The sequence below is a fragment of the Rhodanobacter sp. FW021-MT20 genome, assembly GCF_041107475.1.
GTDB classification, from domain to species: domain Bacteria; phylum Pseudomonadota; class Gammaproteobacteria; order Xanthomonadales; family Rhodanobacteraceae; genus Rhodanobacter_A; species Rhodanobacter_A glycinis.
In genome coordinates, this window is sequence record NZ_JBGBPX010000007.1 from 112,905 (window position 1) to 169,404 (window position 56,500).

The 56,500-nt window shown below is 63.4% G+C and carries 55 protein-coding genes, 1 other RNA gene, 4 pseudogenes and 1 riboswitch (2 of these 61 only partly in view); of the genes and pseudogenes, 18 read left to right on the plus strand and 42 right to left on the minus strand.

Features of this window, described 5'->3' with window-relative positions; genetic code table 11:
* The 4 genes from AB7849_RS09830 to cmk all read right to left on the minus strand — a co-directional run.
* Positions 1-180, minus strand: the 5' portion of a protein-coding gene (locus tag AB7849_RS09830; RefSeq protein ID WP_008212836.1) for a LapA family protein. The gene continues 81 nt to the left of window position 1, outside the view; only the first 180 of its 261 coding nucleotides appear in the window; its start codon is at positions 178-180; its stop codon lies beyond the left edge, outside the window.
* Between the two features lie 141 nt (positions 181-321).
* Positions 322-621, minus strand: a complete 300-nt coding sequence (locus AB7849_RS09835; protein ID WP_008212834.1) for an integration host factor subunit beta — start codon at positions 619-621, stop codon at positions 322-324.
* Between the two features lie 68 nt (positions 622-689).
* Positions 690-2,366: a 30S ribosomal protein S1 gene (gene rpsA / locus AB7849_RS09840; RefSeq protein WP_369501017.1), complete on the minus strand. Its 1,677-nt coding sequence runs from the start codon at positions 2,364-2,366 to the stop codon at positions 690-692.
* A gap of 175 nt (positions 2,367-2,541) precedes the next feature.
* Positions 2,542-3,222 (minus strand): (d)CMP kinase, encoded by a 681-nt coding sequence (cmk, locus tag AB7849_RS09845; protein ID WP_008212832.1) that lies wholly within the window; start codon positions 3,220-3,222, stop codon positions 2,542-2,544.
* A 102-nt stretch (positions 3,223-3,324) separates the two neighbouring features.
* Between cmk and AB7849_RS09850 the strand changes: the two genes are divergently transcribed.
* The 4 genes from AB7849_RS09850 (at position 3,325) to ykgO (ending at position 7,291) form a co-directional block, all read left to right on the plus strand.
* A complete protein-coding gene (locus AB7849_RS09850) occupies positions 3,325-3,588 on the plus strand; it encodes an acyl-CoA-binding protein (protein ID WP_008212831.1) in 264 nt (87 codons plus the stop codon).
* 211 nt (positions 3,589-3,799) lie between these two features.
* The gene (locus AB7849_RS09855; protein WP_008212830.1) at positions 3,800-5,818 is read left to right on the plus strand and encodes an NADPH-dependent 2,4-dienoyl-CoA reductase; all 2,019 of its coding nucleotides are present in this window, start codon (positions 3,800-3,802) and stop codon (positions 5,816-5,818) included.
* A 288-nt stretch (positions 5,819-6,106) separates the two neighbouring features.
* Positions 6,107-7,036 carry a LysR substrate-binding domain-containing protein gene (locus AB7849_RS09860; RefSeq protein WP_369501018.1) on the plus strand — a complete coding sequence of 310 codons (930 nt, stop codon included), beginning with the start codon at positions 6,107-6,109 and terminating at the stop codon, positions 7,034-7,036.
* 129 nt (positions 7,037-7,165) lie between these two features.
* Positions 7,166-7,291 carry a type B 50S ribosomal protein L36 gene (ykgO, locus tag AB7849_RS09865; protein ID WP_008215056.1) on the plus strand — a complete coding sequence of 42 codons (126 nt, stop codon included), beginning with the start codon at positions 7,166-7,168 and terminating at the stop codon, positions 7,289-7,291.
* Positions 7,292-7,422: 131 nt separating this feature from the next.
* On the opposite strand, the gene greA is transcribed toward ykgO, so the two are convergent.
* The 3 genes from greA to carA are packed head-to-tail and all read right to left on the minus strand — an operon-like array spanning position 7,423 to position 12,252.
* A complete protein-coding gene (gene greA, locus AB7849_RS09870; RefSeq protein WP_008215047.1) occupies positions 7,423-7,899 on the minus strand; it encodes a transcription elongation factor GreA in 477 nt (158 codons plus the stop codon).
* On the minus strand, positions 7,896-11,123 hold the full coding sequence (carB, locus tag AB7849_RS09875; protein ID WP_369501019.1) for a carbamoyl-phosphate synthase large subunit: 3,228 nt from the start codon (positions 11,121-11,123) through the stop codon (positions 7,896-7,898). The genes greA and carB overlap by 4 nt, the downstream gene beginning before the upstream one ends.
* A 1-nt stretch (position 11,124) precedes the next feature.
* On the minus strand, positions 11,125-12,252 hold the full coding sequence (gene carA, locus AB7849_RS09880) for a glutamine-hydrolyzing carbamoyl-phosphate synthase small subunit (protein ID WP_092700758.1): 1,128 nt from the start codon (positions 12,250-12,252) through the stop codon (positions 11,125-11,127).
* A 237-nt stretch (positions 12,253-12,489) separates the two neighbouring features.
* On the opposite strand from carA, the pseudogene AB7849_RS09885 reads away from it, so the two are divergent.
* Positions 12,490-13,185, plus strand: a pseudogene (locus AB7849_RS09885) (2OG-Fe(II) oxygenase).
* A 12-nt stretch (positions 13,186-13,197) separates the two neighbouring features.
* On the opposite strand, the gene AB7849_RS09890 reads toward AB7849_RS09885, so the two are convergent.
* The 8 genes from AB7849_RS09890 to hrcA all read right to left on the minus strand — a co-directional run bounded on the left by AB7849_RS09890 (position 13,198) and on the right by hrcA (position 21,814).
* Complete coding sequence (locus tag AB7849_RS09890; RefSeq protein ID WP_008216708.1) at positions 13,198-14,199, minus strand: sodium:calcium antiporter; 1,002 nt, start codon at positions 14,197-14,199, stop codon at positions 13,198-13,200.
* 67 nt (positions 14,200-14,266) lie between these two features.
* Positions 14,267-14,436, minus strand: a riboswitch (yybP-ykoY riboswitch).
* Between the two features lie 44 nt (positions 14,437-14,480).
* Positions 14,481-15,395 carry a pyridoxal kinase gene (gene pdxY, locus AB7849_RS09895; RefSeq protein WP_369501020.1) on the minus strand — a complete coding sequence of 305 codons (915 nt, stop codon included), beginning with the start codon at positions 15,393-15,395 and terminating at the stop codon, positions 14,481-14,483.
* Between the two features lie 34 nt (positions 15,396-15,429).
* Complete coding sequence (gene dapB / locus AB7849_RS09900) at positions 15,430-16,227, minus strand: 4-hydroxy-tetrahydrodipicolinate reductase (RefSeq protein ID WP_008216703.1); 798 nt, start codon at positions 16,225-16,227, stop codon at positions 15,430-15,432.
* Between the two features lie 85 nt (positions 16,228-16,312).
* A complete protein-coding gene (gene dnaJ / locus AB7849_RS09905; protein ID WP_008216700.1) occupies positions 16,313-17,440 on the minus strand; it encodes a molecular chaperone DnaJ in 1,128 nt (375 codons plus the stop codon).
* Complete coding sequence (locus tag AB7849_RS09910) at positions 17,440-18,015, minus strand: TMEM175 family protein (protein WP_008216698.1); 576 nt, start codon at positions 18,013-18,015, stop codon at positions 17,440-17,442. Before AB7849_RS09910 ends, dnaJ begins: the two co-directional genes overlap by 1 nt.
* 69 nt (positions 18,016-18,084) lie before the next feature.
* Positions 18,085-20,007, minus strand: a complete 1,923-nt coding sequence (gene dnaK, locus AB7849_RS09915) for a molecular chaperone DnaK (protein ID WP_008216697.1) — start codon at positions 20,005-20,007, stop codon at positions 18,085-18,087.
* Positions 20,008-20,132: 125 nt separating this feature from the next.
* The gene (gene grpE / locus AB7849_RS09920) at positions 20,133-20,666 is read right to left on the minus strand and encodes a nucleotide exchange factor GrpE (RefSeq protein WP_008216695.1); all 534 of its coding nucleotides are present in this window, start codon (positions 20,664-20,666) and stop codon (positions 20,133-20,135) included.
* An 83-nt stretch (positions 20,667-20,749) separates the two neighbouring features.
* Entirely contained in the window at positions 20,750-21,814 is a 1,065-nt protein-coding gene (gene hrcA, locus AB7849_RS09925) for a heat-inducible transcriptional repressor HrcA (RefSeq protein WP_008216693.1), read from the minus strand.
* Between the two features lie 157 nt (positions 21,815-21,971).
* Between hrcA and recN the strand changes: the two genes are divergently transcribed.
* Positions 21,972-23,645 carry a DNA repair protein RecN gene (recN, locus tag AB7849_RS09930; protein ID WP_369501021.1) on the plus strand — a complete coding sequence of 558 codons (1,674 nt, stop codon included), beginning with the start codon at positions 21,972-21,974 and terminating at the stop codon, positions 23,643-23,645.
* Between the two features lie 20 nt (positions 23,646-23,665).
* Here recN and AB7849_RS09935 read toward each other — a convergent pair whose 3' ends face one another.
* Positions 23,666-24,304 carry a response regulator transcription factor gene (locus AB7849_RS09935; RefSeq protein ID WP_008216690.1) on the minus strand — a complete coding sequence of 213 codons (639 nt, stop codon included), beginning with the start codon at positions 24,302-24,304 and terminating at the stop codon, positions 23,666-23,668.
* A gap of 43 nt (positions 24,305-24,347) precedes the next feature.
* On the opposite strand from AB7849_RS09935, the gene AB7849_RS09940 reads away from it, so the two are divergent.
* Complete coding sequence (locus tag AB7849_RS09940) at positions 24,348-25,970, plus strand: MASE1 domain-containing sensor histidine kinase (RefSeq protein ID WP_369501022.1); 1,623 nt, start codon at positions 24,348-24,350, stop codon at positions 25,968-25,970.
* A gap of 327 nt (positions 25,971-26,297) precedes the next feature.
* On the opposite strand, the gene fur is transcribed toward AB7849_RS09940, so the two are convergent.
* Positions 26,298-26,714: a ferric iron uptake transcriptional regulator gene (fur, locus tag AB7849_RS09945; protein ID WP_008216685.1), complete on the minus strand. Its 417-nt coding sequence runs from the start codon at positions 26,712-26,714 to the stop codon at positions 26,298-26,300.
* A 77-nt stretch (positions 26,715-26,791) separates the two neighbouring features.
* Here fur and AB7849_RS09950 point away from each other — a divergent pair, with 77 nt between their 5' ends.
* Positions 26,792-27,271 (plus strand): outer membrane protein assembly factor BamE, encoded by a 480-nt coding sequence (locus AB7849_RS09950; RefSeq protein WP_008216682.1) that lies wholly within the window; start codon positions 26,792-26,794, stop codon positions 27,269-27,271.
* Positions 27,272-27,295: 24 nt separating this feature from the next.
* On the opposite strand, the gene AB7849_RS09955 is transcribed toward AB7849_RS09950, so the two are convergent.
* Both AB7849_RS09955 and AB7849_RS09960 read right to left on the minus strand, forming a co-directional pair.
* Complete coding sequence (locus tag AB7849_RS09955; protein ID WP_147628602.1) at positions 27,296-27,562, minus strand: RnfH family protein; 267 nt, start codon at positions 27,560-27,562, stop codon at positions 27,296-27,298.
* A gap of 4 nt (positions 27,563-27,566) precedes the next feature.
* A complete protein-coding gene (locus AB7849_RS09960; RefSeq protein ID WP_037102528.1) occupies positions 27,567-27,998 on the minus strand; it encodes a type II toxin-antitoxin system RatA family toxin in 432 nt (143 codons plus the stop codon).
* A 175-nt stretch (positions 27,999-28,173) separates the two neighbouring features.
* On the opposite strand from AB7849_RS09960, the gene smpB reads away from it, so the two are divergent.
* The 5 genes and pseudogenes from smpB (at position 28,174) to AB7849_RS09985 (ending at position 31,979) form a co-directional block, all read left to right on the plus strand.
* Entirely contained in the window at positions 28,174-28,665 is a 492-nt protein-coding gene (gene smpB / locus AB7849_RS09965) for an SsrA-binding protein SmpB (RefSeq protein ID WP_092700733.1), read from the plus strand.
* A gap of 106 nt (positions 28,666-28,771) precedes the next feature.
* Positions 28,772-29,126, plus strand: a transfer-messenger RNA (tmRNA) gene (gene ssrA / locus AB7849_RS09970).
* A gap of 162 nt (positions 29,127-29,288) precedes the next feature.
* Positions 29,289-30,461 (plus strand): annotated as a pseudogene (locus AB7849_RS09975) (tyrosine-type recombinase/integrase); the annotation flags it as partial.
* Positions 30,462-31,058: 597 nt separating this feature from the next.
* Complete coding sequence (azu, locus tag AB7849_RS09980; RefSeq protein WP_008216672.1) at positions 31,059-31,505, plus strand: azurin; 447 nt, start codon at positions 31,059-31,061, stop codon at positions 31,503-31,505.
* A gap of 192 nt (positions 31,506-31,697) precedes the next feature.
* Positions 31,698-31,979, plus strand: coding sequence for a hypothetical protein (locus AB7849_RS09985; protein WP_157618225.1), 282 nt, complete (start codon positions 31,698-31,700; stop codon positions 31,977-31,979).
* On the opposite strand, the gene AB7849_RS09990 is transcribed toward AB7849_RS09985, so the two are convergent.
* The 3 genes and pseudogenes from AB7849_RS09990 to AB7849_RS10000 form a co-directional block, all read right to left on the minus strand.
* Positions 31,909-33,945, minus strand: coding sequence for a multicopper oxidase domain-containing protein (locus AB7849_RS09990; protein ID WP_050984394.1), 2,037 nt, complete (start codon positions 33,943-33,945; stop codon positions 31,909-31,911). The genes AB7849_RS09985 and AB7849_RS09990 overlap by 71 nt on opposite strands.
* Before the next feature lie 192 nt (positions 33,946-34,137).
* Positions 34,138-34,242 (minus strand): annotated as a pseudogene (locus tag AB7849_RS09995) (transposase); the annotation flags it as partial.
* A gap of 41 nt (positions 34,243-34,283) precedes the next feature.
* A pseudogene (locus AB7849_RS10000) lies at positions 34,284-34,467 on the minus strand (IS3 family transposase); the annotation flags it as partial.
* A 292-nt stretch (positions 34,468-34,759) separates the two neighbouring features.
* On the opposite strand from AB7849_RS10000, the gene nirK reads away from it, so the two are divergent.
* The 5 genes from nirK to AB7849_RS10025 all read left to right on the plus strand — a co-directional run bounded on the left by nirK (position 34,760) and on the right by AB7849_RS10025 (position 40,220).
* The gene (nirK, locus tag AB7849_RS10005) at positions 34,760-35,857 is read left to right on the plus strand and encodes a copper-containing nitrite reductase (RefSeq protein ID WP_081491876.1); all 1,098 of its coding nucleotides are present in this window, start codon (positions 34,760-34,762) and stop codon (positions 35,855-35,857) included.
* A 208-nt stretch (positions 35,858-36,065) separates the two neighbouring features.
* Positions 36,066-36,671: a ubiquinol-cytochrome c reductase iron-sulfur subunit gene (gene petA / locus AB7849_RS10010; RefSeq protein ID WP_369501023.1), complete on the plus strand. Its 606-nt coding sequence runs from the start codon at positions 36,066-36,068 to the stop codon at positions 36,669-36,671.
* On the plus strand, positions 36,671-37,966 hold the full coding sequence (locus tag AB7849_RS10015) for a cytochrome b (protein WP_369501024.1): 1,296 nt from the start codon (positions 36,671-36,673) through the stop codon (positions 37,964-37,966). The genes petA and AB7849_RS10015 overlap by 1 nt, the downstream gene beginning before the upstream one ends.
* Positions 37,959-38,675 carry a cytochrome c1 gene (locus AB7849_RS10020; RefSeq protein ID WP_008210347.1) on the plus strand — a complete coding sequence of 239 codons (717 nt, stop codon included), beginning with the start codon at positions 37,959-37,961 and terminating at the stop codon, positions 38,673-38,675. Before AB7849_RS10015 ends, AB7849_RS10020 begins: the two co-directional genes overlap by 8 nt.
* Positions 38,676-38,801: 126 nt before the next feature.
* Positions 38,802-40,220, plus strand: a complete 1,419-nt coding sequence (locus tag AB7849_RS10025) for a hypothetical protein (protein ID WP_037099301.1) — start codon at positions 38,802-38,804, stop codon at positions 40,218-40,220.
* A 302-nt stretch (positions 40,221-40,522) separates the two neighbouring features.
* On the opposite strand, the gene AB7849_RS10030 is transcribed toward AB7849_RS10025, so the two are convergent.
* The 20 genes from AB7849_RS10030 to AB7849_RS10125 all read right to left on the minus strand — a co-directional run.
* Positions 40,523-40,975, minus strand: coding sequence for a CopD family copper resistance protein (locus AB7849_RS10030; RefSeq protein WP_237711794.1), 453 nt, complete (start codon positions 40,973-40,975; stop codon positions 40,523-40,525).
* A gap of 10 nt (positions 40,976-40,985) precedes the next feature.
* Entirely contained in the window at positions 40,986-42,236 is a 1,251-nt protein-coding gene (locus AB7849_RS10035) for an NnrS family protein (RefSeq protein ID WP_369501025.1), read from the minus strand.
* Between the two features lie 322 nt (positions 42,237-42,558).
* The gene (locus tag AB7849_RS10040; protein WP_369501026.1) at positions 42,559-42,882 is read right to left on the minus strand and encodes an ATP-binding cassette domain-containing protein; all 324 of its coding nucleotides are present in this window, start codon (positions 42,880-42,882) and stop codon (positions 42,559-42,561) included.
* 268 nt (positions 42,883-43,150) lie between these two features.
* On the minus strand, positions 43,151-44,230 hold the full coding sequence (locus AB7849_RS10045) for a DNA-binding protein (RefSeq protein WP_008217391.1): 1,080 nt from the start codon (positions 44,228-44,230) through the stop codon (positions 43,151-43,153).
* A 345-nt stretch (positions 44,231-44,575) separates the two neighbouring features.
* Positions 44,576-45,805: an MFS transporter gene (locus tag AB7849_RS10050; RefSeq protein WP_008217390.1), complete on the minus strand. Its 1,230-nt coding sequence runs from the start codon at positions 45,803-45,805 to the stop codon at positions 44,576-44,578.
* A gap of 36 nt (positions 45,806-45,841) precedes the next feature.
* Complete coding sequence (locus AB7849_RS10055; protein ID WP_008217388.1) at positions 45,842-46,537, minus strand: cytochrome c biogenesis CcdA family protein; 696 nt, start codon at positions 46,535-46,537, stop codon at positions 45,842-45,844.
* An 83-nt stretch (positions 46,538-46,620) separates the two neighbouring features.
* Complete coding sequence (locus AB7849_RS10060; RefSeq protein ID WP_008217387.1) at positions 46,621-46,890, minus strand: thioredoxin family protein; 270 nt, start codon at positions 46,888-46,890, stop codon at positions 46,621-46,623.
* Between the two features lie 15 nt (positions 46,891-46,905).
* Complete coding sequence (locus AB7849_RS10065) at positions 46,906-47,457, minus strand: heavy metal-responsive transcriptional regulator (RefSeq protein ID WP_202799682.1); 552 nt, start codon at positions 47,455-47,457, stop codon at positions 46,906-46,908.
* A 69-nt stretch (positions 47,458-47,526) separates the two neighbouring features.
* Positions 47,527-47,754, minus strand: a complete 228-nt coding sequence (locus AB7849_RS10070; RefSeq protein WP_008217385.1) for a heavy-metal-associated domain-containing protein — start codon at positions 47,752-47,754, stop codon at positions 47,527-47,529.
* A 45-nt stretch (positions 47,755-47,799) separates the two neighbouring features.
* Positions 47,800-50,277 carry a heavy metal translocating P-type ATPase gene (locus tag AB7849_RS10075; RefSeq protein ID WP_008217384.1) on the minus strand — a complete coding sequence of 826 codons (2,478 nt, stop codon included), beginning with the start codon at positions 50,275-50,277 and terminating at the stop codon, positions 47,800-47,802.
* Entirely contained in the window at positions 50,274-50,501 is a 228-nt protein-coding gene (locus AB7849_RS10080; RefSeq protein ID WP_008217383.1) for a heavy-metal-associated domain-containing protein, read from the minus strand. Before AB7849_RS10080 ends, AB7849_RS10075 begins: the two co-directional genes overlap by 4 nt.
* Before the next feature lie 204 nt (positions 50,502-50,705).
* Positions 50,706-51,656: a patatin-like phospholipase family protein gene (locus AB7849_RS10085; RefSeq protein WP_369501034.1), complete on the minus strand. Its 951-nt coding sequence runs from the start codon at positions 51,654-51,656 to the stop codon at positions 50,706-50,708.
* A gap of 71 nt (positions 51,657-51,727) precedes the next feature.
* A complete protein-coding gene (locus AB7849_RS10090) occupies positions 51,728-51,940 on the minus strand; it encodes a DUF3330 domain-containing protein (RefSeq protein WP_157618250.1) in 213 nt (70 codons plus the stop codon).
* A gap of 59 nt (positions 51,941-51,999) precedes the next feature.
* Positions 52,000-52,236 carry a broad-spectrum mercury transporter MerE gene (gene merE / locus AB7849_RS10095; protein WP_008217380.1) on the minus strand — a complete coding sequence of 79 codons (237 nt, stop codon included), beginning with the start codon at positions 52,234-52,236 and terminating at the stop codon, positions 52,000-52,002.
* Positions 52,229-52,600: a mercuric resistance transcriptional repressor MerD gene (gene merD, locus AB7849_RS10100; RefSeq protein WP_008217379.1), complete on the minus strand. Its 372-nt coding sequence runs from the start codon at positions 52,598-52,600 to the stop codon at positions 52,229-52,231. Before merD ends, merE begins: the two co-directional genes overlap by 8 nt.
* 210 nt (positions 52,601-52,810) lie before the next feature.
* Positions 52,811-54,532 carry a mercury(II) reductase gene (gene merA, locus AB7849_RS10105; RefSeq protein WP_369501027.1) on the minus strand — a complete coding sequence of 574 codons (1,722 nt, stop codon included), beginning with the start codon at positions 54,530-54,532 and terminating at the stop codon, positions 52,811-52,813.
* A 303-nt stretch (positions 54,533-54,835) separates the two neighbouring features.
* Complete coding sequence (gene merC / locus AB7849_RS10110; protein ID WP_439822714.1) at positions 54,836-55,315, minus strand: organomercurial transporter MerC; 480 nt, start codon at positions 55,313-55,315, stop codon at positions 54,836-54,838.
* Positions 55,284-55,562, minus strand: a complete 279-nt coding sequence (merP, locus tag AB7849_RS10115; RefSeq protein WP_369501028.1) for a mercury resistance system periplasmic binding protein MerP — start codon at positions 55,560-55,562, stop codon at positions 55,284-55,286. The genes merC and merP overlap by 32 nt, the downstream gene beginning before the upstream one ends.
* A 19-nt stretch (positions 55,563-55,581) precedes the next feature.
* Entirely contained in the window at positions 55,582-55,944 is a 363-nt protein-coding gene (gene merT, locus AB7849_RS10120; protein WP_369501029.1) for a mercuric ion transporter MerT, read from the minus strand.
* A 143-nt stretch (positions 55,945-56,087) separates the two neighbouring features.
* Positions 56,088-56,500 carry the 3' portion of an HvfC/BufC family peptide modification chaperone gene (locus AB7849_RS10125; RefSeq protein ID WP_369501030.1) on the minus strand. 337 nt of this gene lie beyond the right edge of the window, so the window shows 413 of its 750 coding nt (coding positions 338-750); its start codon lies beyond the right edge, outside the window; it ends in the stop codon at positions 56,088-56,090.

Sequence of the window (56,500 nt, forward strand, 5' to 3'; positions counted from 1 at the left end):
CCATGCGGTCAGGCCGCCCAGCAGCCAGCCGATGACGAGTGCGCCAAGCAGCGCCGCGCCCTTGGGCAACTGCAACCGGGCGAAGCCCAGGTCGTAGTTCACCAGGTCGGCGTTGAGCGCACCCAGCACCACCCCAGCGGCAATGAAAAGCAGAAGGATGAGGATCACGATCGGTCGCATCGGATGACTTTAACCGATTGCCGTCGAACGGCACAGGCACTGCCAGCTTCCGATGGGTGGCCATTCACGATCTTCAGGCAAAAAAGAAGGCAGGACCGGCTTGTCGCCGCCTGCCTCGTTTCGTCTGGCTGGAACAGGCCCTTAGTCGGCCGTCTGCTCCAGGTGCATGTTCACGCGTTCGCGCAGTTCCTTGCCCGGCTTGAAATGCGGCACATGCTTGCCGGGCAGCGCCACGGCTTCGCCCGTTTTGGGATTGCGTCCCATGCGCGGTGGCCGGTAATGCAGGGCGAAGCTGCCAAAGCCGCGTACTTCGATGCGTTCACCATGCGCCAAAGCGTGGCTCATCTGCTCGATCACGCTCTTGACCGCCAGCTCGACATCGCCAAACGCAAGATGGGTCTGGCGCCGTGCCAGCGCCTCGATCAGTTCGGATTTGGTCATGGGTCCCCAATGTCCGTGACATGAAACGGCATGGGGCGGCGCAACACCGCCCCATGCCAGGCATGGCCTTAGTCAGCCTTGTTGAGCTGTTCCTGCAGCAGTGCACCAAGCTTGGTGGTGGCACCGCCATTGGCGGAACCATACTCGGCCATGGCGTCCTGCACGTCGGCCTCGTCCTTGGCGCGGATCGAGAGCGCCAGCTGGCGACCCTTGCGATCCATGCCGGTGAACTTGGCCTCGACCTTGTCGCCCACCTTCAGATGCTGGGTGGCATCCTCGATACGCTCCTTGGCGATATCGTTGGCGCGCAGGTAACCCTCCACGCCCTCGCCCAGGTCGATCACTGCACCCTTCGCATCGACTTCCTTGACGGTGCCGTTGACGATCGTGCCGCGCGGATTGGCTGCCATGAACTGACCGAACGGATCCTGCTCCATCTGCTTGATGCCGAGGGAGATGCGCTCGCGCTCCGGATCCACCGCCAGCACCACGGCCTCGATCTCGTCGCCCTTCTTGAAGTTGCGCACGAGGTCTTCGCCGGACACCTGCCAGGAGATGTCGGACAGGTGCACCAGACCGTCGATGCCGCCGTCCAGGCCGATGAAGATGCCGAAGTCGGTGATCGACTTGATCTGACCGGAGACCTTGTCGTTCTTCTTGTGCATGGCGGCGAACGCTTCCCACGGATTGGAACGCGTCTGCTTGATGCCCAGCGAGATGCGACGACGCTCTTCGTCCACGTCCAGCACCATCACTTCGGTCTCGTCGCCGACCTGAACCACCTTGGCCGGGTTGACGTTCTTGTTGGTCCAGTCCATCTCGGACACGTGCACCAGGCCTTCCACGCCCGGCTCGATCTCGACGAAGCAGCCGTAATCGGTGACGTTGGAAACCTTGCCGAAGATGCGGCTGCTGACCGGGTAACGACGCGAGATGTTCACCCACGGATCGTCGCCCAGCTGCTTCAGGCCCAGCGAAACGCGGTTGCGCTCGCGGTCGAACTTCAGCACGCGCACGTCCAGCTCATCGCCGACGTTGACCACTTCGGACGGGTGACGCACACGCTTCCACGCCATGTCGGTGATGTGCAGCAGGCCGTCGATGCCGCCCAGGTCCACGAATGCGCCGTAATCGGTGAGGTTCTTGACCACACCCTTGACGACGGCACCCTCGACCAGGCGCTCAAGCAGCTTCTCGCGCTCCTCGGAGAACTCGGTCTCGACGACGGCGCGGCGGCTGACCACCACGTTGTTGCGCTTGCGGTCCAGCTTGATGATCTTGAACTCGAGTTCCTTGCCCTCGAGGTACACCGGGTCGCGCACCGGGCGCACATCCACCAGCGAACCGGGCAGGAACGCGCGAACGTCCTTGATGTCGACGGTGAAGCCGCCCTTGACCTTGCCGGAAATCATGCCGGTGACGGTCTCTTCCTTGTCGAAGCCGTCTTCCAGAGTGTCCCACACCATGGAACGCTTGGCCTTCTCGCGGGAGAGCTTGGTCTCGCCGAAGCCGTCTTCCAGGGCATCGAGGGCAACCTTCACCTCGTCGCCCACCTGCACTTCCAACTCGCCCTTCTCGTCCTTGAACTGCTCGATCGGGACGATGCCTTCGCTCTTCAGGCCCGCATTGATGACGACGACGTCGTTGCGGATCTCCACCACGATGCCGGTGACGATGGCGCCGGGCTTGAGCTTGGCGATGGCGCTCTGGCTCTGTTCAAACAGTTCGGCAAAACTTTCAGTCATGTTGATTCCAGAATGAGAAAAGACCGTCTCCCCGAATGCACGCTGTTCGATTGGCGCGTGCAGGCGGAACGGCCCACCGGTTGTGGGTGTCTCGGAAAATCCCTTGGCGGGAAGCCCCTCGGCACCGTTGACCAAAACCCCCGCCGTGGCAGGGGCGCGAAACCGCCGTGCATCGTTACCGCTGCACGACGGCGAGAACCTTGGCGACCACCTCCGCGATGGGCATGCCGGTGGTGTCCACCAGAACTGCATCCGCGGCGGGCTTGAGCGGCGCGACCGTCCGTGATGCATCACGGCTGTCACGCGCTTCAATTTCGCGCTGAAGGCCGCCAAGTGTAACCGTGAGTCCCTTTTCCTTCAACTGCTTATAGCGTCTTTTCGCCCGCTCGGCGGCGCTGGCGGTGAGAAACACCTTGAACGACGCATCGGGGAAGATCACGGTGCCCATGTCGCGCCCGTCAGCCACCAGCCCGGGCTGCTTGCGAAAACCCAGCTGAAGCTCCACAAGTGCCTGACGCACCGAGGGAATCGAGGCAATCGCGGAGGCTGCCGCAGCGCCGGTTTCGGTGCGCAATTCGTCGGTGGCGTCATGCCCGTTGACCAGCACCCGCGTATCGCCTCCGTCAGCGGCTGCGTGGAAGCGGATTTTCGTGGCCAGCGCGCAACGCGTCACCGCCTCGGCGTCGGACAGGTCCAGCCCGGCGGCCCCGGCGGCATAACCGACCGCGCGATACAGCGCGCCGGAATCCAGCAACCGCCAGCCGAGTTGTTCGGCCACCAGCCGGCTCACGGTCCCCTTGCCTGATCCCGAGGGTCCGTCGATGGTCAGTACCGGGGCGGACGGGTTCGGGCTCATGCGGGCTCCAGTCAAATCGAAAGAGTCTGCTATCTTAACCCGCTGTCTCGACCGGAGGCGCGCATGGCCTCGCCTGCCTGACCCATCTGCTGGTTCCCTACGTTGCCCACGAACGATCTCCAGCGCGAATTCGAGCAGGCGGCCATCGACGTCAAGCGTCTCGGCGAGCGTCCCGACAACGACACCCTGCTCAAGCTCTATGCGCTGTACAAGCAGGGCGCGGAGGGCGATGCCTGCCAGGAGCGCCCCGGCTTCTTCGATTTCGTCGGTACCGCCAAGCACGAGGCATGGGCCACGCTGCGCGGCATGCCGGCCGATCAAGCCATGCGCCGCTATATCGACCTGGTACGACAACTGCTGGCCTGAACGCCACCTTCGCGTCGACTTCAACATCCACGCCCAGGTATCTGATCGAACGAAACATTTCCGGCACGGTCAGCGGCCGGGCACCGCGCCCTGCGGACAACATTCCCGTGCACCGCCTTGAGCTGCCGGATCCACGGCGGACGATACGGGGTGCTTGCTTTTGTCCCGGCACCCCGGCACATTCATACGATCGTTTGAACACGGTCACGCCATGAGCTACCCGCATCTGTTCGCCCCGCTCGACCTGGGCCACGTCACCCTGCCCAATCGCATCCTGATGGGCTCGATGCACACCGGCCTGGAAGACAAGGCCGGCGATTTCGACAAGCTGGCGGCGTACTTCGCCGAGCGCGCGCGCGGCGGCGTGGGGCTGATGGTCACCGGCGGCATTGCACCGAGCATCCAGGGCTGGCTGAAACCGTTCGGCGGACGCCTCACTCTGCCCTGGCACAAGCCACGCCATCGCAAGCTCACCGATGCCGTGCATGCCGAAGGCGGTCGCATCTGCATGCAGATCCTGCACGCCGGCCGCTACGGCTACCACCCGCTGTCGGTGGCGCCATCGAAACTGAAGTCGCCGATCACGCCATTTACCCCGCGTGCGCTGTCCGCGCGCGGCGTGGAGCGCACCATCGACGATTTCGCGCGCTGCGCGAAACTGGCCCGCGAGGCCGGCTACGACGGCGTCGAGGTGATGGGTTCGGAGGGTTACCTGATCAACCAGTTCATCGCCGCGCGCACCAACCAGCGCAACGATGCCTGGGGTGGCGACGCCGCACGACGGATGCGCTTTGCCACCGAAATCGTGCGGCGCACGCGTGAAGCGGTCGGCCGCGACTTCATCATCATTTACCGCCTGTCGATGCTGGACCTGGTCGAGGGCGGCCAGGACTGGGCGGAAATCGTCACCCTGGCCAAGGCCATCGAGGCGGCCGGCGCCAGCATCATCAACACCGGCATCGGCTGGCATGAGGCCCGCATCCCCACCATCGTCACCAGCGTGCCGCGCGCCGGTTTCGCGTGGGTGACGAAGAAACTCAAGGGCGAAGTGGGGATCCCGCTGGTCGCCACCAACCGCATCAACATGCCCGAGGTGGCCGAATCCGTCCTGGCCGGCGGCGAAGCCGACATGGTGTCGATGGCGCGCCCGCTGCTGGCCGACCCGAACTGGGCGAACAAGGCGCGCAACGACCGCGCCGACCGCATCAACACCTGCATCGCCTGCAACCAGGCGTGTCTCGACCACGTGTTCCAGAACAAGCGCGCCAGCTGTCTGGTCAACCCGCGCGCCTGTCATGAAACCGAGCTGACCATCACCCCGGCGACCACGCGCAAACGCATCGCCGTGGTCGGCGCCGGCCCGGCCGGCATGGCTTGCGCGGCCACACTGGCCGAACGCGGACACACGGTCAGCCTGATCGATCGCGCCAACGACATCGGCGGCCAGTTCAACTACGCCAAGCGGATTCCGGGCAAGGAAGAATTCCACGAGACCTTGCGCTACTTCCGCCATCAACTGGCCGATACCGGGGTGGAACTGCGCCTCGGCCAGACGGCCACGATGGAGTCCCTGCGCGAAGGCGGCTACGACGAGGTGGTGATCGCCACCGGCATCACCCCGCGGGTGGTGCAATTCCCGGGCAGCGATGATCCGCGCGTGCTGAGTTATCTCGACGTGCTGGCGCATGACCGTCCCGTGGGCGCCCGCGTGGCGATCATCGGGGCCGGCGGCATCGGCTTCGACGTGGCCGAGTTCCTGGTCGAACGCGCGCCTTCACCCACCACCGACATCCCGCGCTGGGCCCGCGAATGGGGCGTGGACATGCAACTGACCCACCGCGCCGGCCTGCAACCGGCCGCGCCGGAATCGCCAGCGCGCGAGATCTGGCTGCTGCAGCGCAGTGAAGGCCGCCCCGGCGCCCGGCTCAACAAGACCACCGGCTGGGTCCACCGCGCCACGCTCAAGCACAAGGGCGTCACCATGCTCGGTGGCATCGGCTACCAGCGTTTCGATGACGAAGGCCTGCACATCACGGTCGACGGCAAGCCGCAGGTGCTGCCGGTCGACAATCTGGTGATCTGTGCCGGACAGGAACCGAACCGCGCGCTGGCCAACGCACTCGCGGCGGCAGGCATCCCCGCGCATGTCATCGGCGGAGCCGACGTGGCGGCCGAGTTGGACGCCAAACGCGCCATTGCGCAAGGCACGCGGCTGGCCAGCCAGCTCTGACTTTGCCCTGCCCATGACGAGAAGTGCGGCCATGGATGGTCGCCCGTCTGGCTTTCACCATTCACGGACGAAGGCACGAATACAGCCAAAATAAGGCGCCCCGCGAGCGACGCGTCAGTATCGGCTCATGGGGAGAGAAACCGATACCGCATGAGTAGCGTCGCTGCGGGGCGAGGGTCAGCGCCACCCGGGGGGAGGGGGGTAGGTGGCGCGACAGGGCCTACTTTATGATCGACGCAATACAGAATCAAATATATATTTAGATCGATACTTATACGATATCCATATATGTTTGATTTCCGCCAACTGCGCTATTTCATCGCCGTCGCCGAGGAGCTGAGTTTCACCCGGGCCGCGCAGCGCCTGCACATCTCGCAGCCACCATTATCGCAGCAGATCCAGTCGCTCGAACAGGACCTGGGCGTGCGCCTGCTGGAGCGCAACAAACGCAACGTCGCCCTGACCGAGCCCGGCCAGCTGTTCCTGGAGCAGGCCCGGCAAATCCTGCTGCAGGCAGACGAGGCCCGCCACCTGGTGAGCGAGGCTGCCGCCGGCTTCAGCGGCCAGCTGCGGCTGGCCTATACCGTATCGGTGTCGTTCCACCCCGCCCTGCCACAGGCGCTGCTGCGCTTCGGCCGCAATGCGCCGAACGTGCGCATGCAGCTCAGCGAGATGTATACCGAGCCACAATTTTCCGCCCTGCGTGCCGGGCAGATCGACGTCGGCTTCGTGCGCAACGAGCCGGCCCACGAAGCCGACGCCCGGGCCTTGCGGCTGGAGGTGATCGATCGCGAGCCGCTGCTGCTGGCGCTGCCATCCGGGCATCCACTGGCCACCCGTCGGCGCCTGCGCATGAGCGACGTGGCTGGACAACCCTTCGTGGCCCAGCCTCGCGAGCTGGCGGCCACGCTGTACGACCGGCTGGTGCAACTGGCCGCCAAGTCCGACTTCCACCCGCAGATCCGTCAGCATGCCCAGCAATTGACCGGCTTGCTCGCCCTGGTTTCGGCCGGCATCGGACTGGCCCTGGTCCCGACCACGATGCGCGCGGTACGGCTGGCCGGGGTCAGCTATGTGCCGCTGCAGGAACCCGATGCCCATTTGCTGCTGGCCGTGGCCAGTCGCATCGACGATCCGTCACCGGTACTGGCGCAATTCCTGTCGACCGTGGCCGACCTGAAAGCCGCGCGCGGCGTACCGGTAATCGCGCCCGGCTGAGACCGGCGAAGTGCTTCGGCCGGCCCCTGCCGTGGTCGAAATCGGGTGCCACGCGCGGACTTGTGGCAAGCCCTTGGAATAGCTATAATTCCGTGCTTGATTTTTCCCTATTGGTATCAGGAGCTGGCCGTGAAGGTGCTTTCCTCTTTGAAGTCCGCCAAACAGCGGCATCGCGACTGCAAGGTTGTGCGCCGTCGTGGCAAGGTGTTCGTGATCTGCAAGAGCAACCCGCGCTTCAAGGCGCGCCAGCGCTAAGCGCCGGCTGCCGACCTGTCGCGAAAAAAAGGGCCGCATCGCGGCCCTTTTTTTATGGTTGCCGATTTGCGTCCGCTGCCTCTGCACGGACGCACCGGCTGGAAGGGTTTCCCCTTCCAGCCGGTCGTGCTTCACTCGTAACGCACGCCGGTGATCTCGTAGTGCTTCACCCCGTTGGGCGCGGTGAATTCGAAGCTGTCGCCCTCGCTCTTGCCGATCAGCGCACGGGCGATCGGCGACGACACCGCGATGAGGCGCTGCTTGATGTCGGCCTCCAGGTCGCCCACGATCTGATAGGTCACCGCAGCGCCCGTGTCCTCGTCCTCAAGGTCAACGGTGGCACCGAATACCACCTTGGTGCCGGCATTGAGACGGGTCACGTCGATCACTTCGGCGGTGGACAAACCCGCCTCCAGTTCCGCGATGCGACCTTCGTTGAACCCGTGCTGCTCGCGCGCGGCGTGGTACTCGGCGTTTTCCTTCAGATCGCCGTGCGCCCGCGCCTCGGCCACCGCGGCGATGATGCGCGGCCGCTCGACCGACTTCAGACGCTCCAGTTCGATGCGCAAACGCTCCGAACCAGCCTTGGTGATGGGGGCTCGGCTCATGGGCTCAGCTCCTTGTGCAGTTCCTGCAGGCTGTGCACGTCCTCGCTGCCATGGAAATCCAGCGAATGGACCAGCGCACGTGCGCCCGCGACGGTGGTGGAATAGGTAACGCGACGCTGCAGCGCCTCGCGACGGATCGAGAACGAGTCGGCAATCGCCTGCTTGCCCTCGGTGGTGTTGACGATATAGACGATATCGCCATTCTTGATCATGTCGACAATGTGCGGACGCCCTTCCAGCACCTTGTTGACGCGCTCGCAGACCACGCCATGGCTGGTCAGATAGGCCGCAGTGCCCGCGGTCGCCACCAGGCTGAAGCCGCGCGAGACCACGTCCTTCGCTACCGGCAACAGGTGGTCCTTGTCGGCATCGCGCACCGACACGAACACCTTGCCCTGCTGCGGCGTCACGATGCCGGCGGCATCGTGACCACGCGCAAATGCGGCACCGAAACTGCGGCCCACGCCCATCACCTCGCCAGTCGAACGCATTTCGGGCCCGAGGATCGGGTCGACGTTCTGGAACTTCAGGAACGGGAAGATGGCTTCCTTGACCGAGTAGTACGAGGGAATCACTTCCCGCGTGGTGCCCTGCTCCGCCAGGGTCATGCCGGCCATGGCGCGGGCGGCGATCTTGGCCAGCGGCATGCCGGTGGCCTTGGACACGAACGGCACCGTGCGCGAAGCACGCGGGTTCACCTCGAGGATGTACACCGTGTCGCCCTGGATGGCGAACTGGGTGTTCATCAGGCCGATGACCTTCAGTTCCCGCGCCATCACGGTGACCTGGCGACGCATTTCGTCCTGCACCTCGGCGGACAGCGAATACGGCGGCAGCGAGCAGGACGAATCGCCCGAGTGCACGCCGGCCTCCTCGATGTGCTCCATGATGCCGCCGATCAGCACCTTGCCGTCGGTGTCGGCGATGATGTCCACGTCCACCTCGACCGCGTGGTCGAGGAAACGGTCGAGCAGCACTGGGGAATCGTTCGACACCTGCACCGCCTCGCGGATGTAGCGCGAAAGATCGGCGTCGTCATAGACCACTTCCATCGCGCGGCCTCCCAGCACGTAGCTGGGGCGCACCACCAGCGGATAGCCGATCTCGCGAGCCAGCGCCAGCGCCTCGTCGGCGTTGCGCGCGGTACGGTTCGGCGGTTGGCGCAGGCCCAGCTTCTCGATCATTTGCTGGAAGCGTTCGCGATCCTCGGCCAGGTCGATCGAGTCGGGCGAGGTGCCGATGATCGGAACCCCGGCCGCTTCCAGCGCGCGCGCCAGTTTCAGCGGGGTCTGGCCGCCGTACTGCACGATCACGCCCTTCGGCTTCTCCAGCGCGACGATCTCCAGCACGTCTTCCAGCGTCAGCGGCTCGAAGTACAGGCGGTCGGAGGTGTCGTAGTCGGTGGACACGGTTTCCGGGTTGCAATTGACCATGATGGTCTCGAACCCGTCCTCGCGCAGCGCCAACGCGGCATGCACGCAGCAATAGTCGAACTCGATGCCCTGGCCGATGCGATTCGGGCCACCACCCAGCACGATGATCTTCTCGCGATCGCTGGGGTCCGCCTCGCACTCTTCCTCGTAGGTCGAGTACATGTAGGCCGTGGTGGTGGCGAACTCGGCCGCGCAGGAATCCACGCGCTTGTACACCGGGCGCACGCCCAGCGTATGGCGCACGTGACGCAGCGCGGCCTCGTCGGTGCCGACCAGCTCGGCCAGACGCGCATCGGCGAAGCCCATGCGCTTGAGCTCGCGCATGCGCGGCTCATCGAGTGCGGTGAGACCCTGCTCGCTCACCTCGTTCTCGGTGAGCACGATGTCCTCGAATGCGGCAAGGAACCATGGATCAACGCGGCTGAGTTCGTGCACGTCTTCCAGCGAAAGCCCTGCGCGGAACGCATCGGCCAGGTGGAACACGCGATCGGGGCGCGGCTCGCGCAGCTCACGCTTGAGCGTGGCAAGGCCTTCGGCCGTGGTCAGGTCCAGGCCGGTCGGATTGAGTCCGGTCTTGCCGATCTCCAGCCCGCGCAGCGCCTTCTGCAGCGACTCGGTGAAGCTGCGGCCGATCGCCATCACTTCGCCCACCGATTTCATCTGGGTGGTGAGGCGGGCGTCGGCGCGCGGGAATTTCTCGAACGCAAAGCGCGGAATCTTGGTGACCACGTAATCGATGGTCGGCTCGAACGAGGCCGGGGTCAGGCCGCCGGTAATGTCGTTCTTCAATTCATCCAGGGTGTAACCCACCGCCAGCTTGGCCGCGATCTTGGCGATCGGGAAGCCGGTGGCCTTCGACGCCAGCGCCGAGGAGCGCGACACGCGCGGGTTCATCTCGATCACCACCACGCGACCGTCCGCGGGGTTGATGCCGAACTGCACGTTGGAGCCGCCGGTGTCCACGCCGATCTTGCGCAGCACCGCGATGGAGGCATCGCGCAGGCGCTGGTATTCCTTGTCGGTCAGGGTCTGCGCCGGTGCCACGGTGATCGAATCGCCGGTGTGCACGCCCATCGGGTCGAGGTTCTCGATGGCGCAGATGATGATGCAGTTGTCCGCCGTGTCGCGGACCACTTCCATCTCGAACTCCTTCCAGCCCAGCACCGATTCGTCGATCAGCACTTCGTGCGTCGGCGAGAGCTCGAGACCGCGCTTGACGATGGCCTCGAACTCCTCGACGTTGTAGGCGATGCCACCACCCGAACCACCCAACGTGAAGCTGGGTCGCACGATGGCCGGAAAACCGAGCTCCGCCTGGATTTCCACCGCATGCTCGTAGCTCTTGGCAACGCCCGACCGCGGGCTTTCCAGGCCGATCTCGCTCATCGCCTGCTTGAACAGTTCGCGGTCCTCGGCCATGCGGATGGCCTCGCGCTTGGCGCCGATCAGCTCGACGTTGTACTTGTCCAGCACGCCGTGGTCAGCCAGGTCGAGCGCGCAATTCAGCGCCGTCTGGCCGCCCATCGTGGGCAGCACCGCATCGGGTTTTTCCTTGGCGATGATGCGCTCCACCGTCTGCCAGTTGATCGGCTCGATGTAGACCGCATCGGCGGTATTCGGATCGGTCATGATGGTGGCGGGGTTGGAGTTCACCAGGATCACCCGGTACCCCTCTTCCTTCAGCGCCTTGCATGCCTGTGCGCCGGAGTAATCGAACTCGCAGGCCTGGCCGATCACGATCGGGCCGGCACCAATGATGAGGACACTCTTGATATCGGTACGCTTGGCCATCTCAGCGGGCCTCCTGCATCAGTTGGGCAAACCGGTCAAACAGGTAACCGATGTCGTGGGGGCCGGGCGAAGCCTCCGGGTGACCCTGGAAGCAGAACGCCGGACGGTCGGTCAGGGCAAACCCTTGCAGCGAGCCGTCGAACAGCGAGTTGTGAGTCACCCGCACGTTGGCCGGCAGCGTCGCCGGGTCCACCGCAAAGCCGTGGTTCTGGCTGGTGATCAGCACACGGCCGTCGTCCAGATCCTTCACCGGATGGTTGGCACCGTGGTGACCGAACTTCATCTTCAGCGTCTTCGCGCCCAGCGCGAGGCCCATGATCTGGTGGCCCAGACAGATGCCGAACAACGGAATCTTCGCCTCCAGGAACGTCTTGGTGGCGGCGATGGCGTAATCGCAGGCCGCCGGATCACCGGGACCGTTGGAGAGGAACACGCCGTCGGGCTTCATCGCCAGCACCTCGGTGGCCGGCGTCTGCGCCGGTACCACGGTGATGTCGCAGCCCTGCTCGGCCAACAGGCGCAGGATGTTCCGCTTCACGCCGAAGTCGTAGGCCACGACCTTGAATCGCCGCGCCGGCTGGCTGAATGTCGTCTTGTCGAGGTTATACACGCCTTCGTTCCACGCATAGGTCCGGGCGGTGGTGACGACCTTGGCCAGATCCATGCCGTTGAGCCCGGGGAAGGCGCGCGCCTTGGCCAGTGCCGCCTCGGCATCCACCTGCTCGCCCGCCAGGATGCAGCCGGCCAACGCGCCCTTGTCGCGCAGGATGCGGGTCAACCGACGGGTGTCGATGCCGGCGATAGCCACGATGCCGTGGCGCTTCAGGTAATCGGGCAGGCTTTCGGAGCTGCGCCAGTTGCTGGCTCGACGCGGCACGTCGCGCACGATCAGGCCGGCGGCCTGAACCGTTTCGGACTCGACATCCTCGGCGTTGCAGCCAGTGTTGCCGATATGGGGATAGGTCAGGGTGACAAGCTGTCGGGAGTACGAGGGATCGGTAAGGATCTCCTGATAGCCCGTCATCGCTGTGTTGAACACCACCTCACCGGTGGTTTCGCCAGTCGCGCCCACGGCGTGACCGTGGAACACGCTGCCGTCTTCTAGAGCAAGCAGAGCGGGAATGGGCATGGGATGGGCCGCCTTTTTTCGGATACAGCAAGATCCGCAAGCCGCAGGAAGCAGGCTTGAGGATCTCGGTTATGAGAGTTCTCGGGCGGGTCGAAATGATAGGCCCGGACGGCCATTCTGTCCACCGTGACGAACACTCTGCTGCAATGAACGGCGGTTCACGCGAAATATCCCGCCGTCATCCACTCTGCACGTCGCACACGTTAAACTGGAGCATCATTGCCCCGCACGATATCCATGAACGCCACTGCCCTGCTTGACCCTGCCCGTCTCGATCGTTCGGATACGCATGTCGCAGAGTAACCCTTCCCGTTCATGATTGCCCATGGGCAGCTTCCCGACGAGGCGCGCAGCGACCTGGATCGCGATTTCCCCCGCTACACCAGCGCCGGTTTCTTCCCCTACGACCCGGCCGATTGCGGCGCCACGATCAACACCCTGGTCGATCGATTGACCTCGCCGGAGTTCGCCAGCGCGGTGGGGCGTCGCCTGGGTATCGCCGACCTTGGGCAATACCCCACGCTGGTCACCTTGTGCCGGCTGCTCAACCGCCGCCACGGCACCATCCACACCGACAGCAAGTCCAAGGTGGCCACCGCCCTGCTCTACCTGAATGCACAATGGCCGGACACCAGCGAAGGCTGCCTGCGCTTCCTCAACCGCATCGACGATATCGACGACATCGTCGCGCCCGAGCTGACGCCTTTGTACGGCGAGTTCGCCATCTTCAAGCGCTGCGACAACTCGTTCCACGGCCACCTGCCCTATGAAGGCGAGCGCCGTGTGATCCAGGTGGCATGGCTGACCAGCGAGGAAGAAAAACTGCGCAAGACCAAGCGCGGCAATTTCTCGCGCTCCTTCAAGAAGCTCTTCGGCAAGCTGGACGCCCGTCTCGGCGCCGGCCGCGACCGCAACGCGTCGCACCGCGACTGACCGGACGGCCGTCTACCCGACGGCATGCCAGCACACGAACGCCGCAAACACCCCGTACAACAGCCCCACCGGCATGATTCGGCGCGCATCGACACAGCCGCGCCGGAACAGCCACCACAGGTAGATGATGGCCATGGTGGTGATGGCACCGGCCACGATCAGCGGCGCATCGAACAACCATGGCGTGGCGAAGATTGCCAGTGCGCTGGGAACGGTAGCCTGGATCATCATCGCACCGGAAATGTTGGCCAGAGCCAGCCGCTCCTTGCCCTGGCGCACCCAGATCAGCGCATTCACCGTTTCCGGCAGCTCGGTGGCCACCGGGCTGAGCAGCAACGCGACCAAGTGCGCCGGCAAGTGCAGGGCCAGCCCGATGACGTCGAGCTGCGCCACGAAGACACGCGAGGCCACCGCAATCACCAGCAACGCCAGCGTGGCCTGCAGCAATACGCGCGCCATGGAAGGGTCGATGGCACGCGGCTGGAATTTCAGCGGCTCCAGCGCTTCTTCCTCCGGCGCGGTATCGCCATGCCGGATCTCGCGCCATACGTACGCCGCATAGGCGGCAAGAAACAGCACGCCCAGCCATGGCTTCAACGCGAACGCGAACAGGCCCAACGCACATTTCGCCACGAAGATGGCAAGAAACCATGACTGGTCGCGCGCCAGCCGGCGGTGGTCCACGCGAACCTGTGCGTCCGGGCGCCCCAATCGGCGGCGATTCATCCACAAGGCCACGCCGACCACGGCATAGGCGATCGTGGCCAGTACCAGCGGCCCGCCCAGTGCGGCACCCACGCCGATGTCGCGTGCCTGCGGCGTGCGACCAAAGATCACCGCGACAAAAGTCACCGCGCTCTCCGGCAACGCCGTGCCGAAGGCGGCCAATACCGTGCCGGTGGCGGTCGCTCCCAGGGCGAGCTTGCGTCCCAGCCATTCGACGCTGTTGACGAAATACTCGCAGGCGGCATAGATCGCGCCGGCGGACAGCAGGAACAGCAAGGTGGTGAGCATGCACAGGATCCGGGCCGGGCGAGCGGAATACCGATGGCGCGGCGACGCCGCTCGCCCGGCCAGGGGTGAGCACGTCGCGGCCAAAGGTCTCGCCGGGCACGTTCGCCGGAGATTCCGACGACGGCCATCCGCACCATGGGGCATCACCCCAAGTCTGTTGACGCGGATTCCTCTGGATTGACGAGCCGTCAGGCCCGTCGGGAGCGAGGATGGCTACTCCCCAATGACAAACGCTGGCATGGTAGCCGGACGTACACGCCACCGGCAAGCCGCCGTGGACGTCAGTCGACGCAGATGGCGGGGAAACGCGGGGCGAGCGGTGTCGAATCCGGCGTCGCGGCCAGCACGTCCAGTTCTTCGCACTGTGCGGCCAGCGTGGCTTCCAGTGCCGCGTGCACACCGGCAACCGCATGCTCCAGTGCTTGCGGCATGGCCAGGCCCCGCAACAGGCCCGCCACCAGCAAGGCCGTGAGCACGTCGCCGGTACCGGCCACGTCGATCGGCAGTTCCGGCGAGGCGATGCACCAGGCTTCGTCGCGGCCCACGGCAAGCGTCAGCAATTCACCCGGTGCACCGCGAAGACTGTGGGTGACGACCCAGACCGGGCCGCGCGCGAGCAGCTCGCGTGCCGCGGCCAAGCCATCGGCAGCCGCCGTCGTGGCCGGCAAGCCGCTGAGCCGTCCCAACTCGAATGCGTTCGGCGTAAGCAGCCACGCCTTTGGCAACAGCCGCTCGCGGAATACGGCTTCCAGCTCCGGTTCCACGTAGGCACCGGTATGCGTGTCGCCAATCACCGGATCGAGGCAGAACCTGAGCTGTGGGGTCTCGGGGCGTATCGCGTCGAGCCAGTCGGCCAGCACGTGGCCGTTGTCCGCGCTGCCGAGATAGCCGGAAACCAGCATCCGTGCACGCGTGTGCAGGCCACGCTCGCGCACACCGAGCAGCAGATCGGCCAGCCAATCAGCCGGAAGCACGCGCCCGCGCGTCGTGGCATAGAACGGCGCATTGCTGAGCACGGTGGTCGGCACCTCGGCCACGCGCAGACCGAGTCGCAACAGTGGCGGAACGGCCGCGCTGTTGCCGGCGTGGCCGTACACCAGCTGCGACTGCACCGAGATGATGTCCACCGGCATCGGGCCGTCGGGGCGCTGACGACGGCCGTGGAGGAGATGCGGGTCGAGTGAAGTCGAATTCATGGCTGGCGAAAGCCGCTGGGTCGATGCGACGGAATCAACGTGCGCTGCGCTCGGCCAGCATCATGTCGAGATCGTAGGCACCCGGCGATTTGCCGGCGAGCCAGTGCGCCGCTTCCAGTGCCCCGCGCGCGAAGATGGAACGATCGGTGGCGCGGTGTCCCAGCTCCACCCGCTCGCCCTGCCCGATCAGCAGCGCCTGGTGTTCTCCCACGATGTCGCCACCACGGACCACGGAAAAACCGATTTCGCCGTGTCGGCGTGCACCCGTGCGGCCTTCGCGGGCATACACCGCGTCACGCTCAAGCGTGGTCCCGCGCGCGGCGGCAGCCACTTCACCCAGCGCCAGCGCCGTGCCCGAGGGGGCGTCCTCCTTGCGACCGTGATGGGCTTCGACAATCTCCAGGTCCCAGTCACGCAGCGCGGCGGATGCTTCGCGCAACAGCCGGCTGAGTACCGCCACGCCCAGGCTGAAATTGGCCGCACGCAGCAACGGAATGCGCGTGGCAGCCATAGCCAGGCGCTGGGTAAGCGCCGCATCCAGGCCGGTCGTGCCGGTCACCAAAGCCACACCACGTTCAAGACAGCAATCGAGTGCGGCCGCGAGGCCATCCGGACCACTGAAGTCGACCACCACATCCAGCGCGGGCGCCTCGCGCCAGTCATGCGCGTAATGTAGCGACGTACCCGGCAGCGGGGCACCGTCGTGTTCCGAGCCGGGGGCGACCACGGCGCGCGCCAACTCGAAGCGATGATCCACCCGCACCCGCTGCAGCAACTCGTGCCCCATGCGGCCGGAGGCACCATTGATGGCAAGGCGAAGGCTGGAGGTCATGGCCGGTTTCCCGTGAAAACAGCAGCGTAACGCGTCGCCGGACAAGACGCACGAGCAGCGGCAAAAAGAAGGCTAAACGGCCGGATCAGGAAACCTGCGAGGTCACCCGCGACCAGAACTGCTTGACGCCATCGACCCAAGTCTTGGCCCGCGGCATATGCTTCTCCGCCGCCCCACCGGCAAAGGTGGTCTCCAGTTGCTCGAACAGTTCGCGCTGCTGCTTGGTCAAACGCACCGGCGTTTCCACCACCACGCGGCAAATCAGGTCACCGGTGCGCCCGTTGCGTACCGATTTGACGCCACGACCGCGCAAGCGGAACTGCTGGCCAGTCTGCGTCTCGGGCGGAATCGTGATGGGTACTTCGCCGTCCAGCGTCGGCACTGGCAATTCGGCACCCAGCGCAGCCTGCGAGAAGCGGATCGGCAACTCGCAATGCAGATCATTGCCCTCACGCTGGAAGATCTTGTGCTCGCGCACGTGCACTTCCACATAGAGGTCACCCGCCGGTGCGCCGGCGGGACCGGCCTCGCCCTGGCCGGTGAGACGAATGCGGTCGCCGTTGTCCACGCCCTCGGGGATGCGCACCGACAATGTGCGCCGCTCTTCCAGCCGGCCTTCACCATGGCAGGGCTTGCACGGTTTCTCGATGACCTTGCCGGCGCCGCCGCACTGCGGACACGCCTGCTGGATCGAAAAAATGCCGTTCTGCATGCGCACGCGACCGTGGCCGTTGCACGTCTTGCAGGTGACGGTCTTGCCATCCGCCGAACCGGTGCCGTTGCAGTGGTGGCAGTTCACCTGGGTGGGGATCTCGATCTTCTGCTCGGTGCCGAACACGGCCTCCTCGAGATCCAGCTCCATGATGTAGCGCAGGTCGGAACCACGCCGCTGGCGCCCCCGGCCACCACCGAAAATATCGCCGAAAATGTCACCGAAAATGTCACCCACGTCGCCGAAGCCACCGGCACGACCACCGCCCATGCCGCCTTCGAAAGCGTCATGGCCGTACTGGTCGTACATCGAGCGCTTCTGCGCATCGGACAACACTTCGTAGGCTTCCTTGGCCTCCTTGAACTTGTCCTGCGCCGCCGGATCGTCGGGGCAACGGTCCGGGTGGTACTTCATCGCCAGCCGGCGAAAGGACTTTTTCAGCTCGACCTCGGTGACCGTGCGCTCGACACCCAGGACTTCGTAGTAATCACGCTTGCTCATCATTTGATCCGCGACTCGATGCGTTGATCGGGGATGAACCAGATCGCTGCCACCGAGGCATAAAGGAAACACGATATCCACGGCGCCACAAACGCCAGCAGGATACCCAACAGATACATGGCGGCGGCGAGCCAGCCTTTCCAGTCCGCACCCACCGCCTGCGCCAGCAACGAATCACAGCCACCATTGGCCGTGATCAGGCTGCGCTGCAGTGGCTGCCAGGCCAATGCGCACATCAGCAGCACGCCACCGTACACCGCCACCGGCAATCCAGCGAAATGGTTTTCGCCCATCCAGCCGGTAGCCACCGGCATCAGCGACAACCAGAACAGCAAGTGCAGGTTGGCCCACAGCACCTTGCCATTGATCCGCTCGGCGACATGCAGAAAGTGGTGATGGTTGTTCCAGTAGATGCCAACGTACACGAAACTGAGCACGTAGCTGAGGAATACCGGCCATTGTGCGGCCAGCACTTCCCAACTGCTGCCATGAGGCACCTTCAGCTCCAGCACCATGATGGTGATGATGATGGCGAGCACGCCATCGCTGAAGGCTTCGAGCCTGCCTTTCCCCATGCCGTCTCCCCTACTCCCTGCATGACAACGGCCCGCGTGCCTTGGCGAGGCACGCGGGCCGTGACGTCATTACTTCTTCTCGTCGTCCTTGACCTCGGTGAACTCGGCGTCCACCACGTCGTCAGGCTGCGCCGAACCGCCGCCCGGAGCCGCCTGCGGGCCGGCATCGGCACCGCCGGCCTGGGCCGCGGCATACAGCGCCTGCGCCACCTGTTCCAGCTTTTCGACCTTCGACTCGATCGCGGCTTTGTCCTCGCCGTCCTTCACCTTCTCCAGGTCAGACAGCGCACCCTCGATCGTGCTGAGTTGATCGGCCGGCACCTTGCCGCCGTGTTCCTTCAGCGCGCTGCGGGTGGCGTGCACCAGCTGATCGGCCTTGTTGCGGGTGGCCACCAGCTCCTGGAACTTCTTGTCCTCTTCCTTGTTCGCTTCGGCGTCGGCAACCATCCGCTGGATCTCGTCGTCGGACAGACCCGAGCCGGCCTTGATCTCGATCTTCTGCTCCTTGCCGGTCTTCTTGTCCTTGGCCGACACGTGCAGGATGCCGTTGGCGTCGATATCGAAGGTGACCTCGATCTGCGGCATGCCGCGCGGCGCCGGATCGATGCCCTGCAGGTCGAACTTGCCCAGCGACTTGTTCGCGCTGGCACGATCGCGCTCGCCCTGCAGCACGTGCACGGTCACCGCGGTCTGGTTGTCGTCGGCGGTCGAGAACGTCTGCGAGGCCTTGGTCGGCACCGTGGTGTTCTTCTCGATCAGCTTGGTCATCACGCCGCCCATGGTCTCGATGCCCAGCGACAGCGGGGTCACGTCGAGCAGCAGCACGTCCTTGACCGAACCACCCAGCACGCCCCCCTGAATCGCGGCACCCACGGCCACGGCTTCATCCGGGTTGACGTCCTTGCGCGGTTCCTTGCCGAAGAAGTCCTTCACCGCTTCCTGCACCTTGGGCATGCGGGTCTGGCCACCGACGAGGATCACCTCGTTGATGTCGGACACACGCAGGCCGGCGTCGTTCAGCGCGGTGCGGCACGGATCGATGGTGCGCTTGACCAGCTCTTCCACCAGCGCTTCCAGCTTGGCACGGGTGAGCTTGATGTTCAGATGCTTCGGACCGGAAGCGTCGGCCGTCACGTACGGCAGGTTCACTTCGGTCTGGTGGCTGGAGGACAGTTCGATCTTGGCGCGCTCGGCAGCGTCCTTCAGGCGCTGCAGCGCGAGCGGATCCTTGCGCAGGTCGATGCCCTGGTCCTTGTTGAACTCGTCGACCAGGTAGTCGATGACGCGCATGTCGAAATCTTCGCCGCCGAGGAAGGTGTCGCCATTGGTGGCCAGCACCTCGAACTGCTTCTCGCCGTCAACTTCGGCGATCTCGATGATCGACACGTCGAAGGTACCGCCGCCCAGGTCGTACACGGCGATCTTGCGGTCACCGCCGTTCTTGTCCAGACCATAGGCCAACGCGGCCGCGGTCGGCTCGTTGATGATGCGCTTCACTTCCAGCCCGGCGATCTTGCCGGCGTCCTTGGTCGCCTGGCGCTGGCTGTCGTTGAAGTACGCGGGCACCGTGATCACGGCCTCGGTGATCGTCTCGCCCAGGTAATCCTCGGCGGTCTTCTTCATCTTCATCAGCACCTTGGCGGCGATTTCCTGCGGCGCCATCTTCTTGCCGTCGGAGGTCTGCACCCACGCATCGCCGTTCTCATGCGCGACGATGCCGTAGGGCACGATGTGCAGGTCTTTCTGCACCTCGGCATCGGTGAACTTGCGGCCGATCAGGCGCTTCACCGCGTAGAAGGTGTTCTTGGGATTGGTCACGCTCTGGCGCTTGGCCGGCGCGCCGACCAGCACTTCGCCGTCCTTGCTGAACGCCACGATCGACGGCGTGGTGCGATCGCCTTCCGAATTCTCGATGACCTTGGTGGTGCTGCCGTCCATCACGGATACGCAGGAGTTGGTCGTACCCAGATCGATACCGATGATCTTGCCCATAGTTTTCATGCTCCAGATGCTTGGTGCGGCCCCCGCGGCCGCGATGATTTCCAGATGGGGGTCATGCCCCGCGATTCAATGCTGGCGCGGCTTCGGATGCCGCGCGTTCAGCTGTGTGCGATCGATCAATCCCTGGCCACGGCGACCAGCGCCGGGCGCAACAGGCGCTCGTTCAGCACATATCCCTTCTGCAACACGCTGACCACGGTGCCCGGTGTCGCGCCGGGCGCATCGACCATGCTCACCGCATGATGGCGCTCCGGATCAAGCGGTTCACCGAGCGGATCGACCTGCGCCAGACCGTGGTTCTCGCCCACCTTGAGCAGCGACTTCAGGGTCAGGCTGAGGCCTTCGCGCATGGAGGTGACATCGCCGCCCTCCACCGCCAACCCGCTTTCCAGTCCGTCGTAAACCGGCAGCAGCTCGTTCAACAACTTCTCGTTGGCGAAACGACGCGCCTGTTCCAGGTCGCGATGCAGGCGGCGGCGCTGGTTTTCCAGCTCGGCCTTTTCGCGCAGCACGGTATCGCGCAGCTCGGTATTGCCGGCTTCCAGCTCGGCCACGCGGGCTTTCAACGCCTCCAGATCGGCGATCAGCGCCTCGTCCGCCGCATTGCCTTCGGGCGCACCGTTCGGCGCCTGCGGATCAGTGTTCTGCATGGTGTGACTCCAAACCTCGTCCGTGGCCGGCACACGTTGCCGACCGTCCAAAAATCTGCGGGCAACCCCGCCCCCGGGGCCTCTTATGAGGCCGTCGCGGCGCGATTCAAGGCATCGCTGAGCAATCCGGCGGTGGCCTGCACCACCGGAATCACTCGCTCGTAGGCCATGCGCGTGGGACCAATCACGCCCACCGCGCCCAGCACCCGCCCTTGCGTGCCATAACTGGCGGTGACCACGCTGCAGCCATCCAGCGCCGTAAAGCCCGATTCCTCGCCGATGAACAGGCGCACGCCCGGCGCGCGGGCGCAAACTTCCATCAGCTGCAACAACTCGTTTTTCTTCTGGAACGCCTCGAACAGGTCGCGCAGGCGATCCAGGTCGGCCAGTTCCGCATAGCCCATCAGGTTGGTCTGGCCACTGACCAACACGTCGTCGCCGCCAACCTGGGGCGCGAACGAAGCCGTGGTCAGCTCCATCGCGCTGGCCAGCAGGCGGTTCAGCTCGCTGCCGGTCTCGCGCAACTCGCCCAGCAGATGGGCCCGAATGTCGTCCACGCGCAGGCCGACAAAATGCGCGTTGATGTAGTTCGCCGCCTGTTCCAGCTCGCTGCCATCCAGCGGCTTGGCCAGTTGCACGATGCGGTTCTGCACCTGGTTGTCGGAAAACACCAGGATCACCAGCACGCGAGCATCCGGCAGCGGCACGAAATCGATGTGGCGCAGCGGGAAATCGGCCTGGCGCGGCACCGTCACCACGCCGGCGAAGTGGGTCATCGCCGACAACAGGGTCGAGACATTGCCGAGCAGGTCGCGCGTGGTGGTGGGCTGCGGCGGCAACTCGCGGCGCAACCGGGCCATGTCTTCGTGCGGCAACGGCTGCAGCTCGATCAGGCTGTCCACGAACAACCGCAGGCCACGCGGCGTGGGCACGCGCCCGGCCGAGGTATGCGGCGAGGCCACCAGGCCGGCGTCTTCCAGGTCGGACATGATGTTGCGGATGGTCGCCGGGCTGACTGCCAGCCCCGACGAGCGCGACAGCGTGCGCGATCCCACCGGCTCGCCATCCAGCAGGTATTGCGCAATCAGCGTGCGCAACAACCGCCGGGCGCGGGCATCGAGATCAAGATGGCTGTTCAAGAAAGACATGCGCTGTGGCAATCCGTGAGACGCACAAGAAATAAGGTCTGCGCCGCCCACATGCAAGCGCAGGCAGCGGCAACCACCCCGACTGTCCGGCGATTGTAGCGGGTCGCCAGCCGTTACAATCCTGCACACAACCACCCGGACTGTACCCAGCCCACTCATGCTCACTTCGCTCTACGTTCGCCACTTTGCTGTCGTCGAAGCCGCCGAGATCAGCTTCGGACCGGGCCTCACCGTCGTCAGCGGGGAAACCGGCGCCGGTAAATCCCTGCTGGTCGACGCCCTGCTGCTGCTTGCCGGCGCCCGCGCCGACAGCGGCGTGGTTCGCGCCGGCAGCGACCGGGCCGAACTGGCCGCCGAATTCGACCTGTCCGACCTGCCGGAAGCCCGCGCCTGGCTCAAGCACGAGGAACTGGACGAGGACGAGGCCTGCCAGCTGCGCCGGGTCATCCGCGCCGAAGGCAGTTCCCGTGCCTGGGTCAACGGCCGTCCGGTCAATGCCGGCCAGCTCGGCGAACTGGCCAGCCTGCTGGTGGAAATTCATGGCCAGCACGAGCATCAGGCGTTGCTGTCGCGGGCGCACCAGCTTGCCCTGCTCGATGCCTATGCCGGCAACGACAGCGTGGCCGGGCAAGTACGCGAACTGGCCAGCCAATGGCGCGAGCTGGGATCGCGCATCCGCCGGATCAGCGGCGGCGAGGATCGCGAGCAACGGCTGGAGCTGCTGCGCCACGAATGCGACGAGCTCGAGAAGTGGGCGCTGCCAGCCGACGAACTGGCCGAACTGGAAACCAGCCACCGCCGTCTCGCCAATGCCGGCAAGCTTGCCGAAGGCGCCGCCGGCATCGTCGAACTGCTCGACGGTGACAGCGAATTCGCCCTGCGGCGCGCACTGGGCCGCACGCATGCCGAGCTGGGCAAACTGGCCGAACTGGATGACCGCCTCGCGCCGTTGCTGGAGTTGCTGGACAACGCCACGATCCAGCTCGGCGAAGCGGCAGACGGACTGGGCCGTTACGGCCAGGATGTCGACCTCGACCCCGAGCGGTTCACCGAAATCGACGAACACCTGGCCCGACTGCACGAGCTTGGCCGTCGCCACCGCCTGCCCATGGCAGAGCTGCATGACAAGCTGGGCGAGCTGCGCAGCGAACTGGACGAACTGGAGGGGGCCGGCGACGCGCTGGAACAACTGGCCGCCCAACGCGAGCGCACGCAGGCGCAATACGTCACCGCAGCCACCGCACTAAGCAAGGCCCGAAATATCGCAGCGACACGCCTCGGTACCGATGTGAGCACGCTGATGGGCGAGCTGGGCATGGCCGGCGGCGTGCTGCAGGTTGCGCTGGAAGCGGCGGAGGGCGACGAGCCGGATGCCCAGGGCCGCGAACGCTGCGAACTGCTGGTCAGCGCCAATCCCGGCCAGCCGCCGCGCCCGCTGCGCAAGGTGGCTTCCGGTGGCGAACTGGCCCGCATCAGCCTGGCCATCGAAGTGGCCACGCTGGGCAAGGACAGCGTGGGCAGCATGATCTTCGACGAAGTCGACAGCGGCATCGGCGGCGCCGTGGCCGAAGTGGTCGGACAGAAACTGCGCTCACTGGGCGCACAGCGGCAGGTCCTCTGCGTCACCCACCTGCCCCAGGTCGCCGCCCAGGGCCATGCCCACCTGCGCGTCAGCAAGCACAGCGGGGACGACTCCACCCACACGCGCATCGAAACGCTGGACGCGGCCGGCCGGCGCGACGAGCTGGCACGCATGCTCGGCGGCGTGGAAATCACCCGCGAAACGCGCGCCCATGCGAAGAAGATGCTGGAGCAGGCCCAGGTCGACTGATCCCGGCGTCTGGGCGGATCTCAGTTGCGCGCGGTATCCAGCAGCCCGCGCTCGCTCGCCATCCGGTACAGATCCAGTTCCGACCCCGCGCCCAGCTTGCCCATCAGGCTGGCGCGGTGGATATAGACCGTTTTCTGGCCGATACCCAGTTCGGCCGCCACCTGCTTGGGTGCACGACCGGCCGCCAGCAGCAGGAACACCTCGCGCTCGCGCGCCGTCAGGCGTTCGAACGGATCAAGTGCCTCGCCCGGCCGTTCGGCGCGACGCTGGCGCAGGTCCGAGCTGAGGAATTGTTCGCCCTGCATCACCGCACGCAGCCCGGCCACCAGTTCTTCCGGCGCCACGCCCTTGGTGACATAGCCACTGGCACCGCGACGCAAGGCCTCGGACACGTACGGTTCGCCATCGTGCATGCTCAGCACCACGATGCGGGTATCCGCCGCCACGCTGAGCAGATGCTCGATCAGCGGCAAGCCGCTGCCGTCCGGCAGCGACAGGTCGAGCGCCACCAGGTCGGGCTGATGCTGGGCGATGGCCTCGACCGCGTCATCGGCGTTGCGGCATTCCGCGATCACTTCCAAGTCCGGCTCCATGCCAATGAGCCGCTTGAAGCCTTCCCGCACGATGGCATGGTCGTCGACCAGAACAATGCTGTACATGGCCTCACTGTATCAGTGTTGCCGCCTGTCTGGCGCGACGGCCATGTACCATCCGCGCATGCGCCAGATGACCTTGCCCTCGTTCGTTCGCGGCCCGCTGGCCGGACTTGGCTACGCCCTGCTCTGGCTGCTGCTGTGGCCCACCGCCGAGCCCTACTGGATGTTGCCGTTCGGCCTGCGCTTCGGCGTGCTGCTGCTGGCGCCGCTGCGCTACTGGCCATGGCTGCTGGGCGGCGAGTTGATCGCCACCGGCCTGATCGACGTCCATTTGCACATCCCGCTGGGCTGGATCGGCTTTGCCGCGGGTGACCTGCCACAGCCACTGGTGGTGGCGATTTGCCTGTGGCTGCTGCGCCGGACCAACCTGAAAGCCAGCCTGCGCGATCCCGAAGACGTATCGCGATTGCTGTTGTCGGTGGCCTTCACCGTACTAGCCGCCACCGCCGCCGATGCCGTGCTGCTGGCGCTGCTGCATTCCTCGCCCTCGTCGAACATGCTGCTGGACATGCTCGGCCAGGACCTGCTGGCCAACTACGTCGGCGTGCTGCTGATGACCCCGCCGCTGATCCTGCTGTTTCGCGCTCGCCCCACGCGGCAGGCACTGCGCGCGCTGTCGATGGACGGGCTGCTGGTCATGCTGCCCTCGCTGGTGATCCTGCTGGCCCTGGCCGAGCAGGCCGGGCCGCAACGGGAGTTCGCCCGCGTGCTGTCGCTGGCGCCGGTGCTGTTTTTCGCCTTCCGGCATGGCTGGCGCGGTGCCAGCCTGTCGATGCTGGTTTCCAGCCTCGGCATGGCCATGGTCGACCGGCTGATGATCCATGCCGACCCTACGGCTTCGGCCCATCTGTTTCTTGCGGTTGCCGGCACCGGCGCACTGATGCTGGGCTCGGCCACGGATGCCCTGCGCCGCAGCAGCGCGCGGGTGGCCGAGCAGAACGTGCATCTGGGCGCCGTCAACCGGCGCCTCGATCACCTCGCGCGCCAGCTGCGCGATGCCGCGCGTGGCAACCTCCAGGCCGAGGAAGACCTGCGTCGGCACATGGCCGCCGAGTTGCATGACGAGCTGGGCCAGAACCTCACCGCCATCCAGACCCATGTGAAGCTGGCCCAGTCGCGCCTGCAGCAGGCCGGCCTGGAAGACACCGGTGCGGCGATCAACGGCATCCTGGGGCATATGCGCCGCGCCCTGCATCAGCTGCTGGACGACCTGCGCCCCGCCGTCCTGGACGAATTCGGCCTGATGCGCGCCCTCGACGAAGGCCCCATACGCGACCTGCTGGCCACTGCCCGCATGGCCTACCACACCGATTTGCGTGGCGAACCCCGCTTGCTGGAAGAAGACATCCGCACCGCGATCTATCGACTGGCCCAGGAAAGCGCCACCAATGCGGTCAAGCACGCCCAGGCCAGTGAATTCCGCCTGCGCCTGCGCATTGGCGAGCGCCAGGGCGTCGCGCTGGCATTGCTGGATATCCGCGACGACGGCATCGGCCTGCCCGAGCGGGTATCCGGCGAAGGCCGCGGCCTGCAAGGCATGCGCGACCGGGTCACCTCGCTCGGCGGCCTGTTTCGACTGCGCGCCGGACATGGTGGAGTCCATCTGCGGGTCTTGCTGCGAAGCAACACGCCAAACCGTGAGCCTGGTCGCTCGAAACAGGCCAACTAGGAAATTTTCCAATATCGCTCGCGTGAAGTCTTCGTTAGGATCATTCCATCGATGTGGGGGAGCCGCCATCGCAAGATGGTGTGCCGGGTCAACCGTGGGGACGGTCGGCCCGAAGGACGGCAGGATGCTGTTCCGCCGATGTCAGAGGCGATATGTGCGTATCTCGAGCAATTCGAATACATCACACCGCCGAACGGCAACGGATAAACCGCTGGGTGGACAGGAGTCCTCCCGCGGTTTTTTTTATGGGCGTCATTCAGCCGACCCGGATATCCCGCCCGCTTCCCTGCCCGGCACGATGGCCGCGCCGGGCCAAGCCATTTCTGCCTACTTCGAGCGCGACTTGGGCCGTACGTAAAGCACCAGGCTATGGTCTTCGATCACATAGCCGTGGCTGGCGGCGATCTGGTGCTGCAGCTTTTCGATTTCCTCGCTGACGAACTCGATCACCTTTCCGCTGTCCACATCAATCATGTGGTCGTGGTGCTGGCCACGATCCAGCTCGTAGACGGCCTGCCCACCCTCGAAATTGTGCTTGACGAGGATGCCGGCCGCTTCGAACTGGGTCAGCACCCGGTACACCGTGGCCAGGCCGATGTCTTCCTGGTAGGCGAGCAGCTTCTTGTACACATCCTCGGCGGTGAGATGGTGAATGCCATCTTCCTCGAAGATCTGCAGGATACGCATGCGCGGGTGCGTGACCTTCAGGCCGACACGGCGCAGCTCCTGGGTTTCCTGTTCCATCGCAAGCTCCCCGATACACGGTGCGGTCAAGCCGTTAGTGTATCATCCGACACCTTCACGATCCGGACGCAACACGCATGCAAAAACTGATTCGCACGCTGGGTTTCGCCATGCTGGCCCTGCCGCTGGCAGGCTGCCATCTCGTGTACACCCCCGACGTGCAGCAGGGCAACCTGTTCAGCAAGACCGTCGACCAGAAGGCCGTCGATCAACTCAAGCCCGGACTGACCAAGGAACAGGTGCTGACGCTGCTGGGCACGCCGTCGGTGGCGTCGCCGTTCGATCACAGCCGTTGGGACTACGTGTCGACCTACTCGCATCGTGGCGAGAAGAGGATCACGCACACCATGAGCCTGTATTTCGACAACGACTCGCTGGCGCGCATCGAGGGCACCCCGTTTGCCCAGGACACCAAGCAGATCATCAAGCAGAACCAGAAGTACCACGTGAACTACCCGGTCAACGAGACCGAAGGCGACAAGAGCGAGACCAAGAAGGACAAGCCGGTCATCGGCGTGGGCGCCACTACCGGCAAGCCGGACAACGGCACCCCCTGATCCTCGCGCGCAGGTCGTCCGTGGTCAGCCGCCGGCCCGGCGCCGGCGCGCGTCCTTCGGATCCAGCAACAGCGGCCGGTAGATCTCCACCCGGTCGCCATCGTGAAGCGTGTCATCCGGACGTACGCGCCTGGCGAAAACGCCCAGACGGTCCGGATCAATCACGAGGCCGGGCGCATCAAGCAACACGCCTGACGCTTCGATCGCCTGCATCACGCTGGCCCCCTGCCCCAGTTCCACCCGGTACACCTGCTGGCGATCAGGCAAGGCAAGAACCACTTCCACCGCCATGCGATCAACCATGGATGCGCTCGGCTTCATGGCAGAAGTCGTCCACCATGCGACTGGCCAGGCCCTGGAAGCCCAACTTTATCGCCGCCCCACCGAAACGCCCGGCATAGTCGAAGTCCAGTGCGAAGAGGATCTTGCAGCCTTCCTCGCCCAGCGCAATGAAGTCCCACACGCCTTCCAGCCGGCGAAACGGACCATCGACCAGGCTGACCTGCAACCGCCTGGGACGCTCGACGGTGTTGCGCGTGGTAAAGCTGTGATGAAACCCGGCGAACTTGAGATCCAGCCGCGCCACCAGCATGTTCTCGCCTCGCTCCAGCACTTCGGCACCGGAACACCAATGGAAGCGCTTTGGGTATGCTTCGACCTCATTGACCAGGTCGAACATCTGCTCTGGCGAATATTTCACCAGCGCGGTACGGCGGATTTCGGTCACGGCAGCCTCGTCGATTTCAGCATCCGCTCGATGGATGCGCATTTCAGGATTTCGCGTTCATCCATGAACGTGGAGATCAAACAGCATCCATCCAAGGATGCCTCTTTCAACAGGCATGGCCCGGACAGGGTCAGGCCGGCAACGCGGCCACCCGATGGCCCGAAGTTTAGCGGACATGGCCAAGAGCAAGGACAAAGACAACAAGGGTGGCGGCACCATCGCGCTCAACAAGCGCGCACGCCACGAATACCACATCGACCAGCGCTACGAGGCCGGCATCGCCCTGCAGGGCTGGGAGCTGAAATCGCTGCGCGCCGGCCGGATCAACTTCGGTGACGGCTACGCCGTCGTGCTCAAGGGCGAGATCTTCCTGGTCGGCACCTCGATCCCGCCGCTGATCAGCGCCTCCACCCACGTCATCGCCGACGACCGGCGCACCCGCAAGCTGCTACTGCACAAGCAGGAGATCGACCAGCTGATCGGCGCGGTCGAGCGCAAGGGCTACACCCTGGTGCCCGTCGCCATGTACTGGAAAGGCAACCGGGTGAAGGTGGAAATCGGCCTGGCGCGCGGCAAGCAGGAGCACGACAAGCGCGACACCGAGAAAGAACGCGACTGGCAACGCGAGAAGCAGCGCACCATGCGCTCGCACAACCGCACGGTCTGATGCAGTTGGCCTGCCAGACCGGATCTGGACCGACAGTCACGATTTCGATTGATGTGTCGCGAATCCACCCCATATACTCCATCGACTGACCAGCTTAGTTTTCCCCGGGGGTGTTCTGGCTTCGACGGGGGTAGTGAGATGGCTTGGTGCATGCCGAGGGGGCAGCTTTCCTCGTTAATCCAGCAGCAAAACTCATAATTGCCAACGATAGCAATTACGCTCTCGCCGCTTAAGGCGTAGCCCCGAACCCACTTGTGCTCGTGCTTGTCGGTGTAGGGTCATTATCACGGGATCGTCCGAACGCCGCCGCCTGTCGGTGCAGGACTAAATCAAGCAGGCTGGTCCTTCGGCGCGCTTCGCACACCGTGCTGCCGCGGGACGAGATCCAACGGTGAGCTAAGCATGTAGTACCGGGCGTCAAGCGCCTTCGGACGCGGGTTCGACTCCCGCCACCTCCACCAATACGCCGTCCAACGGCATCCAATGAAGGCCGGAAAGCTACGAGAAATCAAGGCTTCCGGCCTTTTTCTTGTCCAGTACCGTCCATGGCCATCCATTGCAATCCGAGCACAAGCGGGGGTAACTTCGGGGGTAACAGTCTTGCCTCATGAAGAGTTACCCCCATGCTGACCGATGCCGCGATCCGTAAGGCCCTCGCTCCCGAAAAACCTCGCAAGTTGGCAGATGGCGGCGGCCTGTTCCTGTTGCACAATCCGAACGGTTCCAAATGGTGGCGCCTCAAGTACCGCTTTGGAGGTAAGGAGAAGCTGTTGTCATTGGGTACTTACCCCGATACTGGCTTGGCGGATGCCCGTGCACGACGCGATGAAGCCCGCAAGCTACTGGCGGCAGGCATCGACCCCGGCGAGCACCGCAAGGCTGAGAAAGCGGCAGGCGAGGAACGCGCGGCCAATAGTTTCGAGGTGGTCGCCCGTGAATGGCTTGGCAAGCAGACGTGGGTAGAACACTACCGGGTCAAGGTCGAGGCATGGATGGCGAACGACGTCTATCCGTACATAGGTGGTCGCCCCGTAGCCGAGCTAACCGCGCCGGAGTTCCTGCGAGTTGGGCGACGAATGGAGGAACGGGGTGCGCTGGAGTCTGCACACCGGGTGTTACAGATCTGCGGGCAGGTAATGCGCTATGCCATCGCCACTGGGCGAACCGAACGCAACCCCGTAGCCGACCTAAGGGGTGCTATTGCCTCGCCTGCAGAGCGTCACCATGCAGCTATCACCGATCCAGCCATGTTGGGCGGCCTACTGCGCGCCATTGAGGGCTATGCGGGTGATCCGACGACACGGGCGGCGTTGAAGCTGTCGGCCTTGCTGTTTGTTCGCCCTGGCGAACTGCGGCACGCGGAGTGGGCGGAAATCGACCTGGACGCGGGCGAGTGGAACATCCCAGCCGGCAAGATGAAGATGCGCCAGCCCCACTTGGTGCCGCTGTCCGAGCAGGCCGTGGCCATCCTTCGCGAGCTGCAGCCGCTGACCGGCCACGGGCAGTACGTCTTCCCCGGTGGCCGCTCCCCTCGCCGCCCGATGAGCAACAACGCGATCAATGCCGCCTTACGGCGCATGGGATACAGCAAGGAAACCATGACCGCCCATGGTTTTCGCGCCACAGCTCGCACGATTCTGGACGAAGTGTTGGGCTACCGCGTGGATTTCATCGAACACCAGCTGGCCCATGCGGTAAAAGACCCGAACGGACGCGCCTACAATCGCACGGCGCACTTGCCGGAGCGGCGCAAGATGATGCAAGGCTGGGCTGACTATTTGAATCAGCTTAAGGCTGGCCTGGACAAACCTATCCCTGCGGATAAGACGGCACAGAAAGCGGTCGTCGCCCCAGCAAAGGCTCAGCCTGTGGAACAGCGTTCACCCCCTGACGGTAGCGGTCAGCAAACGAACGTCCTGCAATGGGAGAAAATGCCTCCGCGCCGTAAGCCATGGCTGAAAGATCAAGGGAAGCAAAAATCGATCCCAGAACCTGCGGAAGCCCAACCTGTAAAACCCCGTGTATCTGCCGGTGGCGTCAGGGAGCAGTTGGAGATGCTGCAAGAGCCAAGATTGTCGGCACGCTCAAAGCCATGGTTGCGCAAAGATTCTTGAGCTGGCGAAGAACGGATCAAGAAGGGGCACCGATCGCCCCCCAGCAGTACAGGCAAGGCACCCTCCATTCAGCGCCTGCGTCGTGCCCTGAAACCGTATCGGGCTCCGGGCAAGACCGGATTGGACTGATAGTCACTTCCGGACCGCCTAGATGGAACTCCATCCAGCACTAGCACGCTTTGGCCTTGGCGCTTACATGCCTCCAGATGATGTAGATCAGTGTCTTTTATGCGCAGCCGATGGAACATGGCCTTGACGCTTACCCTAGGAGCAACACCCATGCGCAAACTGATCGCCCTCGCTCTTCTCTGCCTCGCTTCCTCACCGTTGATGGCCGCCGAGTGCGCCACCACCGTCGAGGCCAGCGACGCCATGCAGTACAACGTCCACTCGATCACCGTGCCCAAGACCTGCAAGACCTTCAAGGTCACGCTCCACCACACCGGCAAGCTTCCGGTGACCGTGATGGGCCACAACTGGGTGCTGGCGCACGCATCCGACGAAGCCGGCGTGATCGCAGCAGGCATGCAGGCCGGTGCCGCCAACAGCTACGAGAAGCCGGGGGACGCACGCATCATCGCCCACACCAAGCTGATCGGCGGCGGCGAGTCCGACACCGCGACGATCGACGTGGGTAAGCTGAAGGCAGGCGAGCAGTACGCCTATTTCTGCACCTTCCCCGGCCATGCCTCGTTGATGAAGGGCACGCTGGAACTGGGCAAGTAAGGCAAGCCTGCGATAACACGATGCATCCGGCCACAAGGCCGGATGCGCATGCCGTTCATCGCATGCAATATCTGTCGGCATCGCCCTCGGATATCACCCATGATAGGGCGAAGCCACGCCAATCACGTGGATCCGAACCTCGAACTTCACGCTCCACGCACACGTACCGATCACGCCCTCGTGGAGCACCCCATGGAAACCATGCTGCAGTCGATAGCCCCGCCGGACGAAACTGTTCGCGCCCGGGTACAAGGCGCACTGGAAATGCTGGCGCAAGAAGCCGCCTGCTCAGCCGATATCCACCTGATCGAGCTCAACTTTCCCGGTTTCCCGACTACCGTCATCACACTGCGCACACCTTGCGTACAATCTCCCGCCATTGTTTGGCCTCACCAAAATTCGCTTACCGTTTCGATGTGGTACCAGGAACAACTGCAACAGAACCAGCAGCACGCCGTATCTTTACGTCGCTAGCGACGATCTGCTTGCCCTGGTTGTCCCAGGACGTACGCTCATGATTGATGATGTCGGCGATCTGCGCATCATTCAGCACTCCCTTGAACGGTGGCATGGGCGTCGCATAAACGGTGCCGCCGACATTCTGGCCGTGCAGTCCGTTCAGGACGGTATCGATCTGAGTGGTGGGGTCAGCATCAAGTACAGCCGGGTTGCCCTTGAGTGGAGGGAACGCACCAGCAATGCCCTGGCCTGTGGGTTGATGACAAGCCGCACAGTTGGCCGCGTAAAGCTTGGCTCCCTGGGCAGGATCGAAATGATACGGACCCAATGCGGCAGACGCCGCCGCCATGTCAGGAGCTGGCGCAGCAGGGGCCTGTGCCGGCGCCGGAGCAGTGGTCTCTAGCGCCGGTGATATGCCGCCGGCGCGCACGTCGAACACGCCCACGGCTCCTTTCATCAAGTGCGCCATGTCATGATCGACGAAGGCATATTTGCCCGGCTTCGGAATCACCAGGTCGAAGATGGCGCCAGCGCCTGGCCCAACGGTGTAGGTGGACACGTCGCTGAGTGTGTGCGCGGGATCTCCGTCGGGATAGACCTTGTCGAAGATGGAGCCGATCACATGGAACGAAGTCCACAGGTTCGGGCCGGCATCGACAAAGTAGATGCGTACCCGTTTGCCGGCGGTAACCACCAGCGGATGTTCGCGATACTGGAATGCCACCCCGTTGAAGACGACTTCATCGGGGCGCTCGGCCAGCATCTTTTCGTAGTTCGGGCCCATCAGGTGATCGGCCACCTGCTGCGTATACCACTCGCTCTGCTCGATCACGTAGCTCTCGGCAGCTGGCGGTAGTGGGGTCTTTGGGTCGACCACCAGTACGCCATACATGCCGTTCGCCACATGCAACAGGATGGGCTGCGTCTCGCAGTGATAAATGAACGCACCTGGCACGCTGGCTACGAACGAGAACTTCAATGACTTACCGGGTTGGATATCCACGTAATTCAGGTTCGGCTCGGTCTGCGCCGCATGGAAATCGATGGAATGCTCCATCGTACCGTGGTTGGTGAGAGTCACGTTGACCGTCTGCCCCTGCCGCACGTGAATAATCGGGCCCGGCACCGTGCCGCCATATGTCCATGCTTGGTAATCGACCCCATCGGCAATGGCCACCGAGTCGTTCGTGACCACGAGATGGACGTCCACACTGTCGCCGGTGCCGATCAGCGGCGGCAGGCGCGCGTCATGCGGCGCGGCAATCGGCGTGCTGGAGGCCAGGGAAAGCGGTGATACCGCCGCCGCCGCCGCTGTGGGGGACGGTGATCTGACGTTCAGCGTGCTGTGCAAACCGCCAATCAGGAAGACCAGTAGCACCAGAATGCCGAGCATCGCGGGAATCTGTACGCCCAAAGGCAGCCTCTGCGGTTCCTGCACCATCGCCTCGTCGCTGCTCCATTCGGCAATGCGACGCCAGCGCGGCCAGCGCTTCTCGATAAGAAAATCCAGGCTGTACGGGTTTCGACCATGGGTGTTGATTGCGATCAAGGCAACAAAGATCAGCACGTAGCTAATGGCGGTCCCCATGTTGTTCGCGCCAACGGTATAGGGACCACCAAAACCCTCGGCCGTGCTCCACACCAGCAGGCTGAATAGTGCACCGACCACGTACAGCATCTTGCGCGCAAAGCCGGTGAGCAAGGCTAGTGCAATGGCGGTTTCGATGATGCGCGTAAGCCATGTAAACAACATGGCATGCGGAGTCACCAGTCCAATCCACATGGCAAACCAGCCCGCCAGCCAAGCAGGTTGCCCATGCGCCGCATTGTGCAGATAGCCAACGTAGTGAACGGCAAAATCCGGTGACCAGGTAAGTGCGGCACCCACTGCCCAAATGATGCCGAAGGCAACGCGCAATGCAGCGGATGCTGCGGCGGGCCACGTCTTGGAAACAACACCGTCAAGCTGTATCTGTGACATGCGATATCCCTTTTTATTCGACTGGGCCAACACGACTTGCACTGACTTACTGCAACTCCATCCGCTATATGAAGCGCTCTGTACCCGATAGAATCAATCGCCGGTGATTATAGGCACAAACCCCTGCAGTGCCGTGACTGAACCGCCACCACTTCCTTGCTTTTTCAAGGTGCTCGACGATGGATCTGGAGCGTCGAGGCAGACGATCGGATACACCGGATCCAGCGTCCGGGCTTGCCAGGTCTTGACCTCATCGACGACCACATCGGTGACCGAGGAAGTGAGGCTGGGTGAGACTGAACCCCTTGGGTTTTGCGGAGACTATTTGGTTTGAGCCACGCCGTCGTGGGCGGCTCAACCTGTTGCCGATAGTAAGCCGCTCCGGCTTCCGCCGGCGGGATGTTCCCGACCGGCCCCAGTAACCGCTTGTGGTTGAACCAGTGAGCCCAGTCGAGCGCGGCCATTTCCACGACCGCGATTCCACCCGGATTGCCTGCGGATGAAGCCGGCCTTGTACAGACCCGTTGAAACCCGGTACGGGTTAATCGCTCGCTGCGTCAAGCTGCCACAGCACCTCTCTTCTCATTATTGATTTTTATCAAGTTGACCTGCGGGTGGCAGTGACAGATTGAATGCCAGACAGGCAGGACGCCACTCGACATAGCGATAGGACATGGCGCGTCTTCCACCGTTTCCATTGGGCTCATATCAAGGTAGCCCGAGCGGATAGCTGTGGGTTTCATCCAACACCGAGATGTAGCCGCCCCATGCCACCGGCACTTTGGTTTGTATCGAATCCTCAAAGGAAATCAGCATGAAACGTGACCCCCACACCCCATCAGTTGACATATCGCGTCGGTGCTTTCTTGGTCAAGCCGGTACCGGCGCATTGTTGCTTGGGCTCGGTGGCTTGACCCTTAGCGAACACGCTTTCGCGACCGCACCACATTCCGCTGGAGCGACGACTGACAGTCCGGTATCTCCGGCTGCTCAGGCTGCCCTGGTCGTGGCCGCTGACCCCACTCGCCTACCCTCCCCGATCCAACGCAAACATTCCGTCCATCACGACATCACGCTGGAGGCGAGGGAAGTCAGGGGACACCTCGCCGACGGTAGTGTGTTCGACTTCATGACCTGGAACGGGCAAGTGCCCGGCCCGATGATCCGGGTACGCCAAGGCGACACGATCACCCTCACTGTGCGCAGTGCCGCATCCAACACGCGTCCGCACAGTGTCGACATGCATGCGGTCTTTGGCACGGGCGGCGGTTCATCGGCCACGCTGATGCCACCTGGGGGGAGTCGTCGTGAATTCTTCAAGTGCATGTACCCCGGGGCCTTCATCTACCACTGTGCCGTTCCCAACATGGATGAGCACATCAGCCGTGGCATGTTCGGCATGATCGTGGTGGAGCCAGAGGATGGCTTGCCGCCCGTCGACCGTGAGTTCTATCTCGGGCAGCATGAGCTTTACACCAAGGAACCTTTCGGCAGTACCGGGCTGCTGCAGTTCGACTACAGCTCCATGGAACACGAGGACCCGAACTTTGTGCTGTTCAACGGTACCGTGGGGGCTTTTACCGGCGCCTCCGCATTGAAGGCGAAAGTCGGCGAGACGATCCGTGTGTTCATGGTCAGTGGCGGCCCCAACCTGACCTCCAGTTTCCACCCGATCGGTAACGTCTGGAAGAACTGCTGGCCACAAGGCGCCCTGGCCAACGCACCGCTGCACTACGTACAAACCCAGTCGGTACCGCCTGGAAGCTGCTTCGTCGGGGAGATGGAATTGCCCGTACCGGAGACGATCAAGCTCGTCGACCATGCGTTAACACGCGTGGCACGCAAGGGACTGCTCGCCGAAATCGCTGTCGAGGGCCAAGCCAACCCCGGTGCCTATCGCGCAATCAGCTGATCCGGTACCGGCACATGCATGAGTGTGGTACCGCATCGGACCAAGTCCGCACTCAGGCCTGACACCGGGCTCCCCGCTTTAGTCGACGTAATTCCATCAACGAGTCCCCTGCCTAAAGGCATTGGGGCATGGTTTATGCCGTCCATACATCAACGAAGAAATGGCTTGATGAAGGCTCGTATGAGCCTCTGTCTCCATGGAGAGCCTGATGGCGAATGAAGTCGTCGATCATGGCCGCCGCCGGTTCCTCACCGCGACCACGGCAGTGGTTGGCGGCGTGGGCGTGGTAGCGGCTGCGGTACCTTTCATCAAGTCGTGGGAACCCAGCGCGCGCGCCAAGGCCGCTGGTGCTCCGGTAACCCAATCGCTGAAAAAGATCGAGCCGGGCCAGCAACTGATCGTGGCGTGGCGCAGCCTGCCGGTCTTCATCGTCAACCGCACGCCGGCGCAGCTGGCCGCGCTGCCGAAGCAGGATCCGCGCCTGGTGGATCCCAAGTCCGACGGCAGCTCCGTCGACCAGCAACCGAAGTACGCGCAGAACGGAACCCGTTCGATCAAGCCCGAGTGGCTGGTCATGATCGGCATCTGCACCCACCTGGGCTGCGTCCCCAACTACGTGGGCGAGATGAAGCCCGAGCCGTTCGACCCGAACTGGCAGGGCGGCTACTACTGCCCCTGCCACCACTCGCGTTACGACATGGCGGGCCGCGTCTACCAGGGGGTGCCGGCGCCGAAGAACATGCAGATCCCGCCGTACCACTACGTGGACGACACGACCGTCCAGATTGGCGTTGATCCGAAGGGGGCTGCGTAATGGCCAATGCATTCGTTCGCTGGTTCGACGAGCGGGTACCGGGGCTGGCCCCGATGTACCGCAAGCACATGACCGAGTACTACGCGCCGAAGAACTTCAACCTCTGGTACTACTTCGGTTCGCTGGCGCTGCTGGTGCTGGTCAACCAGATCGTCACCGGCATCTTCCTCACCATGAACTACGACCCGAGCGCGACCGGCGCGTTCGATTCGGTGCAGTACATCATGCGTGACGTGGAGTGGGGCTGGCTGATCCGCTACATGCACACCACCGGCGCCTCGCTGTTCTTCGTGGTGGTGTTCCTGCACATGTTCCGCGGCATCCTGTACGGCTCGTTCAAGAAGCCGCGCGAGCTGGTGTGGGTGCTCGGCATGCTGATCTTCCTGGTGCTGATGGCCGAGGCCTTCATGGGCTACGTGCTGCCGTGGGGCAACATGTCGTTCTGGGGCGCCAAGGTGATCGTCTCGCTGTTCGGCACGATCCCGGTGATCGGCGGCCACCTGGTCGAGTGGATCATGGGCGATTTCCTGCCCGCCGACTCCACCCTCAACCGCTTCTTCGCGCTGCACGTGATCGCGCTGCCGCTGGTGCTGCTGCTGCTGGTGGTGCTGCACCTGGCCGCGCTGCACGAAGTGGGTTCGAACAACCCCGACGGCGTGGACGTCAAGCACGGCCCCAAGGGCAACCGCTGGGACGCGCTGAAGCCTGCCGACGGCATCCCGTTCCACCCGTACTACACGCTGAAGGACCTGGTCGGCGTGGGCGTGTTCCTGATCGTGGCCGCCTTCATCATCTTCTTCGCGCCGACCTTCGGCGGCTGGTTCCTGGAGCACGACAACTCGATCGCGGCCAACAACCTGCTGACCCCGGCGCAGATCAAGCCGGTGTGGTACTTCACCGCGTTCTACGCCATCGTGCGCATGGTGCCGTCGTTCGCCGGCACCGCCGTGTGGGGCGTGATCGCCATGTTCGGCTCCATCGCGGTGCTGTTCGCGCTGCCGTGGATCGACGTGGGCCCGGTCAAGTCGATCCGCTACCGCGGCACCGGCTACAAGGTGGGGCTCGCCGTCTTCGTGATCGCCTTCCTCAGCCTGATGCTGATCGGTACCGACCTCACCGACGAACTGTTCCCCAAGCTGTTCGGGGCGGACATCGATCTGACCACGTGGGACAACGTGTTCGGCCGCATCATGACGCTGGCCTACTTCGGGTTCTTCGTGTTCCTGGGGTTGTACACGCATCTCGGCTGGGAGAAGACCAAGCCGGTTCCGGAACGGGTGACGACGCATGACTAAGCGGCTTATCTCCACCATCCTGCTGTCGTTCGGCCTGCTGCTGGGCAGCGCTTCCGCGTGGGCCGAGGGTCCCGAGTTGCCGTCGGCCGGCAACAACCTGCGCGACCAGGCGTCGCTGCAGCGTGGCGCGCACCTGTTCTTCAACTACTGCGTAGGTTGCCACTCGCTGAAGTACATGCGCTATTCGCGCATCGCGCAGGACCTGAACCTGTCCGAAAAGGACCTCAATTTCACCGGCGCCAATCTCGGCGATCCGGTGGCCATGCGTATGTCGGACGGCGTGGCGGAAATGGCCTTTGGCAAGGTGCCCCCAGACCTCTCGCTGGAGGTCGGTGCCAAGGGTACCGACTGGGTCTATGCCTACCTCGATTCGTTCTACCTAGATCCGAAAACCCGGACCGGCTGGAACAACGTCCTGTTCCCCAATGTCGCCATGCCATTCCCGCTGTCGGCGCTGCAGGGCGAGCAAAGGGCCGTGATGAAGCCGGGTACTGGCGACGTAGAGAAGCTGGAGCTTGCACACCCGGGCACGATGACCCCAGTGCAGTACCAACAGGCCATGCGCGACCTGGTCAACTTCCTCGACTACGCCTCCGAACCTGCGGTCATGCAGCGGCGCCGCTATGGGCTCTGGGTGATCCTGTTCCTGGCGCTGTTCACCTTCCTGGCCTGGCTGCTCAAGAAGGAATACTGGAAGGACGTCGACTGATCAGAAGTCCGGACATCCCGGCAACGGTGCTGCCTAGGCGGACTATCGACAGAGCGCATTGAACAGCGGCTCGAATGCCAAGTGGTGCCATCGAAAAGTTCTCAACTCGAAAGCGAGAAGCAAGCCATGTCTTCGTCACCTACATCTACTCACAACCGTCTGCTTGCCCTGGGTATCGCCTGTGCCCTGGGGCTGCCTTTGACCCTGCATGCGCAAGCGTCATCCAGCGGTGATCAAACCGGCGCACGCGAACAGCAACTCGAGCAGCGCGTAAACCAACTGCAGCAGGAACTGGAGCAGATCAAGAGCCTTCTCCAGCAGCAGAAAGCCATAGTGGCATCACAGGCCAAACCCACAGCACAGGCCCAGAGCGTGACGGCTGCCCCGTCGTCCAAGCCGGTGTTCACCAGCGCGCCGGGGGTGTCGGTAGCGCTGCATGGCTTCATCAGTGCCAGCGCGTTCAGCCAGAGCAAGAGCTTCACGTATGGAAACGGCCAGAACGCGGAATATCCGGTACCGGGCTCTCACGGCTCACTCAGTGGCGTGGACGTACGCAGCACCCGCTTCTGGCTCGACTTCAGCGGCGCCAAGCTCACCGGCAACTGGGTGGGCGGTGGCCGCATCGAGATGGATTTCTTCGGTGGCTTCAATGGCACCGGCGCCTATAGCCAGCAACAGCCAACGCCGCGCCTGCGTCAGGCCTATATGGACCTGACCAATCCGCTGACGGGCAGCACCGTACGCATCGGCCAGCAATGGGACCTGATGTTTCCGCTGGACAACATTCCGAACTCGCTCACCCACCTCGCCTTCCCGCTGGGCTTCGGCACGGGTTTCGTCGGTTGGCGCTTCCCTGGCATTGTCTGGATGCAGGAACTCAATCACGGCTCCAGTGGCCCGCTCTGGCGACTGGATCTGGGCGCATTCGAGGGTTCGTGGAACGGGCCGGACGGTGCCGTCAACAACACCAACTACCTGACTGCCGGCAATGTCGGTTTCCGTCCACAGGTGGAAGCCCGTCTGCACGTGCAGGACAAGGACTGGCTGGCCTATGCCGCAGCGCACTGGAGCCGCGTGGATCTGCGTGGCGTGGGCGGCACCGCACCGGCACCGATCAAGCCCGACGTGAAGAGCGTGGGTTACGAAGTCGGCGGCCAGTGGAAGCCCGATGCGTGGATATTCAAGGGGCTGGTCTACAGTGGCCAAGGCCTGGGGGAAATCTTCGGTGATCTTTCGCAGTTCGGCGACATTGCGAATACCGGTGGCTTTCTGCAGGCCGGCTATAGCTTTACCCCGAACTGGAGCGCAAACGTCTTCTACGGCATCAGCAAACCCGATACCGACGACGTGATTCGGTGGATGGGTAATGGCGCCACCGGTCTTCTCCGGAGCCGCCAGATGGCGTTGAACCTGGAATACGCCGCCGGCTCCTACGAATTGGGCATGGAACTGATGCACGACACGCTCGATTCGACCAGCAACGGCACCGACCGCAAGACTACCAGCGGCAATCAACTCAGCCTGAGCGCGCTGTACCACTTCTGATGCGCCTTGCCGCATAGCTCTGACTCGAAGAAATGACGGCCAGAAATAGGCCAACCCGACGGCATGCTTAGCTCCGTGCCGTCGGGTTTTGACTTGAACCGTCAACCCCTCCGATGGCAGCCTTCCAATGAGCGCACCGTAAACGCCATGTGATACCGGCAATGGGCAATGGCAACAGTTACGCGGTATGCACCGGCCGTAGCCTACGCACGGGCATGAATTATCCGGCGGATTGGAAGCACGACCAGCCGGCCTCCCCGGACAGGCACGCGACGGTAGGCATGACAGGCCCTGCGGGGAAGCTACAAGTAGAACATGGCCTTGGCCAGGAACACGATCCCCACCATCATCGTCAGTACGATGCGGTGCGTGTAACGGAAGCGACAAACGCTCATGCGACTTCGTGCACCGGCCCATAATGCATTGACGAACACCCCGAGCACGCCAAGTGCCAACACTGCCTTCAGTAGCAGGAACCAGCCGAAGCGGGTGGTGCCTATACAGCGTAACCCGTTGCAGTGGAGGTCAAACAACAGGCCACCGCTGACAAACAGCAGCAGCACTACGACCGGCATGAAGCGGCGCGCCCGGATCATCACCGCCTCCTCTAGCCGCTGCATGGTGCTTGTATCGAAATGCTTGTGTAATGTTTCCAGCACCAGCACTTCGAAGGCGACTGCGCCCACGAACACGATGGCACAGGCCAAATGCACCAACACGATCCACGGGTAATATGGTGCGATCAGATCACGCATGGTCATTTCCTCACCCCGGCTTGCCATCCACGCGTGGCGTCAGGTAGATCCACGCCGAACGTAGCACCCATGGCAAGAATGCCAACAGCCAGCCGGTACCGGCGATTACCAGCCATAGATAGGTGTCGCCGCCCAGTTCCGCACGGATGCGCAGCAGAGCTACTGCCTGCAACAACACGAAGCACAGCCACGGTATCGCACCCATCTGCAGCAGCCGGCCGGAATGGCCCTGGGTAACGCGCGTCACCATTGCCACCAGCATCGAGCCGAAGAAGCCGATCGCCAGCGCGTGTAGCGGCGCACGGCCCAGCACATAGCGTCCAGTGGCCGCCAACACGATGTCTTGTGCCGAGAACAGCATGAACGCCACCGGCAACCACGCAAACGCCAGGTGAAGCACCGCCAGCAGGCCGGGGCGCATGCACTTCCATGGCTGCCAGGCCAGTGCATGCCCGCCAAATACCAGCGCCAGTGGTACGTCGCAAAGCCACAGCCAGCGTAACTGCCCGCCCCATTCCAGCAGCAGGTGCGTCACCAGCAGCCCCCACACTACGAGAAGGCTCCACTTGGGCCGTCGCATCACGTAACCGCGGCCAGCCGCTGCGTTATGGCTGAAGAACGGCAGCATGCGATGACATACGGTGAAGTACATCGGTAGCAGGAAACCATACGTGCCCAGCTTGACTGCTAGCCAACCCAGCGCCGGTGATTCGCCTGGCAGCATCAGCCAGGCGATGAACAGTGCCAACCCCAGCGTCCCCACACAGAAAGCCGCGAAGCACGACCAACCGTGCTGGTTGCGTGCTGCCGCCCGGTAAAGCACACCGGCCAGCGTAAGGACACCGAGCAGGTAGGCCGCCATCATCAGCAGCAACCCCGCCTTCAGCAGCCATGGCTCGCCAAGCAAACCGATGTGCGCCAGCACGTAGCCACCCAGTACACCACCAGCCACCGGAAGGTAACGCAGAGGCGGCACGGCCGGTCCGCTCATCCAGCGCGGGAAGGTGGTCATCAGGAAACCGAACATGAAAGGTGGGAACAGGCCGTACTGGATCAGCATGGCGTGCCCCCAGACGGGCGGAATGGTCGGCTGCGGCCAGCGGACCCATCCGAATCGCTGCGAGGCCAACTCCAGTGTCCACCAGGTCATGGCCAGCAGTACGGCCACCGTGCCGGCGAAGAACAGCGAACGATGAGGCGCTGCGGCCAATGACGCAGTGGGGGCCTGGCGGGCCTTCATGGGAGTCGATAGGTCATGCATGCTGCCGTCCAAATGCCCTGTGACATCAGGCTCGTCCGTCATCCTCGCCGGAGGGGTATGACGACGGTTGCCGAGATGTGATCGTACCGTCGTCATCCTGGCCGACAGCCGCATTGCGTACCCTGACCTGGATCAGTTGGGGTCAGCGCTGGCCCACTTCGACAGCAAGTTGGCACTGTCGTCGTGTGATCGCACAGCACATACGAAGCCGGGTACCCTGCCCTTCGCCATCATGAACGCATCGGTTCTACGGAGATGCCCCGACGATCGACTTGCATTCACTTCGGCACCCATTGCGGGATCACGAAGCAGTCGCCTTCGCCTATTTGATCGAGTCAATCTGTACCTGATGGGAAGCAGACTGGTGTCTGCCACTCCCATCCGCATCCGTTACCCGGTGTCGCTCCGCAATGCGGCCGTCGCGCATCGTCGCCACCTCGTCCACCAGGCTCGACAACCCACCCAGCCGGTGCGTGATCAGCAGCACGCTGCGCCCCGCCATGACCTTGTCCAGCGCCTGGTAGAGCTGCGCGGCGGTGCCGGCGTCCAGGCCCTCGGTCGGCTCGTCCAGAATCAGGATCGGCGCGTCGGCCAGCAGTGCGCGCGCGATGGCGATGCGCCGGGCCTCGCCGCCGGAGACGCGCACGCCGTTCTGGGGGTCTAAGCCGGAATCCTCAAAATTTCCGGAAAACGCCGTAAACTATTGTTTATAAAAAATAAGGTGCCACAATCGGCCTTCACTAAAGGTAACCCGGCGGACGGAGCCGGGGGAACTCCCGATTGGTTTAGCTGGACTTAGCTAAAATTAGCTGTATGGCTATTTGTGCCATCCCCCGATAGTATAAAATAAGCGCTAAAATAGCTTATATAACAATGATCTATCTTCGTCGTGACTAGCAACGTCGGATGTTCGATCACGCCGGATTCCCACGAGGTATCACTTCAGCTTCATGGGCGTCTGAGGTACTGACTGTGCGCATTCGAGCAAATGTTTCTTCCAGTACCTCCAACCGTGCTCGGCTGGCGGCGCACTGGGTCTCTGCCTGTCGCCGGTGATCCCGTTCGGTGGCCAATAGAGTTTCGGCCGCCGCGAGCTGGGTTTGCAGATGTGCCTGCCCCTGTTCGGCCTGGGCCAAACGCATCTGCAAGGTTGGATGCTCCTTGGCCAGCGGCAGATTCGCGTCGTAGGCGTGTTGCAGTTTCTGATGCTCGGTGCGGAACTGGCGAAACTCCTTGTCGAGCTGATTGATATGCTCGGTCATCCGGGCATTATCGCGGTTGAGCTGCAGTAGCTCGTGATTCTTGCTCGTGATGGTGTCGTTGGCTTGTCGCAACTCGACCTGCAGTCCCTGCACCTGGTGTTCGTGCCGGCGCTGCTCTTGGTCGCGCTGTTCCTTGACTGCCGTCCGATAGTGCTCCAAGGCATCGCGGGCATGCTGGTGTTTGTCTTCCAGCGACTGAATGTGCGCTTCGTGCTCAGTCAGCCGAGTGGTCATGCCGGCGACCCGCTCCTCCAACTGCTGGACGAGCAACGCGCGATCACGAAGCCCTTGTTGGGCCTGTTCATGGGCAGCCTTTTCGTCTTGCAGGGCGATATCGGTACGCTGCAGCTGCGTGCTGAGCGCCGTGGCTTCTTGGCGGTGCTGTTCCACGGTGGCAGTCAGCGCTTGGCGTTCCGCCGTGAAGCGTTCTTGCGCCGCGGTGATCCGGACCTCGGCCTCCTCGTGCAGGCGTTCGGCCAGCCGGCCGACTAGATCCTGTAAGGCATCGCTGATCGCCACCGTCGCACCGACACGTGGCCCGTCCTCGGCCTCCAGCTCCTTCAGATAGCGGTGGATGGTGGTCTTGGAGCCGGTATTGCCCAAGGCCACCCGTAAGGCGTCGACCGAAGGATGCTTTCCCTGCGCCAACAGACTGTTCCGCGCCTTCTGGACCTCGGTCTTGTACAAGCCACCACGTGCCATATCGGTCTCTCGATGGATTTCATAATGCATTACATACCATGTAATTACATACCGATCAATCACACAAGACGCCACAGAAACACGCTATTTCTCAGGCGGGATAATGTTGGATTATCACGCCTGATGCCGCTTAGACGCGAAAAAGGCGCCCGACGCCCGTACAGATGCCTGACATTGAGCGTCTAGCCAGAACGGCTCGGCAGTGCGGCAGCTCATCGCCGAGTGCGACGACTACTTGAAGGTTTAGCAGACGCGCGAGCTGGCGGCGCACCTCGTCAGTGTCTTCAAGATTCGAAAGTAATCACCCCTTCTTCAGAAGTGAGAGCCGACGCTCGGCGACGAGCGCGAGCAAACGATGCACTTCCCGGTCGAACACTAACCCCCGGATGACAGGCCTGTTGGTGTAGAAGGAATTTCGGTACGAAATAGCCAGCGGGAGCATACGGCAGCTGTCAGCTCAACGGCTGAAAATACGCCCAATGCCGCGCCGAAGCCGAAATGCAACACCTCGCCGAAAATGAGACTCCCCAGGCCGAAGCCCACGAACAGTGTGAATACGTTCAGGCCCATCGCCTGTCCCGGACGCTTGCCGCCGAGTGTTGTCACAATGCCGGCGAAGAGAGGCTGGGTCATGTCGTAGCCCAATGACAGCACCGCCGCCACGAGTGGCGCAAGCAGCAGCGGGAACCCGACGAGCAGCGCGGCAGCGGCGAGCGCGCTGAATACGAGCCCGATCGGCAATAACTTCGCACGCCCCCACCTGTCCGCCGCGCGGCCGATGACCGGTCCGAGCAGAAATCCCGGCACGCCGTAACCCAGCAACGCAAGGCCAATACCCATAGGCCCAAGGCCGTAGTGTCGCTGGAGATACACACCGAGCCAGGTGAAGACGCCGGAATGGAACATCGAATTCACGAAGACGTAGCCATACGTACGCCGCCCTCGCGCTGTCTCAAGCAGAGTCAGGTAGCCCCGAAAGAGCTCACCGACCGAGCCGCCGATTGGCTGCATCGCCCCGGCGATCATGCGGCGATAGGGCAGAAACAGACCAAGGACAACTCCCCCTGCGATCCCGGCCAGCAGGAAAAGTCCACGCCAGCCGATGAATGGCACCAGCATCGCGCCCAGTGGCGAGCCGAAGGCCATGCCTCCCGCCATCGCGCCGAACAGCCAGCCGAGGGGGCGGCCGCGCTGCTCGTAAGGAAACAGCTTGCTGACGAGAACCAACGCGAGTGGCACGACGCCACTGGCACCCACACCTGTCAGCACACGCCATAGCGCGATCTGACTGACGGATGTCGCGGTCGCCGTCAACGCTGTCAAGATCGCGAAAGCCGCCAGGGAGGCGAACATGACACGATTAACGCCCACTCGATCAGCCAGCAGGCCATAGACCAGGGTGGCAACGCCGTAAGGAATCAGGTAAGCCGGTACCACGAGACCGACCGCTTGCACCGACGTACCGAAAGCACTTGAGAGTGCTGGGATGATCGGCGCGACCATGTAAGCCTGGAAAAAAATAATGAACGTGGCGGCCGCGAGCATCCGCAGCAGGCGCTCCCGTTCGTGATGGTCGGGGCCCCGGGCGGTGGTGTCATGTTTCACGTTGAATTCCTTGCTACGTCAATCGGTCAGCTTGGCCTAACCCGCCAGTTGGGGAATGACAAAAAAATACGCGTTCAGCATGTACAACCCGGCCAGCACCAGCGTGATCGCACCAGCCACCTCGAATGCCTTCTGGTAACGCTGAAGTATCGCGAGACTCTCCAGCCAGCCCACCGCTGCGGCGCCCAGGATGACGGGGACTGCCCGCCCCATCGCAAACGCAAACAAGAGTGTCGCGCCGAACAGGGGCGATCCGATACCCGCCGCGACACCGAGCAGCACCACAAGCGCAGGCGTGCAAAACGGGCAGACCGCGACGGAAAAGGCGGCGCCCAATGCGGCAGCCCCCCAGCCACTGCTGGCCCGTTTTCCGCGAAGCGAAATCGATGGCAACGGCAGCCTGATCCATCCAGGCCACATCAACCCCAGCAGAATCAGTGCGGGCCCCAGGACGAGGCCCCACTTCCGGTCAACCAAGTGTGCTACCCACTGTCCCCCAAAGCCGGCAATCAGCCCCAGTAACGTCTGGATGACCACCATCCCCAGAACGAACAGGCCGCCGTAGAGGATTGCTGTTCTCGGTTCGCGCGACTTCGTGACGTAGGCGAGCGAAACCGGAATGGAGGCCAGTGCGACCGGATTGAAGGTGAACACAAATCCCAGCAGAAAGCCGATCCCGAGCGACGCCAGGCTTGCCTGCTCAAGCGTCGCACGCAGTGACTCAATATTCATGTGGTGCTCCCAGAAGGTGTTCCGGTTCTATCCCGGGCCGTTGTCACGCCGACCTCGCGCGTCATCGTTGCGGTGGCAATGACTCACATGCGTTCACGTTCAAGTCGCCGCGCCAGTTCGTCATGAAGCTGGGCGGCGCTGGGCAGTTTCGGGAACACGAGCTCGCCGTCAATCGCCATCGACGGTGGGGTCAACACCCCGAGTCGCACGGCGTAATCCAGTTCATCGAGCAGGTTCACGTCGCGCCACGTCACCCGCTGCGCGAACGCCTGGGCGATGGCTTTGAGGCTATCTCGGCTGCGCTCGCAGTGGCTGCAGCCCGATGTCGAAAACACTTCAATCCTGATGCTCATGGTTCGCGTTCCGAATTAGTGTGGCTCGTGCTGCTGGTTTGCCATGCTGGACTCCAGTGCTGCCAGAATGGGGCAGTCGTCCACCGGCTTGCCTTCGTCCGTGCAGATCTCGATCAGCTCGCTCAACGCCTGGGACATCGCTTGCATCGTCTTGATCTTCTGTTCGAGCTGAAGCTTCTTGCGGATCGCAAGGCTGCGTACGTCACTGCAGCACGAGCGGTCGTCGGCCTTCATCTCAAGCAGTTGGCGGATTTCCGATAGCGTCATGCCGCAGTGCTGGGCGTGTCTGATGAAGTCCAGGCGGCGCACCGCGTCCTCGCCATACAGTCGATAGCCGGCTTCGCTCTTTTTTGCGGGGATCAGCAGGCGTTCATCCTCATAGAAGCGGAGGGTATCGGTGCTGACGTCGGCAAGCTTCGCCAGCTTCCCGATGGTCATTCCGGCGCGCGCCCGAGTTACCTCGCCACGCGGGTCGGTCCGGCGCCGAGGCTCGGGTGCCGGACTTCCTTCTGGAGATGCCTTCGCACCAGCAAGGTCTCGCTTGCTCGAATTGATGGGTGTTCGCACGTATGGTTCTCCAGTGGCGGCGATTCCAGGCTGTATACCCGGTTCAATAAAATGCCGCGGACCGGCCGTTCAACCGACGACCCGGGTCTCGTAACCGGCCTCGCCCAGGCATGCGGCGAGTGCGGCCGGTTCGACCGCCGTCGTGTCAAACAGGACGTTGATACGCTGGTCATGGGCCTGTGCATGCACCTGCCGTACGCCTCCCAGCGGCGTGAGCAGACGCGTGACACGCTGCTCGCATTTCTCGCAGTTCAGGCGCTGGTCGCCGATGACCTCGAATGTGATGGACTTGAACATCGCTAAAATCTCCAGTAATGGTGGGGCACGCGCCGCTTGACGCTTTTACGCGTGACTGGTTTTCTTCAAGGATGCGACCGCATCGGATGGCCTCTGGGGCGGGTGCCCAACCGCCCGGATGGCTTCGAAGAAATAGTCACCCCGACCCCATAACGAGTTGATAAAGATCGCGGTCACGCTTGCGGCCATCGCGACCATGCCCCATATCGGATAAATCAGTCCCGTCGCGGCCGCGGGAATCCCGATGCCATTGAACAGGAAGGCAAGCGAGACGTTTTGCACGATCTTGCGATAGCTGTTGCGACTGACTGCATAGGCCTCGAGTACTGCGCCGAGCCGCTGGTTGAGGATGATCACGTCGGCCGACTCGATCGCGATGTCAGCGCCACTCCCGAAGGCGATGCCAACATCGGCTTGCATCAGTGCCGGTGCGTCGTTGATGCCGTCGCCGACCATCGCCACCCGTGCGCCCTGCTGCAGTTGCCGGACCAGCGCCGCTTTCCCGGCCGGTAGCACACGGGCATGCACTTCCTCTATCCCGGCGGCATGTGCAAAATGGTGTGCCGCCTGCTCGTTATCACCGGTGATCAGGCTGGTGCGAATGCCAAGCGCGTGCAGGCGGCGCACGGTATCGGCCGCGTCAGGCCGCAGCGCATCGCCGAGCGCCAGTACACCGAGCAGAACGCCGTCGCGCGCAACACCGATCACGGTCAATCCGCGCGCTTCCAGTTCATTGATGCGTTCGTCGTGGTCCGCGAGATCCACGGCTTCGGCCGCGAGAAACGACGGGCTGCCGACCATCAGCGTCGTGCTGCCCAGCTGCGCGCGGACGCCCTGGCCGGTGATGGCCCGGAATCCCTCGACTTCGGGCAGCGCAAGATCACGTTTAAACGCTTCCTCCACCACCGCCCGCGCGAGCGGGTGCTCAGAAAAGGCCTCTACCGCTGCGGCAAGCGCGAGCAGTTCGTCCTCGGTGCCGACCGTAGCGACGATCTGCCGCAACGCGGGGCGGCCTTCGGTCAGCGTGCCGGTCTTGTCGAACACCACGCGGTTCACGCGTCGCAGCGCCTGAAACGCTTCACCGGTGCGCATCAGAACGCCGCGTTCGGCCGCTTCGCCCGCTCCGCGCACGATCGACAACGGGGCCGAAATCCCCACCGCGCACGGATACCCCATCACCAGCACGCTGAGCCCAGCAAACACCGCCCGTTGCAGATCCGGCGAGGCGCCGACCAGCAGGGGGCCGACGAGCCAGAACAGGGCCGCGGCAGCGGCGATGAACAGCACGAGCGGTGTGTACACGCGCAGCACGCGATCCACCAGATGCAGCAGGCCGGGTTTGAGGGCGCGGGCGTCCTCGACGCTGCGAATCACCTGCCTGAGAAAGCTGTCTTCCCCGACCACACTGACACGCACGAGCAGCGTGCCGTGTCCGTTCAGCGCGCCACTCACGACCCGGTCTCCGCTGCGTTTGTCGACGGCTAGCGGCTCGCCGGTGACGAGTGATTCGTCCACGTCCGATTCGCCCGATTCGACCTTGCCGTCAACTGGCACGCGACCGCCCGGGCGGATACGCACCAAGTCGCCGACGCGCACCTGTTCGAGCGGCACCTCGTGTTCTTGACCATCCCGGACGAGATACGCGACGTCAGGCTCAAGGTCCAGCAGCTTCTTGACCGCCTGCGAACTGCGGGTCTTGACGATCAGCGACAGCCATTCGGAAAAGATGTGATAACTGAGCACCATCACGGTCACGGCGAAAAACGCTTCCGTCGGATAAGCGACCGGATGAAGCGCCAGGCCAATCGCCCCGCCGGCGAGGCCCGCGAACGCCCCGAATTCCACCAGCACATGCTGGTTGAGGATGCCGCGCCGCAGCGCCATGAAGGCCATTCTCACAATGTGCTGGCCCACCCCGAAGATGAGCGTCAGGGCGAGTGCGCCGGTCAGCCACGGGACGGCCGCGCCGAACACGCCGCGCAGCTTGAAATAATAGATGCCCGCGCCGAACGCTGCGAGCAGGGTCGTACCGACGATCGCCCGCTGCAGCCCGTAGCCACGCAACACGACGAAGGCAAAGGCGACCAGACTGACGAGAGAAAACACGCAAAGCACAAACCAGGCGCTGTCGACCGGATAGCCGACCAGACCCATCGAGGCGATGCTGGCCGTCAGGGCGGTCAGGAAGCGGCCACGCTCGCGCACCAGCGCGCGTTCTTCTTCATCGTACGGACGCAGCTTGCGTGGATCGGAAACCGTGTAGCCAATGTCCTTGAGCGTCTGCAGCAAGTCCGCGGCGTCTGCGACTTGGGGGTCATACTCGATCAATGCCTGTTCATGGGTCAGGCTGACGGCGACCTTGTCGACGCCGGGTCGCTTACCCAGTGCCTTTTCGATCGTGCCCGTACACAGCGAACAGTGCAGGCCACCGATGCGCGCCCGGATGCGCCGCCGGCCTGGCAGGCTGGAAGGCTCTTCACTCCAGAAGCGCGGAGCCGATTCAATGGACGTTGCAGTAGTCATGACAACACCTCGACATGGAAGCCCAGCTCATTCAGCCTCTCGCGGATCTGGCTGGCGGTGAGCAGTACCTGGTCAAACGCGACCACCACGCGCTGCGTGCCGGCGTCGGCGGTCACGTGCTGGACGCCTGGCAGGCGCTGCAGCGCGAAACGAATTCGCGTCTCGCAGCCGCTGCAGTGGATTTTCTCGTCACCGGTTACGGTGAAATCAATCCGCTCTGTCATCAAATCCTCCTTCCAGTTTGGCTTGAGTTCGACCGTCGGGTAGGCTCTCTATCGAAATCCCCTTCGCTTGAATCGGAGCAGGCCAAAAGGCCAGCTGGATGACGGTATGCCCATGCTAAACCTTGGGGTTAACTCCAAAGTCAAGAGAAATCGAACTAACGATAAGGGGATCGTTGCCCGTAACGCGTGAAGGCCATTCATGCTTCAGAACGCAGCGATTCGGGTGCGTAGGAATGTCTCATCCAGTTCGGACAGTTCCGCCAAGTTCTTCAGTGCTGGCAGGTGGCGTACCTCATCCATGGCCATCGGAAAATCCAGGTGAGGATTGATGCGGTGGTAGGCCGAGCCGAGCAGGCCTGCCGCCAACAGATTGATGTACTGCGACTGGCTTTCGTTGACGACGCTGTGGAAATGCGCGCCCCAAGCCAGGCGCCCACCGCTACGCAAGCGATCCGGGTCGTAGGGCATAGCGCATTGTTCGCCGGTGCCCACCGACAGCACGGCCAGTTGTTCCAGACAGGTGGTGCCAAGATCGTAAGGCGGTGCGATGCCGCGACGACTCGGGCGGCCGAACCGGAACGCCTCGACCACACCCAGCAGTGCGGGATTGTTGGCATACAGCCCACCGTCGACGAGGTCGGTCAGATGTTCCATCGAATGGGCAGCGAAGAAGGTCGGCGCAGCGGACGTGGCCAGCGCCAGTTCGGCGAGGCGATCATCGTCGTGCCATACCCCTGGCTTGACATAGTCGCTCCGAAACAGATGAGGTCGAGCGTTGATCAGCGAGACGGCAGTAACGCAGACATCGGTCTGCACCTCAGCTAGCGTCAGGTCGCCGAAAAAGGCTTGCATGGCCTCACGTAACGCATCGCTACGGTAACGGGGGCGGAAGTTCCCGATCCACCCGAAGCGCCGAATCGCTGAGCCGAAAATGCGTGGCAGATGTGCCTCGTACAATACCGATATCTCGCTCACCGGTCGGCCGAGCGCCAGGGCCAGCGCGATGATCCCGCCGGTCGAGGTGCCGCAGATCAGGTCGAACCGAGCACTCAAAGGAAGCACGACGCCAGTCAGCGTATTCAGATACCCCTCGACACGTTCGAGAATCTTGAGGGTCAGGTATCCGCGGGCGCCACCGCCATCCAGCGTCAGCACCGAAAACAACGGAGTTGCGGTATCAGCATGTGGCGTTGGGGGCGGCACGGGATTCATGGGTGACAGGGCGTTTAGCTCTGAGCCTGATCCGTCTTGTTACTTTCCGAAGAAGGTGTCGCCGCCGGCACCGTTTCGTGCTCGGCGCGCGCCGAGAAACGCTGCAAGCACGCCGGGCCGCAGAAGTGCGCGACGTAGGCCATGCCTTCCGGCGTCAGCGCGGCGCTCAGCGGGATCTCTGTGCAACAGATCGCGCAATTGACGGTGGGGGCGTGGAGCGTATTCATGGGGAGGTCCCCCTGCGGTCGAGGTCTCGTGATCAGCGCACCGTCGGCCGGTGACACGGTCATGGCCGCTTCCGCAAGGCGCGCAACGCGCTCGTCAACGACAGAATGAATAGTGTGGCTAACCCGAGGATGGCAACACCGAAGTGGTTGCTGAGCGCAGCACCCGCAGCTGTCCCTGACAGGAGGAGTGCCAACAGCGGAAGGTGGCAAGGGCACGTCAGCAAGGCGAGCACACCCCAGGCGTAGGCTCGCCCATGCGAGGTGTGTGTTGTTCCGTTGAGATCGGTATTACGCATGGGTGCCTTCCGCTTCAGCACGCGAAGACTGAGCAGTCACCATCGTCACCAACTGCCGGTCCAGCAGCGCCAGCGTCTCGCGTCGCGCCGCAATCCACAAATGTAGGCGTGCCAGGCATCCCTCGACATCGGTGGTACCGCGGTCCAGCGCGTGACACAGGCGAACCAATTCATCCAGGCCGATGCCGGCCTCGAAGGCCATGCGCACACAGCGCAGCCGCGCCAAGGCTGGGCCGTCAAAGATGCCATAGCCACTCTCTGTGCGCCACGCTGGGTGGACCAAGCCACGCAGCACGTAGTCGCGCACTACGTGAACGCTCACGCCAGCGTCCTGCGCCAGTTTGGATATCGTGTAGGCGGTCACGGTCGTCTCGCTTCGATACACGCCTTGCCGCGTTCCTCGTTGAAGGAACGCGGCTTCAGGAAGGCAGCGCGGCATGCCGTGCTGCAAACCGGTTCGGAATCCTGTCCGTCCTCAAACGCGAACGCCGAGTCGTAAGGAATCCACGTACCGCAAACAACGCACTCGACCACTGGCAGGCTGCAACAGCTCATGGCTCTACCTTCCTTTCGGCTATCCCGCGCAGCACGACAGCTGTTTTACATCCTTGGTGAAGGTCTGCGCCGCCAGCTTCAAGCCCTCGACCATCGTCAGGTACGGGAACAACTGATCGGCGAGCTCCTGCACCGTCATGCGTGCCCGGATGGCCAGTGCGGCAGCCTGGATGATCTCACCCGCTTCCGGCGTGACCGCCTGCACCCCGATGAGCCGGCCGCTGCCGGCCTCGGCGACCAGCTTGATAAACCCGTGGGTGTCGAAGTTGACGAGCGCCCGTGGCACATTGTCCAGTGAAAGCGTGCGGCTATCCGTCTCGATACCTTTCAGGTGAGCCTCCGCTTCGCTTAGGCCCACGGTTGCGACCTGGGGCTCGGTGAACACCACCGCCGGCATGGTCGTGAGATCCAGGGCCGCCTCGCCCCCCATCATGTTGATGGCGGCACGCGTACCGGCGGCGGCCGCCACGTAGACGAACTGCGGCTGGTCGGTGCAATCACCTGCGGCGTAGATGTGCGTCGCACTGGTTTGCATACTGCGGTCGATCACGATGGCGTTCTGGGCATTGACGGCAATACCCGCGGCATCCAGCGCGAGACCGCGCGTATTGGCGGTCCGACCGGTCGCCACCAGCAGCTGATCGGCACGCACTTCACCGTGCCCGGTAGTGAGCACGAATTCGCCGTTCACGTGCGCAACCTGGTTCGCCTGCGTGTGCTCCAACACCTCAATGCCTTCGGCGCGGAACGCGGCCGTGATGGTCTCGCCGATGGCTGGATCTTCACGGAAAAACAGCGTGCTGCGCGCCAGGATCGTCACGCGACTGCCCAACCGAGCAAACGCTTGCGCCAGCTCCACCGCAACCACTGACGAGCCGATGACAGCGAGCCTTGGTGGAATGGCACCGCTCACCAGTGCTTCGGTGGACGTCCAGTATGGCGTTTCCTTCAAACCCGGGATGGGCGGAACCGCCGGGCTGGCACCGGTGGCGATCAGGCAGCGATCGAAGGAACCCTCCGTCTCATCTCCTGCCGTCGATTTGACGACCAGCGTGTGTGCGTCCTTGAAACGCGCTTCACCACGCAGCAGTTGGATGTTGGGGCTGGTGTCGAGAATGCCCTCGTACTTGGCGTGCCGCAATTCGTCGACACGACCTTGCTGTTGGGCGAGCAGTCGGTCACGCCGAACCACTGGCGCCGTACTGGAGATGCCGTCATCGAACGGACTGGTCCGGCGCAGGTGCGCCACGTGCGCGGCACGGATCATGATCTTTGAGGGCACGCAACCGATATTGACGCAGGTACCGCCGATGGTGCCGCGCTCGATGATCGTCACCTGAGCGCCAAGTTCCGCGGCCTTTAGAGCGGAAGCCATGGCCGCGCCGCCGGTGCCGATGACAGCGATACGCAGACGCTGCTCGGCATCGGTGGGCTTGGTGCCGACATCGCTGCGGGACTTGAACAGACCGCCCAACGAGTCCAGCGCCTGGTTGAGCCTGGACGGCTTGGCCGCAGGTGTGTCGGCGTGCGCTGATGGAGCTGCGGCGACCCGGTAGTTTTTCGGCAAGGTCGCGTTGAGTTGCTCCAGACTCAATGGCTGGATGCTGCGGATATGCGCCACACCTTGTGGGTAGGCGACGTCGGCCACGACGATGTCAGTGAGCGTCTTGAGCGCCTTCTCGACATGCCGAGCACAATCCGCGCACGTCATGCCGGTCACGGAAAGGGTTTGTTCGTTCATGATGTTCCTGGCAGATAGGGGTGTGCCGCTTCGGTTTCGAGCAAAGCGGCCCACCGTTGAATCGATAGAAAGGTCATACCAACATCGCAGTCGCGGTATGGCCCGATCAGCAGCAATAGGGCACTACGACGATCAACAGAAGCACGATGCCGATGACGATCGCCGCTGTGATGAGGTCGGTTTTCTTGGCAATCAGCCACACCTTCATGTGTTTCATCTCCGGATGTCATGCCGAGGGGGCTGGTCGCTGGCTATTCGCGGGCGTGATCCAAGAACCCGCCAGTGGAAGGTCATGGCGGCCACTCAGCAACAGCTGGGGTCTCGGTTCGCTCCGCCGTGACCTTTTCCCGGCGGGGATACCAGATCCCAGATCGATACCGCGACCATCAACACCAGACCGGGATAGAGCAACCACGCCGTGGGCAACCCCATGGTGCTCATGAGCAAGGCGGCCGCCAGCACCAGGACGGGACCGATCATGCCAAGGATCATCCGTGGCCATTGCCGATGACGAAGTCCGCCGATCACATTGGCCAGCAAGGCGATGACGGCGAACAGCGGCAGCAGGTAACGGATGAACACGCCCTCGTACTGGCTCAAAAAGCCCAGCCCGATGGCGGCACCCAGGCTGGCGAGGGCGGGAAAGCACGCCGCGCAGCCCATCGCTGTGACGATGGCGCCGATCACGCCGGCTTTGTCGGCCGTGCGCGTTAGAGGATTAGGAAGGGACATGGGAATGGCCTTGGACGCTTCAGTGCTTAACGGTGGAGGGGTAGCCCGCATCCGTCGTGGCGCTGACGAGTGCCTGGGTGCTGGTCTTGGCATCATCGAAGGTCACAACGGCTTCCTTCGTGTCAAACAGGATCTCGGTCTTTTCGACACCGGGAACCTTGGACAGCGCTTTTTTGACGGTGATCGGACACGCGGCACACGTCATACCAGACACCGACAGGGTGGCGGTCTTCGTAGCCGCCCAGGCAGGCGCGGAAATGGCGGTGGCAAGGACGATGAGAGCGGCAAGTTTCTTCATGGGTGGATCCTCCGACGGGTCAGTAAAACAGCGGGGCGAGATAGGGAAAGATCAGCGCCACGAGCACCAGGGCTGCGACGATCCAGAACAAGACTTTGTAGGTGGTCCTGACCTGTGGCACAGCGCAGACGTCACCAGGCGCGCAAGCCGTGGCAGGCCGGTAGATGCGTCGCCAGGCGAAGATCATCGCGATCAGCGCAGCGCCAATAAAGTACGGGCGGTACGGCTCAAGCACAGTCAGGTTGCCGATCCAGGCGCCACTGAACCCAAGGGCGACCAAGACCAGCGGACCAAGGCAACAGGTCGACGCCAGTAGTGCGGTGATACCCCCGGCCAGAAGAGCGCCGGAACCTGTTTTCTGGATGCCTTGGGTATTTTTCATGGAGGGCTCTGCATGGAGGGGGACGCTATGGGAGCACTCTATTCGCGTACTTAGGTACAGAGTCAAGCGTCTGGGTTTCAGTGGGTGACCTCCGCGCTGTGGCCTGCACTGATTCCTGCCAAAGGGTTCTGTCTGAACACACATCAACCCGTTACGATCAGCTGATGTGTCAGCAAACTACGTAGACACACCGCGAGGTCGAATGTCGCGTCGATGGCCAGCGCCGCCACATGCGCGGTCTCCAAGTCGCGCGTATCGATCAGTGTGGCGATGCAGGTGAAGCTCGCCGCGTCCAACGCTGCCATCGCCACCTCATTGCCGTCGCGCCAAAGCGCGACCTGTTCACCGCGACCATCCAATTGCAGCCGCGCGCCCTCGGGCGCGGTGGCGTAACGCCAGATCGTCAGCACCGGATGCGCACTGGTCAGCAGGTGCAAGCTGGGATGCAACCGCACGGGCAACGATAGCGTGTCATCGAGCGTGGCCGGGGCCAGTGGCGATGCTTCAGCGGCCAGTGCGGACTGCTGGCGTAGCCACTCCAATTGCGCCACATCAG

Excerpts from the sequence above, each read along its gene's own strand:
- AB7849_RS09835 (WP_008212834.1), bottom strand. The coding sequence starts at position 621 with ATGACCAAATCCGAACTGATCGAGGCGCTGGCACGGCGCCAGACCCAT.
- rpsA (WP_369501017.1), bottom strand. The coding sequence starts at position 2,366 with ATGACTGAAAGTTTTGCCGAACTGTTTGAACAGAGCCAGAGCGCCATC.
- cmk (WP_008212832.1), bottom strand. The coding sequence starts at position 3,222 with ATGAGCCCGAACCCGTCCGCCCCGGTACTGACCATCGACGGACCCTCG.
- AB7849_RS09855 (WP_008212830.1), top strand. The coding sequence starts at position 3,800 with ATGAGCTACCCGCATCTGTTCGCCCCGCTCGACCTGGGCCACGTCACC.
- AB7849_RS09860 (WP_369501018.1), top strand. The coding sequence starts at position 6,107 with ATGTTTGATTTCCGCCAACTGCGCTATTTCATCGCCGTCGCCGAGGAG.
- greA (WP_008215047.1), bottom strand. The coding sequence starts at position 7,899 with ATGAGCCGAGCCCCCATCACCAAGGCTGGTTCGGAGCGTTTGCGCATC.
- carB (WP_369501019.1), bottom strand. The coding sequence starts at position 11,123 with ATGGCCAAGCGTACCGATATCAAGAGTGTCCTCATCATTGGTGCCGGC.
- carA (WP_092700758.1), bottom strand. The coding sequence starts at position 12,252 with ATGCCCATTCCCGCTCTGCTTGCTCTAGAAGACGGCAGCGTGTTCCAC.
- AB7849_RS09890 (WP_008216708.1), bottom strand. The coding sequence starts at position 14,199 with ATGCTCACCACCTTGCTGTTCCTGCTGTCCGCCGGCGCGATCTATGCC.
- pdxY (WP_369501020.1), bottom strand. The coding sequence starts at position 15,395 with ATGAATTCGACTTCACTCGACCCGCATCTCCTCCACGGCCGTCGTCAG.
- dapB (WP_008216703.1), bottom strand. The coding sequence starts at position 16,227 with ATGACCTCCAGCCTTCGCCTTGCCATCAATGGTGCCTCCGGCCGCATG.
- dnaJ (WP_008216700.1), bottom strand. The coding sequence starts at position 17,440 with ATGAGCAAGCGTGATTACTACGAAGTCCTGGGTGTCGAGCGCACGGTC.
- AB7849_RS09910 (WP_008216698.1), bottom strand. The coding sequence starts at position 18,015 with ATGGGGAAAGGCAGGCTCGAAGCCTTCAGCGATGGCGTGCTCGCCATC.
- dnaK (WP_008216697.1), bottom strand. The coding sequence starts at position 20,007 with ATGGGCAAGATCATCGGTATCGATCTGGGTACGACCAACTCCTGCGTA.
- grpE (WP_008216695.1), bottom strand. The coding sequence starts at position 20,666 with ATGCAGAACACTGATCCGCAGGCGCCGAACGGTGCGCCCGAAGGCAAT.
- hrcA (WP_008216693.1), bottom strand. The coding sequence starts at position 21,814 with ATGTCTTTCTTGAACAGCCATCTTGATCTCGATGCCCGCGCCCGGCGG.
- recN (WP_369501021.1), top strand. The coding sequence starts at position 21,972 with ATGCTCACTTCGCTCTACGTTCGCCACTTTGCTGTCGTCGAAGCCGCC.
- AB7849_RS09935 (WP_008216690.1), bottom strand. The coding sequence starts at position 24,304 with ATGTACAGCATTGTTCTGGTCGACGACCATGCCATCGTGCGGGAAGGC.
- AB7849_RS09940 (WP_369501022.1), top strand. The coding sequence starts at position 24,348 with ATGTACCATCCGCGCATGCGCCAGATGACCTTGCCCTCGTTCGTTCGC.
- fur (WP_008216685.1), bottom strand. The coding sequence starts at position 26,714 with ATGGAACAGGAAACCCAGGAGCTGCGCCGTGTCGGCCTGAAGGTCACG.
- AB7849_RS09950 (WP_008216682.1), top strand. The coding sequence starts at position 26,792 with ATGCAAAAACTGATTCGCACGCTGGGTTTCGCCATGCTGGCCCTGCCG.
- AB7849_RS09955 (WP_147628602.1), bottom strand. The coding sequence starts at position 27,562 with ATGGCGGTGGAAGTGGTTCTTGCCTTGCCTGATCGCCAGCAGGTGTAC.
- smpB (WP_092700733.1), top strand. The coding sequence starts at position 28,174 with ATGGCCAAGAGCAAGGACAAAGACAACAAGGGTGGCGGCACCATCGCG.
- azu (WP_008216672.1), top strand. The coding sequence starts at position 31,059 with ATGCGCAAACTGATCGCCCTCGCTCTTCTCTGCCTCGCTTCCTCACCG.
- AB7849_RS09985 (WP_157618225.1), top strand. The coding sequence starts at position 31,698 with ATGGAAACCATGCTGCAGTCGATAGCCCCGCCGGACGAAACTGTTCGC.
- AB7849_RS09990 (WP_050984394.1), bottom strand. The coding sequence starts at position 33,945 with ATGTCACAGATACAGCTTGACGGTGTTGTTTCCAAGACGTGGCCCGCC.
- nirK (WP_081491876.1), top strand. The coding sequence starts at position 34,760 with ATGAAACGTGACCCCCACACCCCATCAGTTGACATATCGCGTCGGTGC.
- petA (WP_369501023.1), top strand. The coding sequence starts at position 36,066 with ATGGCGAATGAAGTCGTCGATCATGGCCGCCGCCGGTTCCTCACCGCG.
- AB7849_RS10015 (WP_369501024.1), top strand. The coding sequence starts at position 36,671 with ATGGCCAATGCATTCGTTCGCTGGTTCGACGAGCGGGTACCGGGGCTG.
- AB7849_RS10020 (WP_008210347.1), top strand. The coding sequence starts at position 37,959 with ATGACTAAGCGGCTTATCTCCACCATCCTGCTGTCGTTCGGCCTGCTG.
- AB7849_RS10025 (WP_037099301.1), top strand. The coding sequence starts at position 38,802 with ATGTCTTCGTCACCTACATCTACTCACAACCGTCTGCTTGCCCTGGGT.
- AB7849_RS10030 (WP_237711794.1), bottom strand. The coding sequence starts at position 40,975 with ATGCGTGATCTGATCGCACCATATTACCCGTGGATCGTGTTGGTGCAT.
- AB7849_RS10035 (WP_369501025.1), bottom strand. The coding sequence starts at position 42,236 with ATGCATGACCTATCGACTCCCATGAAGGCCCGCCAGGCCCCCACTGCG.
- AB7849_RS10045 (WP_008217391.1), bottom strand. The coding sequence starts at position 44,230 with ATGCATTATGAAATCCATCGAGAGACCGATATGGCACGTGGTGGCTTG.
- AB7849_RS10055 (WP_008217388.1), bottom strand. The coding sequence starts at position 46,537 with ATGAATATTGAGTCACTGCGTGCGACGCTTGAGCAGGCAAGCCTGGCG.
- AB7849_RS10060 (WP_008217387.1), bottom strand. The coding sequence starts at position 46,890 with ATGAGCATCAGGATTGAAGTGTTTTCGACATCGGGCTGCAGCCACTGC.
- AB7849_RS10070 (WP_008217385.1), bottom strand. The coding sequence starts at position 47,754 with ATGTTCAAGTCCATCACATTCGAGGTCATCGGCGACCAGCGCCTGAAC.
- AB7849_RS10075 (WP_008217384.1), bottom strand. The coding sequence starts at position 50,277 with ATGACTACTGCAACGTCCATTGAATCGGCTCCGCGCTTCTGGAGTGAA.
- AB7849_RS10080 (WP_008217383.1), bottom strand. The coding sequence starts at position 50,501 with ATGACAGAGCGGATTGATTTCACCGTAACCGGTGACGAGAAAATCCAC.
- AB7849_RS10090 (WP_157618250.1), bottom strand. The coding sequence starts at position 51,940 with ATGAATACGCTCCACGCCCCCACCGTCAATTGCGCGATCTGTTGCACA.
- merE (WP_008217380.1), bottom strand. The coding sequence starts at position 52,236 with ATGCGTAATACCGATCTCAACGGAACAACACACACCTCGCATGGGCGA.
- merA (WP_369501027.1), bottom strand. The coding sequence starts at position 54,532 with ATGAACGAACAAACCCTTTCCGTGACCGGCATGACGTGCGCGGATTGT.
- merC (WP_439822714.1), bottom strand. The coding sequence starts at position 55,315 with ATGCGGGCTACCCCTCCACCGTTAAGCACTGAAGCGTCCAAGGCCATT.
- merP (WP_369501028.1), bottom strand. The coding sequence starts at position 55,562 with ATGAAGAAACTTGCCGCTCTCATCGTCCTTGCCACCGCCATTTCCGCG.
- merT (WP_369501029.1), bottom strand. The coding sequence starts at position 55,944 with ATGAAAAATACCCAAGGCATCCAGAAAACAGGTTCCGGCGCTCTTCTG.